General features: G+C 67.3%; 55 protein-coding genes, 1 tRNA gene and 1 pseudogene (2 of these 57 cut by a window edge). 29 read left to right on the top strand and 28 right to left on the bottom strand.

What is annotated here, in order from left to right:
* Both IPF36_RS19085 and IPF36_RS19090 read right to left on the bottom strand, forming a co-directional pair.
* Positions 1 to 408 carry the 5' portion of a CoA transferase subunit B gene (locus tag IPF36_RS19085; RefSeq protein WP_133097451.1) on the bottom strand. The gene continues 231 nt to the left of window position 1, outside the view, so 408 of the gene's 639 nt are visible here — the first part of the coding sequence; the start codon lies at positions 406 to 408; the stop codon falls past the left edge of the window.
* 11 nt (positions 409 to 419) lie between these two features.
* Complete coding sequence (locus IPF36_RS19090; protein ID WP_063238512.1) at positions 420 to 1,121, bottom strand: CoA transferase subunit A; 702 nt, start codon at positions 1,119 to 1,121, stop codon at positions 420 to 422.
* 189 nt (positions 1,122 to 1,310) lie between these two features.
* Here IPF36_RS19090 and IPF36_RS19095 point away from each other — a divergent pair, with 189 nt between their 5' ends.
* Positions 1,311 to 1,856, top strand: a complete 546-nt coding sequence (locus IPF36_RS19095; protein WP_133097452.1) for a PAS and helix-turn-helix domain-containing protein — start codon at positions 1,311 to 1,313, stop codon at positions 1,854 to 1,856.
* A gap of 3 nt (positions 1,857 to 1,859) precedes the next feature.
* Here IPF36_RS19095 and IPF36_RS19100 read toward each other — a convergent pair whose 3' ends face one another.
* From IPF36_RS19100 to IPF36_RS19120, 5 genes are all read right to left on the bottom strand, one after another.
* Positions 1,860 to 2,261 carry a thioesterase family protein gene (locus IPF36_RS19100; protein ID WP_133097453.1) on the bottom strand — a complete coding sequence of 134 codons (402 nt, stop codon included), beginning with the start codon at positions 2,259 to 2,261 and terminating at the stop codon, positions 1,860 to 1,862.
* A 52-nt stretch (positions 2,262 to 2,313) separates the two neighbouring features.
* Positions 2,314 to 3,342, bottom strand: coding sequence for a DctP family TRAP transporter solute-binding subunit (locus IPF36_RS19105; protein ID WP_135704986.1), 1,029 nt, complete (start codon positions 3,340 to 3,342; stop codon positions 2,314 to 2,316).
* A 61-nt stretch (positions 3,343 to 3,403) separates the two neighbouring features.
* A complete protein-coding gene (locus tag IPF36_RS19110; RefSeq protein WP_195429556.1) occupies positions 3,404 to 4,708 on the bottom strand; it encodes a TRAP transporter large permease in 1,305 nt (434 codons plus the stop codon).
* Positions 4,705 to 5,307, bottom strand: a complete 603-nt coding sequence (locus IPF36_RS19115) for a TRAP transporter small permease (RefSeq protein WP_133097455.1) — start codon at positions 5,305 to 5,307, stop codon at positions 4,705 to 4,707. Before IPF36_RS19115 ends, IPF36_RS19110 begins: the two co-directional genes overlap by 4 nt.
* A gap of 269 nt (positions 5,308 to 5,576) precedes the next feature.
* Complete coding sequence (locus tag IPF36_RS19120; protein WP_133097456.1) at positions 5,577 to 6,362, bottom strand: SDR family oxidoreductase; 786 nt, start codon at positions 6,360 to 6,362, stop codon at positions 5,577 to 5,579.
* A 302-nt stretch (positions 6,363 to 6,664) separates the two neighbouring features.
* Between IPF36_RS19120 and IPF36_RS19125 the strand changes: the two genes are divergently transcribed.
* Positions 6,665 to 8,353, top strand: coding sequence for an electron transfer flavoprotein-ubiquinone oxidoreductase (locus IPF36_RS19125; RefSeq protein WP_133097457.1), 1,689 nt, complete (start codon positions 6,665 to 6,667; stop codon positions 8,351 to 8,353).
* Between the two features lie 82 nt (positions 8,354 to 8,435).
* On the opposite strand, the gene IPF36_RS19130 is transcribed toward IPF36_RS19125, so the two are convergent.
* The gene (locus IPF36_RS19130; protein ID WP_135704984.1) at positions 8,436 to 9,347 is read right to left on the bottom strand and encodes a flagellar brake protein; all 912 of its coding nucleotides are present in this window, start codon (positions 9,345 to 9,347) and stop codon (positions 8,436 to 8,438) included.
* 244 nt (positions 9,348 to 9,591) lie between these two features.
* Between IPF36_RS19130 and IPF36_RS19135 the strand changes: the two genes are divergently transcribed.
* Together IPF36_RS19135 and IPF36_RS19140 are read left to right on the top strand one after the other, a co-directional pair.
* Positions 9,592 to 10,302 (top strand): FadR/GntR family transcriptional regulator, encoded by a 711-nt coding sequence (locus tag IPF36_RS19135; protein WP_195429558.1) that lies wholly within the window; start codon positions 9,592 to 9,594, stop codon positions 10,300 to 10,302.
* Positions 10,303 to 10,357: 55 nt separating this feature from the next.
* Positions 10,358 to 11,464 (top strand): NAD(P)/FAD-dependent oxidoreductase, encoded by a 1,107-nt coding sequence (locus IPF36_RS19140; RefSeq protein ID WP_195429560.1) that lies wholly within the window; start codon positions 10,358 to 10,360, stop codon positions 11,462 to 11,464.
* Here IPF36_RS19140 and IPF36_RS19145 read toward each other — a convergent pair.
* The 5 genes from IPF36_RS19145 to IPF36_RS19165 all read right to left on the bottom strand — a co-directional run bounded on the left by IPF36_RS19145 (position 11,386) and on the right by IPF36_RS19165 (position 17,146).
* Entirely contained in the window at positions 11,386 to 12,669 is a 1,284-nt protein-coding gene (locus tag IPF36_RS19145) for an MFS transporter (protein WP_195429562.1), read from the bottom strand. The genes IPF36_RS19140 and IPF36_RS19145 overlap by 79 nt on opposite strands.
* Positions 12,670 to 12,679: 10 nt before the next feature.
* Positions 12,680 to 13,789: a chorismate synthase gene (gene aroC / locus IPF36_RS19150; protein WP_195429573.1), complete on the bottom strand. Its 1,110-nt coding sequence runs from the start codon at positions 13,787 to 13,789 to the stop codon at positions 12,680 to 12,682.
* A 74-nt stretch (positions 13,790 to 13,863) separates the two neighbouring features.
* Positions 13,864 to 14,586: a glutathione S-transferase C-terminal domain-containing protein gene (locus IPF36_RS19155; protein ID WP_135704979.1), complete on the bottom strand. Its 723-nt coding sequence runs from the start codon at positions 14,584 to 14,586 to the stop codon at positions 13,864 to 13,866.
* A gap of 33 nt (positions 14,587 to 14,619) precedes the next feature.
* Positions 14,620 to 16,518, bottom strand: coding sequence for an MFS transporter (locus tag IPF36_RS19160; RefSeq protein ID WP_195429575.1), 1,899 nt, complete (start codon positions 16,516 to 16,518; stop codon positions 14,620 to 14,622).
* Positions 16,519 to 16,702: 184 nt separating this feature from the next.
* The gene (locus IPF36_RS19165; protein ID WP_133097465.1) at positions 16,703 to 17,146 is read right to left on the bottom strand and encodes a CBS domain-containing protein; all 444 of its coding nucleotides are present in this window, start codon (positions 17,144 to 17,146) and stop codon (positions 16,703 to 16,705) included.
* A 236-nt stretch (positions 17,147 to 17,382) separates the two neighbouring features.
* Between IPF36_RS19165 and IPF36_RS19170 the strand changes: the two genes are divergently transcribed.
* The 3 genes from IPF36_RS19170 (at position 17,383) to IPF36_RS19180 (ending at position 19,936) form a co-directional block, all read left to right on the top strand.
* A complete protein-coding gene (locus IPF36_RS19170) occupies positions 17,383 to 18,690 on the top strand; it encodes an O-acetylhomoserine aminocarboxypropyltransferase (protein WP_133097466.1) in 1,308 nt (435 codons plus the stop codon).
* A complete protein-coding gene (locus tag IPF36_RS19175; protein ID WP_133097467.1) occupies positions 18,690 to 19,514 on the top strand; it encodes an alpha/beta fold hydrolase in 825 nt (274 codons plus the stop codon). The genes IPF36_RS19170 and IPF36_RS19175 overlap by 1 nt, the downstream gene beginning before the upstream one ends.
* Before the next feature lie 104 nt (positions 19,515 to 19,618).
* A complete protein-coding gene (locus tag IPF36_RS19180) occupies positions 19,619 to 19,936 on the top strand; it encodes a DUF962 domain-containing protein (RefSeq protein WP_195429577.1) in 318 nt (105 codons plus the stop codon).
* Positions 19,937 to 19,955: 19 nt separating this feature from the next.
* Here IPF36_RS19180 and IPF36_RS19185 read toward each other — a convergent pair whose 3' ends face one another.
* On the bottom strand, positions 19,956 to 21,296 hold the full coding sequence (locus IPF36_RS19185) for a YihY family inner membrane protein (protein ID WP_195429579.1): 1,341 nt from the start codon (positions 21,294 to 21,296) through the stop codon (positions 19,956 to 19,958).
* A gap of 187 nt (positions 21,297 to 21,483) precedes the next feature.
* On the opposite strand from IPF36_RS19185, the gene wrbA reads away from it, so the two are divergent.
* The 8 genes and pseudogenes from wrbA to IPF36_RS19225 all read left to right on the top strand — a co-directional run bounded on the left by wrbA (position 21,484) and on the right by IPF36_RS19225 (position 26,298).
* On the top strand, positions 21,484 to 22,086 hold the full coding sequence (wrbA, locus tag IPF36_RS19190) for an NAD(P)H:quinone oxidoreductase (protein ID WP_195429581.1): 603 nt from the start codon (positions 21,484 to 21,486) through the stop codon (positions 22,084 to 22,086).
* Positions 22,083 to 22,490 (top strand): DUF2069 domain-containing protein, encoded by a 408-nt coding sequence (locus tag IPF36_RS19195; RefSeq protein ID WP_195429583.1) that lies wholly within the window; start codon positions 22,083 to 22,085, stop codon positions 22,488 to 22,490. The genes wrbA and IPF36_RS19195 overlap by 4 nt, the downstream gene beginning before the upstream one ends.
* A 32-nt stretch (positions 22,491 to 22,522) precedes the next feature.
* A complete protein-coding gene (locus tag IPF36_RS19200; protein WP_135704973.1) occupies positions 22,523 to 23,941 on the top strand; it encodes an FAD-binding oxidoreductase in 1,419 nt (472 codons plus the stop codon).
* Positions 23,942 to 23,989: 48 nt separating this feature from the next.
* Positions 23,990 to 24,205: a hypothetical protein gene (locus IPF36_RS19205; RefSeq protein ID WP_195429584.1), complete on the top strand. Its 216-nt coding sequence runs from the start codon at positions 23,990 to 23,992 to the stop codon at positions 24,203 to 24,205.
* Positions 24,175 to 24,525: pseudogene (locus IPF36_RS19210) on the top strand (lipid-transfer protein); the annotation flags it as partial. The gene IPF36_RS19205 and the pseudogene IPF36_RS19210, both read left to right, overlap by 31 nt.
* Before the next feature lie 26 nt (positions 24,526 to 24,551).
* The gene (locus tag IPF36_RS19215; protein WP_195429585.1) at positions 24,552 to 24,992 is read left to right on the top strand and encodes a MaoC family dehydratase N-terminal domain-containing protein; all 441 of its coding nucleotides are present in this window, start codon (positions 24,552 to 24,554) and stop codon (positions 24,990 to 24,992) included.
* A 13-nt stretch (positions 24,993 to 25,005) separates the two neighbouring features.
* A complete protein-coding gene (locus tag IPF36_RS19220) occupies positions 25,006 to 25,434 on the top strand; it encodes a MaoC family dehydratase (protein ID WP_195429587.1) in 429 nt (142 codons plus the stop codon).
* A 39-nt stretch (positions 25,435 to 25,473) separates the two neighbouring features.
* Entirely contained in the window at positions 25,474 to 26,298 is an 825-nt protein-coding gene (locus IPF36_RS19225) for an SDR family NAD(P)-dependent oxidoreductase (protein WP_135704963.1), read from the top strand.
* 52 nt (positions 26,299 to 26,350) lie between these two features.
* On the opposite strand, the gene IPF36_RS19230 is transcribed toward IPF36_RS19225, so the two are convergent.
* Positions 26,351 to 27,235 carry a pirin family protein gene (locus IPF36_RS19230; protein WP_195429589.1) on the bottom strand — a complete coding sequence of 295 codons (885 nt, stop codon included), beginning with the start codon at positions 27,233 to 27,235 and terminating at the stop codon, positions 26,351 to 26,353.
* A 198-nt stretch (positions 27,236 to 27,433) separates the two neighbouring features.
* Entirely contained in the window at positions 27,434 to 27,868 is a 435-nt protein-coding gene (locus IPF36_RS19235) for a VOC family protein (RefSeq protein WP_133097486.1), read from the bottom strand.
* Between the two features lie 191 nt (positions 27,869 to 28,059).
* Here IPF36_RS19235 and IPF36_RS19240 point away from each other — a divergent pair, with 191 nt between their 5' ends.
* Positions 28,060 to 28,941, top strand: coding sequence for a LysR family transcriptional regulator (locus IPF36_RS19240; protein WP_195429591.1), 882 nt, complete (start codon positions 28,060 to 28,062; stop codon positions 28,939 to 28,941).
* A 27-nt stretch (positions 28,942 to 28,968) separates the two neighbouring features.
* Here the strand turns inward: IPF36_RS19240 and IPF36_RS19245 are convergent, their stop codons facing one another.
* Both IPF36_RS19245 and IPF36_RS34745 read right to left on the bottom strand, forming a co-directional pair.
* Positions 28,969 to 32,478, bottom strand: a complete 3,510-nt coding sequence (locus IPF36_RS19245) for a pyruvate carboxylase (RefSeq protein ID WP_135704962.1) — start codon at positions 32,476 to 32,478, stop codon at positions 28,969 to 28,971.
* A 103-nt stretch (positions 32,479 to 32,581) separates the two neighbouring features.
* A complete protein-coding gene (locus tag IPF36_RS34745; RefSeq protein WP_240745946.1) occupies positions 32,582 to 33,004 on the bottom strand; it encodes a hypothetical protein in 423 nt (140 codons plus the stop codon).
* 199 nt (positions 33,005 to 33,203) lie between these two features.
* Between IPF36_RS34745 and IPF36_RS19255 the strand changes: the two genes are divergently transcribed.
* Positions 33,204 to 33,974 carry a ferredoxin--NADP reductase gene (locus tag IPF36_RS19255; RefSeq protein WP_029049770.1) on the top strand — a complete coding sequence of 257 codons (771 nt, stop codon included), beginning with the start codon at positions 33,204 to 33,206 and terminating at the stop codon, positions 33,972 to 33,974.
* 65 nt (positions 33,975 to 34,039) lie between these two features.
* Here IPF36_RS19255 and IPF36_RS19260 read toward each other — a convergent pair whose 3' ends face one another.
* Positions 34,040 to 34,294 carry an RNA-binding protein gene (locus IPF36_RS19260; RefSeq protein ID WP_135704961.1) on the bottom strand — a complete coding sequence of 85 codons (255 nt, stop codon included), beginning with the start codon at positions 34,292 to 34,294 and terminating at the stop codon, positions 34,040 to 34,042.
* Positions 34,295 to 34,528: 234 nt separating this feature from the next.
* Between IPF36_RS19260 and IPF36_RS19265 the strand changes: the two genes are divergently transcribed.
* Entirely contained in the window at positions 34,529 to 34,882 is a 354-nt protein-coding gene (locus IPF36_RS19265) for a hypothetical protein (protein ID WP_135704960.1), read from the top strand.
* A gap of 159 nt (positions 34,883 to 35,041) precedes the next feature.
* Here the strand turns inward: IPF36_RS19265 and IPF36_RS19270 are convergent.
* From IPF36_RS19270 to cysS, 6 genes are all read right to left on the bottom strand, one after another.
* Positions 35,042 to 35,135 (bottom strand) — tRNA-Ser (locus IPF36_RS19270).
* A gap of 130 nt (positions 35,136 to 35,265) precedes the next feature.
* Entirely contained in the window at positions 35,266 to 36,516 is a 1,251-nt protein-coding gene (locus IPF36_RS19275; RefSeq protein WP_063238703.1) for an aspartate kinase, read from the bottom strand.
* Between the two features lie 133 nt (positions 36,517 to 36,649).
* Positions 36,650 to 38,089 carry a tRNA lysidine(34) synthetase TilS gene (gene tilS / locus IPF36_RS19280; protein ID WP_195429601.1) on the bottom strand — a complete coding sequence of 480 codons (1,440 nt, stop codon included), beginning with the start codon at positions 38,087 to 38,089 and terminating at the stop codon, positions 36,650 to 36,652.
* Positions 38,055 to 39,026 (bottom strand): acetyl-CoA carboxylase carboxyltransferase subunit alpha, encoded by a 972-nt coding sequence (locus tag IPF36_RS19285; protein ID WP_029046926.1) that lies wholly within the window; start codon positions 39,024 to 39,026, stop codon positions 38,055 to 38,057. Before IPF36_RS19285 ends, tilS begins: the two co-directional genes overlap by 35 nt.
* Before the next feature lie 115 nt (positions 39,027 to 39,141).
* Entirely contained in the window at positions 39,142 to 39,984 is an 843-nt protein-coding gene (locus tag IPF36_RS19290) for a DNA-3-methyladenine glycosylase (RefSeq protein ID WP_133097492.1), read from the bottom strand.
* The gene (cysS, locus tag IPF36_RS19295) at positions 39,981 to 41,369 is read right to left on the bottom strand and encodes a cysteine--tRNA ligase (protein WP_133097493.1); all 1,389 of its coding nucleotides are present in this window, start codon (positions 41,367 to 41,369) and stop codon (positions 39,981 to 39,983) included. Before cysS ends, IPF36_RS19290 begins: the two co-directional genes overlap by 4 nt.
* A gap of 213 nt (positions 41,370 to 41,582) precedes the next feature.
* Between cysS and IPF36_RS19300 the strand changes: the two genes are divergently transcribed.
* The 4 genes from IPF36_RS19300 (at position 41,583) to IPF36_RS19315 (ending at position 44,389) form a co-directional block, all read left to right on the top strand.
* On the top strand, positions 41,583 to 42,314 hold the full coding sequence (locus tag IPF36_RS19300; RefSeq protein ID WP_135704959.1) for a tetratricopeptide repeat protein: 732 nt from the start codon (positions 41,583 to 41,585) through the stop codon (positions 42,312 to 42,314).
* A gap of 72 nt (positions 42,315 to 42,386) precedes the next feature.
* Positions 42,387 to 42,971, top strand: a complete 585-nt coding sequence (locus IPF36_RS19305; RefSeq protein ID WP_133097495.1) for a peptidylprolyl isomerase — start codon at positions 42,387 to 42,389, stop codon at positions 42,969 to 42,971.
* Between the two features lie 20 nt (positions 42,972 to 42,991).
* Positions 42,992 to 43,492 (top strand): peptidylprolyl isomerase, encoded by a 501-nt coding sequence (locus IPF36_RS19310; protein WP_195429604.1) that lies wholly within the window; start codon positions 42,992 to 42,994, stop codon positions 43,490 to 43,492.
* Positions 43,493 to 43,591: 99 nt separating this feature from the next.
* Positions 43,592 to 44,389, top strand: coding sequence for a UDP-2,3-diacylglucosamine diphosphatase (locus IPF36_RS19315; RefSeq protein ID WP_133097497.1), 798 nt, complete (start codon positions 43,592 to 43,594; stop codon positions 44,387 to 44,389).
* 54 nt (positions 44,390 to 44,443) lie between these two features.
* Here the strand turns inward: IPF36_RS19315 and cysE are convergent, their stop codons facing one another.
* A complete protein-coding gene (cysE, locus tag IPF36_RS19320; RefSeq protein WP_133097498.1) occupies positions 44,444 to 45,187 on the bottom strand; it encodes a serine O-acetyltransferase in 744 nt (247 codons plus the stop codon).
* A gap of 309 nt (positions 45,188 to 45,496) precedes the next feature.
* Positions 45,497 to 46,345, bottom strand: a complete 849-nt coding sequence (locus tag IPF36_RS19325) for an RNA methyltransferase (RefSeq protein WP_133097499.1) — start codon at positions 46,343 to 46,345, stop codon at positions 45,497 to 45,499.
* A 192-nt stretch (positions 46,346 to 46,537) separates the two neighbouring features.
* On the opposite strand from IPF36_RS19325, the gene IPF36_RS19330 reads away from it, so the two are divergent.
* The 6 genes from IPF36_RS19330 to IPF36_RS19355 all read left to right on the top strand — a co-directional run bounded on the left by IPF36_RS19330 (position 46,538) and on the right by IPF36_RS19355 (position 53,406).
* Positions 46,538 to 47,359 carry an inositol monophosphatase family protein gene (locus tag IPF36_RS19330; protein WP_133097500.1) on the top strand — a complete coding sequence of 274 codons (822 nt, stop codon included), beginning with the start codon at positions 46,538 to 46,540 and terminating at the stop codon, positions 47,357 to 47,359.
* Positions 47,360 to 47,587: 228 nt separating this feature from the next.
* Positions 47,588 to 47,803 carry a YdcH family protein gene (locus IPF36_RS19335; protein WP_133097501.1) on the top strand — a complete coding sequence of 72 codons (216 nt, stop codon included), beginning with the start codon at positions 47,588 to 47,590 and terminating at the stop codon, positions 47,801 to 47,803.
* 14 nt (positions 47,804 to 47,817) lie between these two features.
* Positions 47,818 to 48,957 carry a polyphosphate kinase 2 gene (gene ppk2 / locus IPF36_RS19340; RefSeq protein ID WP_255519840.1) on the top strand — a complete coding sequence of 380 codons (1,140 nt, stop codon included), beginning with the start codon at positions 47,818 to 47,820 and terminating at the stop codon, positions 48,955 to 48,957.
* 64 nt (positions 48,958 to 49,021) lie between these two features.
* Positions 49,022 to 49,456: a universal stress protein gene (locus IPF36_RS19345; protein WP_133097503.1), complete on the top strand. Its 435-nt coding sequence runs from the start codon at positions 49,022 to 49,024 to the stop codon at positions 49,454 to 49,456.
* A gap of 216 nt (positions 49,457 to 49,672) precedes the next feature.
* A complete protein-coding gene (gene mutS, locus IPF36_RS19350; RefSeq protein WP_133097536.1) occupies positions 49,673 to 52,375 on the top strand; it encodes a DNA mismatch repair protein MutS in 2,703 nt (900 codons plus the stop codon).
* Positions 52,372 to 53,406 (top strand): metallophosphoesterase, encoded by a 1,035-nt coding sequence (locus tag IPF36_RS19355; protein WP_135704956.1) that lies wholly within the window; start codon positions 52,372 to 52,374, stop codon positions 53,404 to 53,406. The genes mutS and IPF36_RS19355 overlap by 4 nt, the downstream gene beginning before the upstream one ends.
* Before the next feature lie 83 nt (positions 53,407 to 53,489).
* Here the strand turns inward: IPF36_RS19355 and IPF36_RS19360 are convergent, their stop codons facing one another.
* Positions 53,490 to 54,017, bottom strand: coding sequence for a peptidylprolyl isomerase (locus IPF36_RS19360; RefSeq protein WP_029046911.1), 528 nt, complete (start codon positions 54,015 to 54,017; stop codon positions 53,490 to 53,492).
* An 11-nt stretch (positions 54,018 to 54,028) separates the two neighbouring features.
* Between IPF36_RS19360 and IPF36_RS19365 the strand changes: the two genes are divergently transcribed.
* A protein-coding gene (locus tag IPF36_RS19365; RefSeq protein WP_195429607.1) for a cupin domain-containing protein crosses the window boundary here: on the top strand, positions 54,029 to 55,190 show its 5' portion. It continues 44 nt past the right edge of the window; 1,162 of the gene's 1,206 nt are visible here — the first part of the coding sequence; its start codon is at positions 54,029 to 54,031; the stop codon falls past the right edge of the window.

A 55,190-nucleotide genomic window follows, 5' to 3' on the forward strand; every position in this document is an offset into this window, starting at 1 on the left:
GACGCCGGCGACCAGGTCCATCGCGCCGCCCATGCCCTTGACCATCTTGCCCGGGATCATCCAGTTGGCCAGGTCGCCCTTCTCGCTGACCTGCATCGCGCCCAGGATGGCCAGGTCGATGTGGCCGCCGCGGATCATCGCGAAGGAATCGGCCGAGGAGAAGATCGACGAGCCCGGCAGCGTCGTCACGGTCTGCTTGCCGGCATTGATCATGTCGGCGTCGACTTCTTCCTCGGTCGGGAACGGGCCGATGCCGAGCAGGCCATTTTCCGACTGCAGCCACACTTCCATGCCCTCCGGCACCCAGTTGGCCACAAGCGTCGGCAGGCCGATGCCCAGGTTGACGTAGAAACCGTCCTGCAGCTCAGCCGCGGCGCGCGCGGCCATTTCGTCACGTGTCCATGCCATGATGCGTCTCCTTAGCTGGCCGCGCGCACGGTGCGCTGCTCGATGCGTTTTTCGGGATTGGTGTTCAGCACCAGGCGCTTCACGAAGATGCCGGCCAGGTGGATCTCGTCCGGGTCCAGCTCACCGGTCTCGACGATATGCTCGACCTCGGCAATGGTGACCTTGCCCGCCATCGCGCACATCGGGTTGAAGTTGCGCGCGGTGCGGCGGAACACCAGGTTGCCGGCCTTGTCGGCCTTGTATGCCTTGACCAGCGCCACGTCAGCCGTCAGCGAACGCTCCATCACGTACGTCTCGCCATCGAATTCGCGGACTTCCTTGCCTTCGGCGACGATGGTGCCGACACCGGTCTTGGTGAAGAAGGCCGGGATACCCGAGCCGCCGGCGCGCAGCTTCTCGGCGAGCGTGCCCTGCGGGGTGAATTCGAGTTCGAGTTCGCCCGCCAAGTACTGGCGCTCGAACTCCTTGTTCTCGCCCACATAGGACGAGATCATCTTCTTGATCTGGCGCGTGGCCAGCAACTGGCCCAGGCCGAAGCCGTCGACGCCGGCATTGTTGGAGATGCAGGTGAGCTGCTTGACGCCGCTGTCGCGCAGCGCGGCGATCAGCGCCTCGGGGATGCCGCACAGGCCGAAACCGCCAACGGCGATCGTCTGGCCGTCGCGGACGACGCCTGCAAGCGCTTCTGCGGCGCTGGCGTAGACCTTGTTCATGTTCGCTCCTTCCTCGGTAGTTCCTCGGGGTTCCGCTGTTGTGCTTCCGCCGCCCGCTTGTGCGGTGGGCGACGCAGGGAAATTGTAACGGTACAATCGGCGCAGTCGATGACGGGCGCCGTTTATCGTCCGACCGACAGCATACGCAAGCCCCGCCGGCTACGCCATTACGTAAAAATACATAAGTAGATGCCCGCCATCGACTACCAGACCGCTTTCCAGCTCGCCCCCGTGGGCCTGGTGCTGTCACGCGAGCGCGTGATCGAGGACTGCAACGAGGAAGTCTGCCGGATTTTCGGCACCACGCGCGAGGCGCTGCTGGGCCAGTCGTTCCAGGTACTCTACCCTACCGCCGACGAGTTCGAGCGCACCGGCGCCCGCATCGCGCCGATCATGAACAAGCGCGGGATGTATTCGGACGAGCGCATCATGAAGCGCGCCGGCGGCGAACTGTTCTGGTGCCACGTCACCGGACGCGCGCTGGACCGCGCGCAGCCGCTGGGCGCGGGGATCTGGACCTTTGAAGACCTGTCGCAGAAGCGGCAGGTGACGGCCGAGCTGACCGCGCGCGAACGCGACATCGCGGCACAACTGGTGGAAGGCAAGACCAGCAAGCAAATCGGCAAGCTGCTGGCGATCAGCCCGCGCACCGTGGATATCTACCGGGCGCGGCTGATGAAGAAGTATGGGGCGAGTACGTCGGTGGACCTGGTGCAGCGGCTGGTGAACCACTGAGGGTTAGCCTTCGATAATCGCCCGGATCTCCGGCGGCACCGGCACCGATTTCTCCACCGCATAATCGCACCACACGACCTTCGCCCCGCCCTCCGCCCACACCACGTCAGGCAGATCGGTACGCCGGATCTCCATGCGCGTTTCGAAACTGGTGCGCCCCAGTTGCCCCGCATAAACGCGGCATTCGATATTGCCCGGATAGCGCAGCTGCTTCAGGAAGGTCATATGCGCATTGATGATGACCGGCCCCTGCCCTTGCGCATCCTTGCCGCCGCGCCCCAGCGACGCGAACCACTCGATGCGCGCCTGCTCCAGGTACTGGAAGTAGACGGTGTTGTTGACATGGCCCATCGCATCCATGTCGCCCCACCGGATCGGCATGACCACCGTATAAACGTGCTTCATCTCAGCCTCCAAAGCAACAGGCCCGCCAACGCTGGCGGGCCTGCTGCATGACTTAGCGCTTGGCGATCGCGCCTTCGGCCTTGGTCACCAGGTCGGTGCCGATCTGCTTCTTCCACTTGTCGTAGACCTTGGCGGTCGCCTTGCGGAAGGCGTCATGCTCGGCCGGCGTCAGGTGCGTGACCTTGACGCCATGGCCTTCCATTTCCTTCCAGGCGGGCGCACCGGCCTCGGCCAGGCCCTTGCGGGCCAGCGCGATTTCCTGCTTGCCGGCGTCGATGGCGGCCTGCTTGACGATCTCGCGGTCGGCCGGGGTCCAGCTTTCCCAGATCTGCTTGTTGACCACGAAGATCAGCGGGTCAGCCACGTAGCCCCAGGTGGTCACGAACTTCTGGCCGACCGTGTACAGCTTGGCGGCGGCGAACACCGATTGCGGGTTCTCCTGGCCATCGACCGCGCCCGAGGCCATCGCCGGCTGCGCGTCGGCCCAGCTCATCTGCGTCGGGTTCGCGCCCAGCGCGTTGAAGGTCTCGATGTACAGCGGCGAGCCCACCACGCGCAGCTTCAGGCCCTTGAGGTCGTCCGGCTTGCGCAGCTCGCGCTTGGAGTTCGACACCTCGCGGAAGCCGTTCTCGCCCCAGGCCAGCGGCACCACGCCGGCCTTCTCCAGCGTGGAGAAGATCGACTTGCCGACTTCGCCCTGCGTCAGCGCGTCCAGCGCCTTGTAGTCGGGCATCAGGAACGGCAGCGAGAACAGGTTCAGCTCCTTGACCTGCGGCGACCAGTTGATGGTCGAGCCGACCGCCATGTCGATCACGCCCTGGCGGATCGCCGAGAACTCGCGGGTCTGGTCGCCGGCCACCAGCGAAGTGCCGGGGTACAGCTTGATATTGATGCGGCCGTTGGTGCGCTGCCTGACCAGGTCGGCCCAGATCTCGCCGCCCTTGCCCCACGGGAAGGCCGGGCCGAGCACCAGCGACATCTTGTACTCGGACTTGTAGGTCTGGGCCATCGCGCCGGCGGGGGCGAAGGCGGAAGCGGCAATGGCGGCGGCCGTTGCAAGCATCAGGGCACGACGTTTCATTTCATCTCCTCTCGGGAATCGTCAGTTCTTGTTTGTGAATGCAAAATGAAGTCAACAGCGATCAATAGCCGAGGTACTCCGGCAGCCAGGTCGCCAGCGGCGGATAGGCCAGCACCATCAGCATGGCGATGAACATCGCCAGCAGCATCCATATCACCCAGGGCACGGTTTCTTCCATGCGCACGCGGGCGATCCGGCACGACACCATCAGGTTCACGGCCAGCGGCGGCGTGAACTGTCCGAGCGCCACCTTCAGCGTCAGCACCACGCCGAACCACACCGGGTTCCAGTGGAAGGCATTGGCGATCGGCAGCAGCAGCGGCACGAAGATCAGGAAGATCGAGATGCCGTCGAGGAACATGCCAACCGTCATCAGCAGCAGCACGATCAGCGCCAGCACGCCGTATTCGCCCAGCCCGGAGCTGGCGATCGCCTGCGCCAGCGGATCGATCACGCCGAGCGTCGACAGCGCATAGGCGAAGATGCCGGCCAGCGCGACCACCAGCAGGATCACCGCCGAGGTCTCGGCCGCTTCCTGGAAGATCGTGAACAAGTCGCGCATGCCGATGCTGCGGTACACCACCATGCCGACGAACAGGCCATAGACCACCGCCACCACCGCGGCTTCGGTCGGCGTGAACCAGCCCGCGCGCATGCCGCCGAGGATCAGGAACGGCGCCACCAGGCCCCACGCCGCTTCGCGCAGGCTCTTCCAGAACGGGGGGCGCGGCAGCGCGGCTTCGGCGGCGCCCATGTTGTGCTTGCGCGCCAGCCACACCGCCGGCACGATCAGCGCCACGCCGGCCAGCACGCCCGGGATCATGCCCGCGGCGAACAGCGCCGGCACTGAAGCGCCCGGCACCAGCACGCTGTAGATGATGAAGGCCACCGACGGCGGGATCAGGATGTCGGTCGCGGCCGCCGCGCCGACCACCGCGGCGCTGTACGAGCCGGGATAGCCCGCGCGCGACATCGCCGCGATCATCACGCCGCCGACCGCGGCCGCGTTGGCCGGGCCCGAACCGGAAATGCCGCCGAGGAACATCGCCACCAGGATCGCCACCAGCGGCAGCATGCCCGGTCCACGCCCGACCACGGCAATGGCGAAGGTCACCAGCCGCTGCGCCACGCCGGAACGGTCGAAGATCGACCCCACCAGCACGAACATCGGAATCGCCAGCAGCGGATACTTGGCCAGCCCCGCGTAGAAGTTCTGCGGCACGGCCAGCAGGCCGAACATCTGGGTGTCCAGGTTGGACAGGCCGATCGCGACCAGGCCACCCAGCCCCAGCGACACGCCGATGGGCACGCCCAGCAGCATCAGGCCGATAAAGACCACGAACAGGATGATGGCAACCAGCGTCATTGCAAACGCTCCTTCGCCACCCGGTTCTGTTCATGCAGCGCCTTGAGAGCACGCACGTTGCGCAACGCCAGGCCCAGCGCGCGCAGTGCGATGCCGGCCGACAGCACCGGCAGCCAGATCGAGTACCACCAGCTCGGCACGCCGATGCCGGGCGAGGTTTCGCCGAAGGTGTACTCATCCCACGTAATGCGCGCGCCCAGCACCGCCAGCGCGACGAACATTACAGCCACCGCCAGTGCCGACAGGATCGCCAGCCGGCGCTGGCGCGCCGCGCTGCCGCGCTCAAAGAAGAACTCGATGCGGATATTGCGATCGCGCGCCACCGCGGCGCTGCCGGCAACGAGCGCCAGCACGATCATCAGGAAGACCGAGAATTCCTCGGTCCAGGCAAACGACTCGTCGGTGAAATAGCGGACGACCACGTTGGCGAAGGTGATGCCGACCAGCAGCAGCATCACGATCACGCCAATCCAGTCCTCGAGGCGGGGTGAAACCCGGAATTCAGCGTCCTGCGCTTCGTCTGCCGCCCGCGGGATCACCGCGGAATCGACGACGTGTTGCGGCACGGCATTGCGCCGTGCCTCTTCTTGTTGCTCCATCTCCCCGGCCTCCGGTCCAGGGCCGCTTGGGCCAGGCGGCCACTGCGGCATTTTTTGCTTGTATGTAAAGACTTAGTCTAAAGACATGGCGGATTATGCCAAGACTGGCACACCGCGCATCAACTTTCTTTGATTGGAAACTGGAAGCCGCGCTCGAAAGCCCGCCCCAAGGGGACCGGATAAAGCCCTGGGGTGGCCAATGGTGGTGCTCCGCCGCACGCTTGTGGCGCGCGGGCGGCAAGCGGGCGGCGCGGCGCCGGCGGCCGGGCTCAGACCATGCCGTCGTCAGCGGTGATCACCGCGCCATTGATGAATTGCGACTGGTCGGAAGCCAGCAGCAACAGCAGGCCGTCGAGGTCGTCGGGCTTGCCCAGGCGCTTGCGCGGCAGCATCTGGATCAGTTTCTGGCCGGCGTCCGAGTCCCAGTGGTGGTGGTTGATCTCGGTATCGATATAGCCGGGACAGATCGCGTTGGTATTGATGCCGTGGCGCGCCCATTCCAGCGCCATGGCCTTGGTCATGTGCACCACCGACGCCTTGCTCATGCAATAGATGCCGATCTGCGACAGCACCTTCAGGCCCGCCACCGATGCGACATTGACGATGCGCGCCTGCGGCAGCGGGGTGCCGTTCTTTTCGGCGCCCTTGGCCCGCGCGATCATGCGCTTGGCGACTTCCTGCGCGACGAAGAAGGCGCCGCGCGTATTGGTGTCGAAGACGAAATCAAAATCGTCGGGCGTGACGTCGGTCAGCTTCTGCGTGGTCGACACGCCCGAATTGTTGACCAGGATGTCGATCGAGCCGGCTTCGGTTTCCGCATGCGCCACGGCGGCGCGGATGCTGTCTGGATCGGTGACGTCGAGTCGCACCACGTGCGCGCTGCCGCCCTCGGCCTCGATCGCCGCACGCAGTTCCTTGAGGCGCTCGGTGCGGCGCGAGGCCAGCACGACCTTGGCCCCGGCGGCGGCCAGCACCGTGGCAAAACGCGAGCCGAGCCCGCTCGATGCGCCGGTCACCAGCGCTACCTTGCCTTCCAGATTGATCGACAAACCCATGATGACCTCTTGTGCGGGCGCCCCTCCAGCCTCTTCGGGTGCGGAAGGCGGCATACCAGAAAAAAGAACGACCGTTCCAAAAAAATCCTTGCCTGTGGGTGGCGAGTCCCGGACAATGCCGGAGATTCTAAGAACTTGGCCTGCAAAGGGAAAGAGGGAAAACGAGCGATCCGGCCGGCTATCGGCCGCAAACAGCCGTCAAAATCCCTTCCGGTGCCCCGCCGGCTCAAGTTCGAGCAGAACGATCACCGCACTTCCCACAATTGCATAGCTAGCAGCAAAGAAATAGAGGGTTAGAGACAATGGATCAGCAACAGCTCCTGGAGCAGTTCGGCCCGCGTGAAGCCATGGAATACGACGTGGTCGTGGTCGGCGGCGGCCCCGCCGGCCTGGCCACGGCCATCCGCCTGAAGCAACTCGCGCAGGAGAAAGGCAGCGACGTCAACGTATGCGTGCTGGAAAAGGGTTCCGAGCCCGGCGCGCATATCCTGTCGGGCGCCATCATGGATCCGCGCGCCCTCAACGAGCTGATCCCGAACTGGCAGGAGCTGGGCGCGCCGCTGAACCAGCCGGTCAGTGAAGACAAGTTCCTGTTCCTGAACGAGTCGGGCTCCAAGGGCACGCCGCCGGCGCTGCTGCCGGAGTGCTTCCACAACCACGGCAACTACATCATCAGCCTGTCGAACTTCGTGCGCTGGCTGGGCCAGCAGGCCGAGGCGCTGGGCGTCGAGATCTTCCCGGGCTTCCCGGCCGCCGAGGTGCTGTACAACGAAGACGGCTCGGTCAAGGGCGTGGCTACCGGCAACATGGGCATCAACAAGGAAGGCGAGCCCACCGACAACTTCCAGCTCGGCATGGAGCTGCATGCCAAGTACACCATCTTCGCCGAAGGCTCGCGCGGCCACCTGGGCAAGCAGCTGATCGCCAAGTTCGGCCTGGACGCCGGCAAGGATCCGCAGAGCTACGGCATCGGCCTGAAGGAGCTGTGGGAGATCGACCCGGCCAAGCACAAGCCCGGCCTGGTGGTGCACACGGCCGGCTGGCCGCTGGACCCGGCCACCTACGGCGGCTCGTTCCTGTACCACATGGAAGACAACAAGGTCGCGGTCGGCTTTGTGGTCGGCCTGGACTACACCAACCCGTGGCTGTCGCCGTTCGAGGAATTCCAGCGCTTCAAGACGCACCCGGAAATCCGCCAGTACTTCGAAGGCGGCAAGCGCCTGTCGTACGGCGCGCGCGCCATCACCGCCGGCGGCCTGCTGTCGCTGCCCAAGACCGTGTTCCCGGGCGGCGCGCTGGTCGGCTGCGATGCCGGTTACCTGAACGCCTCGCGCATCAAGGGCAGCCATGCCGCGATCAAGACCGGCATGCTGGCCGCCGAGGCCGCCTATGACGCGCTGCAGGGCGGCCGCCAGCACGACGAGCTGACCGCCTACCCCGCCGCGTTCGAGCAGAGCTGGCTGTACAAGGAACTGCTGCAGGCCAAGAACTTCAAGCAGTGGTTCAAGAAGGGCCGCACCACCGCCACGCTGATGACCGGCATCGAGCAATGGCTGCTGCCCAAGCTGGGCATCCGCAACCCGCCCTGGACCATCCACCGCGTCAAGCCGGACCATGTGTACCTGAAGCCGGCGGCCGAGTGCGAGAAGATCGCCTACCCGAAGCCGGACGGCAAGCTGACCTTCGACCGCCTCAGCTCGGTGTTCATCAGCAACACCAACCACGAGGAAAACCAGCCGGCGCACCTGACGCTGAAGGACGCCAGCGTGCCGGTCAGCATCAACTGGGACAAATTCGCCGGCCCCGAGTCGCGCTACTGCCCGGCGGGTGTGTACGAGTTCGTGCAGGACGAGACCTCGGGCAAGGAACGGCTGCAGATCAACGCGCAGAACTGCGTGCACTGCAAGACCTGCGACATCAAGGACCCCACGCAGAATATCGTGTGGGTCACGCCGGAAGGCGGCGGCGGTCCGAACTACGTCGGCATGTAAGGCCCCCGGCGCGCAAGCGCCCGGCGCATGGAACGGCACCGGTTTCCCGGTGCCGTTTTTTTATTGGCGGGCTGCGCGCAGGCTACAGTGGCAGGCGCGTCGTGGATAGCAGCTGCTCGTAGATGTAGCACTGCAGCAGCGTCATCTCGCGCTCCGCCAGCAGGTCGAAAGCCACGCCGAAGGCAGGGAAATCGCCGTCGTCCTGTCCGGCCGCGCCTGGTGCCACCCTGACCCAGCCGTCGACGATGACTTCGCTGTCGAACGACGCGGCCCGGAGCTGGAAGCGCAGCCGCACGCGGCTGCCCGGCGCGGGCGACGGCGCGGTGGTCTGCACCAGCGCACCGCCGGTGCTGAGGTCGGACAGCAGCGCCAGCCGCGCCGTGCCCGCCCGCACCGCGACGGCCACGCCATGAACGCCGTCGTCGTCTTCCGGAGGCTCGGTCAGGTATGCCGCCAGCCGCGTCGGCACGCGCGCCGCCTTGCGGACCGGGGTCGCGTGCAAGTTGGTCGGCGCCGACAGCACCAGGTAGCGGAACGGGCTGCGGCAGACCGCGGTGATGGTCGAGGTAAAGCTGTGGATCGCCTGTCCGGAGAAGCCGCGCAGCAGCACGGTGTCGCCCGCCTGCAGCGCCAGGTCGCGCCCGCCCAGTTGCGGCCAGGTCACGAACAGCCCCTGCTCGATAAAGCCGATCAGGCGGCTGGCGGCGGCGCGTGCGGACTCGCCTTCATGCTTGATGTGGAGCAGCGTGCCGACCTGCAGGCCAACCGGCCCTGGCGCGGTGCGCATGCCGGTGTCGGCATCAGTATCGCCGCTGTCGTCGCTTTCGCTGCCATTACCCGCGCGGCAGAGCACGCCGTGCCGGAACACCAGGGCGAGGTCGCGCGCATCGGGAATGACGCTGCCGCTGCCGAGCACCAGGTTGCCGTCGCCGTCGAGCAGCGACCAGGGCAGCGGGTGTCCGACCGGAAGATCGTTGGGAGTGAGCTGGATCATGGCTGTTTGCAAAGGGCCCCGCGTTTGTCGCCGCGCGCGGAGCATGGCAAACCCACGGCGGAGGTGCCGGGCAGCATCCGCCACCTGTATCCGGATTCTATCGGCCGCGGGCCGCAGAAGTTAAGCAAATACCGGTGGGTCTAGGCCGCCATGTGTAGCACCGCCCATTGCGGAAAGCTTGACTCGCGACAACTTCGGTACCACAATCGCACAAAAGCTGTCTTACAGCCTGACATATCTGCCCATGACCCTGCACCGCCCGCCCTCGCTGGCCAGCCGTATCGCCCAGTCCTTGCACGACGACATCCTCGCCGGCCGCTACGCCGCGGGCGGACGCCTGCCCGCCGAAGCCACTCTGGCCGACACCTTCGGCGTAAGCCGGCCGATCGTGCGCGAAGCCATCGCCCAGCTCAAGGCCGACGGCGTGCTGGTCACGCGCAAGGGCTCTGGCGCCTTTGTTTCGGAAACCCCGGGCGGCCAGGCCTGGCGCGTGGCGAGCGCGCCGGACGGCGGGCCCACGCTGGCGCAGCTGTTCGAGTTGCGCCGCGTGGTCGAGACCGCCTGCGCCGAGATGGCGGCCGAGCGCCGCACCACGGCCGATGTCGACGCGATCCGTGCCGCGCTCGCAGCCATGCAGGCGCAGGCCGACGGCCATGGCGACATGGCCAGCGCGGCCGCCGCCGACATGGCTTTCCACCACGCCATCGCCGAGGCCGCACACAACCCCTGCTTCACCGGCCTGACCGATTTCGTCAGCCAGCAGATGCTGGCGGCACGCCAGCGCGCGTGGGAGAACACCGCGCGGCTCGGCGCCGCCACCGGCGCCCCGCGCGCCGCCGACACCGAGCACGCGGCGCTGGCCGACGCGATCGCCGCCGGCAATGCCCCGGCGGCGCGCGAGGCCGCGCAACGGCACCTGTCCGCGGCGGCCGCGCGGCTGGGCCTGGCGGGCTGAATCCCGCCACACGGCAACCAGCACTGCAACAAACCACAGCAACAAGGAAACGAGCATGGAAAAGGTGGACTGCGTCGTCATCGGCGCCGGTGTCGTAGGACTGGCAGCCGCGCGCGCCCTCGCGCTGCAGGGCCGCGAGGTGATCATCCTGGAAGCGGAAAACGCCTTCGGCACCATCACCAGCGCGCGCAACAGCGAAGTCATCCACGCCGGCATCTACTATCCCGCCGGTTCGCTGAAGGCAGACCTGTGCGTGCGCGGCAAGGCCATGCTGTACGACTACTGCGCCACGCACCACGTGGCGCACCAGCGCTGCGGCAAGCTGATCGTCGCCACCAGCGCGGCGCAGGTGGCGACGCTCGACGGCATCCGCACCAAGGCGGCGGCCAACGGCGTCGACGACCTGCGGCTGCTCTCGCGCGACGAAGCGCAGGCGCTGGAGCCGCAGCTGCAATGCCATGCCGCGCTGCTGTCGCCCTCCACCGGCATCGTCGACAGTCACGGCCTGATGACCGCGCTGCTGGGCGATGCCGAGAACGCCGGTGCGGTGCTGGCGGTGCAGTCGCCGGTGCTGGCCGGCGCGATCACGGCGGACGGGATTCGGCTGGAAGTGGGCAGCGAAGATGGGGGCGCCACCACGCTGCTGGCGCGCACGGTGGTGAACTCGGCCGGCCTGACCGCGCCGGAACTGGCGCGCCGCCTCGACGGCATGCCCGAAGCCCATATCCCGCCGCAGTACTACGCCAAGGGCTGCTATTTCACGCTGGCCGGACGCGCGCCGTTCTCACGGCTGATCTATCCGGTGCCCGAGGCCGCCGGCCTGGGCGTGCACCTGACGCTGGATCTCGGCGGCCAGGCGCGCTTCGGCCCCAACGTGCGCTGGATCGACGATATCGAGTACAGCGTAGACCCGGCCGATGCCGACAGTTTCTATGACGAGGTGCGCCGCTACTGGCCGGGACTGGCCGACGGCGCGCTGCAGCCGGGCTATGCCGGCATCCGCCCCAAGATCAGCGGCCCGCACGAGCTGGCGGCGGACTTCCGCATCGACGGCCCCGCCGTGCACGGCGTGCCGGGGCTGGTTCACCTGTTCGGCATCGAGTCGCCGGGGCTGACCTCGTCGCTGGCGATCGCCGAGCGCGTCTGCGCCGCGCTGGCCTGAGCCGCATCGCCGCCTGCCGCACCCTCCGCGCGGAAGCTCATCGCCGCGCAGAAGGCGCCGGCCGCCGCGGCCACGGCGGCCAGCCCGAAGGTGTGTTGGGGCGCCAGCGCATTCCAGGTCCAGCCCATCACCAGCCCGCCGAGCGTGCCGCCGACGCCGTAGGAAATGCCCGTGTACAGCGCCTGCCCGCGCCCCTGCAACGGGCCGGCGAACCATGCCTGCAGCCGCTTCAGGCTGGCGCTGTGGTGCGCGGCGAAGGTGGCCGCGTGCAACACCTGCACCAGCGCCATCAGCCAGGCAAACTGCGCGAAGTAGCCGGTCAGGCCGAAGCGGACCGCCGCCAGCACAAAGGTGCCAGCCAGGATGGTGCGCAGCGCGAAGCGCGCGAACAACAGGCCCTGGTAGTAGAAGAAGACGATCTCCGCGACCACGCCGATGGTCCACATCACGCCGATGGCGAACTTGCTGTAGCCAAGCTTCTCCAGCCACAGCGAATAGAACACGTATAGCGCGGCATGCGCGAACATCATCAGGAAGGCCGACGCCAGGAACCACGCCACGTCAGGCCGGCGCAGCAGCGGCAGCGCGCGCGGCGCGGGCATGCGCGGCCCTTCGTCGGCGGCATCGCGCATGGTCAGCACCACGCCCGCCAGGATCGCCAGCAGGCCGCTGGCCACCCACGGGAACGCACGCATGCCAACCGCCTCGAACAGCGCCCCGCCGGCCAGCACCGCGCCGATAAAGCCGACCGAGCCGAACATGCGGATGCGGCCGTAGCTATGATCGAAGGCGCCATGGCGGCGCAGCGTGGAGATGGTGAGGGCATCGCCCAGCGGCGACATCGCGCTGGTGAGCAGGCTCAGCGTCAGCATCATCGCCATCATGCCGCCGTAGCTGCCCACGCCGGGCAGCATCAGGAACGCCAGCAGCGAGGTGAACGCGCTCACGCGCAGGATGCGCACGCGCGTGTGCATCACGTCGGACAGCCAGCCCCACAGGTAGGGCCCGACGATGCGGCTGACCTGGAAGCTGGCCATCAGCACGCCGATCTGCACCGGGTTGAAGCCGCGATCGGCGAAATACAGGCTCACATACGGCGAGATGACGCCGACGTAGCCGTAGTAGCCGAGGTAGAAGAGCCCGAAGCGGGCATAGTCCGGGCGAGCGGCGCCCGTCGCGCCGCCAGCCCCACGGAAGGTGGCCAACTCAGCGCGATCAGCGCGTCTGGCCGGCCTGCGCCGGAATATGCGGCGTGTCGGTCCTGACGTCGCCGCACTGCGCGCGGTGGCGCAGGGCGTGGTCCATCAGCACCAGCGCCAGCATGGCCTCGGCGATCGGCGTGGCGCGGATGCCGACGCACGGGTCGTGGCGCCCGAAGGTCTCGACCGTGGCGGCGTTGCCGGCCTTGTCGATCGACTCGCGCGGCGTGCGGATCGAGGACGTCGGCTTGATCGCCAGCGACACGGTGACGTCCTGCCCGGTGGAAATGCCGCCCAGCACGCCGCCGGCATTGTTGGTGCGGAAGCCCTCGGCGGTCAGCTCGTCGCCATGCACGCTGCCGCGCTGCGACACGCTGTCGAAGCCGGCGCCGATCTCAACGCCCTTGACCGCGTTGATGCCCATCATCGCATGCGCGATGTCGGCGTCGAGGCGGTCGAACAGCGGCTCGCCCAGCCCGACCGGCACGTTGCTGGCCACCACCTCGATGCGCGCGCCGACCGAATCGCCGTCGCGGCGCAGCGCGTCCATATAGGTTTCCAGCTCAGGGATGATGTCGGCGTTGGGCGCGAAGAACGGGTTCTCGGGCACATGCGACCAGTTGGCGAACGGCACCGCGATCTCGCCCAGCTGTGACATGTAGCCCCGGATCTCGGTGCCGTACTTCTCGCGCAGCCACTTCTTGGCCACCGCCGCCGCGGCCACCACCGGCGCGGTCAGGCGCGCCGACGACCGGCCGCCGCCGCGATAGTCGCGGATGCCGTACTTCTGCCAGTAGGTGTAGTCGGCGTGGCCCGGGCGGAAGGTTTCGACGATATTGCCATAGTCCTTGCTGCGCTGGTCGGTGTTGCGGATCAGCAGGCAGATCGGCGTGCCGGTGGTCTTGCCCTCGAACACGCCGGACAGGATCTCGACCTGGTCGGGTTCCTTGCGCTGGGTGACGTGGCGCGAGGTGCCGGGCTTGCGGCGGTCCAGGTCGCCCTGGATATCGGCCTCGCTCAGCGCCATGCCCGGCGGGCAGCCATCCACCACCGCGCCGATGGCGGGGCCGTGCGATTCGCCGAAGGTGGTAACAGTGAAGAGCAGGCCAAGGGTGTTGCCGGACATGATGGAAACCGCACAGGAATTGGGGACGGCCTCCATTGTAAGGCCATTGCCCGCCCGCTGGCGGCCCGGCGGGCTCAGGCCGCCGCGGTTTCCGGTGCAAAGTCCGGGTAGAACTCCGCCCGCATCCGGTCCATGTAGGCGACCAGGTTGGCATGCCCTTCCGCCGCGGTGCGGATCGGCGTGTCGAACGTGGGGCACAGCAGGCTGCCGGCAAAGGCGAACAGCGTGGCGTCGGCGCCGCATGGCTTGTCGCCCATCAGGTAGCGCTTGTCGCCCAGGATATCGGCGATCGAGGTCACGCCCTTGCTGGCGAGCGCCACCAGTTCTTCCTCGCTGTGCCGGCCCAGCCCCTGCCCCCACAGCGTCTTCCTGACCTTGTAGCGCACCAGCCGCTCGGCCAGCCCGCGCACCGGTGCCGGCACGCCGCGGAAGAACTGCGCCGGGCCGCGCTCGAAATTGGCCTGGTCGAGCCAGCGCACCCGTGCCACCGCCCAGTACAGGTGGTCTTCCATCAGCTTCTCGGCGGCCCAGGCGATGCCGCGCTCGGCGGGGCTCAGGCCGGCGTCGAAATCGATGTGGTAAGTCTTCTCGATATGCCAGCGGATCAAGGTTGAATCCGCCACGATCCGGCCCATGTCATCGAGATACGGCAGCTTGCCCTTGGGCGCGCGCCGCAGGCTGCCGGGGCGGGCGTGGTATGGCAGGCCGGCAAGCTTGAGCAGCATTTCGGCCTTGGTGACAAACGGGCTGGCGTCAGGCAGCCCGAAGGCCGGGCCGAAGGTATAGAGCGTGATCATCGTGGGTCCGGGTCCGCGTGGGAGAACCTGCGTTCAGCGCCAGTCGCCGCGCAGGGCCTGCACCATCTGCTGCAGCCCCTCGGGCGTGGCCGCTTCCGGCGGCACCGGCTCGCCCACCACCAGTTCCAGCCGGTTCAGGATGCCGCGGCGGAACGGCCGCGACATCGCCGGCGCATCCTTGCGCGAGAAAAAGCTGCCCCACAGCCCGCGCAGCGCCATCGGCACCACCGGCACCGGCGTGCGGCGGATGATCTGCTGCACGCCCTGGCGGAACGGATTGATCTCGCCGTTGGCGGTGATCTTGCCCTCCGGGAAGATGCAGACCAGGTCGCCCTCCTCCAGCGCCTGCGCCACGCTGTCATACGCGCGCCTGAGCATGTCCGGGTGTTCGTGCGCGGGCGCGATCGGGATCGCGCGGGCCTGGCGGAAGAACCACGACAGCAGCGGCACGCTGAAGATGCGGTAGTCCATCACGAAGCGCACGGGACGCGGGCTGCATGCCATCAGCACCACCGCATCGGCGAAGCTGACATGGTTGCAGACCAGCACTGCGGGCCCATCGGCGGGAATGCGCTCGGCGTTCACGCGGCGCAGCCGGTACAGCGTATGCACCAGGATCCAGGCGATAAAGCGCAGCAGGAATTCCGGCACCAGCGAATAGATGTAGACCGCCACCACCGCGTTGAGCAGCCCTACCACCAGGTACAGCTGCGGGATGCTGTAGCCGGCGTTCGCCATCGCCACGCCCAGCAGCGAGGCCGCGATCATGAAGAAGCTGTTCAGGATGTTATTGGCGGCAATGATGCGCGCGCGGTGCGTGGGCGCGCTGCGGCTCTGGATCAGCGCGTACAGCGGCACGCTGTAGAAGCCGCCGAACATCGCTAGCAGGAACAGGTCGGCCAGCACGCGCCAGTGGCGCGCCTCGGCCAGGAAGCCGCCGATGCCGGTCAGCGCGGCCGGCGGCTGCCCCTGGCTGGCAAAGTACAGGTCGACGGCAAACACCGTCATGCCGATCGAGCCGAACGGCACCAGCCCGACCTCGACATGGCGCCCGGACAGCCGCTCGCACAGCAGCGAACCGGTGCCGATGCCCAGCGAGAACACCGCCAGCAGCAGCGTGACCACGTTCTGGTCGCCGCCCAGCACATCCTTGGCATAGCTGAAGAAGGAGGTCAGGAAGGTCGCGCCGAGGAACCACAGCCACGAAATCCCGAGCAGGCTCTGGAATACCGTGCGATTGCCGTGCGCCAGCACCAGGTTGCGCCAGGTCTCGGAAAACGGGTTCCAGTTGACGCGCAGTTCAGGCTGGGGCGCCGGCGACACCGGGATCCGGCCCGACACCACGCGCCCGGCCACGGCGATCGCCACGCACACGGCGCCGACATACAGCGGCCCCACCACCGTGCCGCCCTGCTGCAACCCCGCCAGCTCGCCGCCGACCAGCGTGCCGATCAGGATCGCGACGAAGGTGCCCATCTCGACCAGCCCGTTGCCGCCGACCAGCTCGCTTTCATCCAGGTGCTGCGGCAGGTAGGCAAACTTGACCGGCCCGAACAGCGTCGAATGCAGCCCCATCAGGAACGTGCCGGCGTAGAGCAGCGGCGCGCTATGCCAGGCAAAGCCGGCCAGCCCCAGCACCATGATGGCGATCTCCAGCGACTTGACCAGCCGGATCAGGCGCGACTTCTCGATCTTGTCGGCGACCTGCCCGCTGGTGGCGGAGAACAGCAGGAACGGCGCGATAAAGATGGCCGAGATCAGGAAGGCGGCACTGCGCGCGTCCACGCCCTCGAACAGCGCCGTGTGATAGGTCACCAGCGACGTGAAGGCGACCTTGAAGACGTTGTCGTTCATCGCCCCCAGGAACTGGGTCCAGAAGAACGGGGCGAAGCGGCGCGCGCCGAGCAGTCGGAACTGGCTGTGTTGGCTCATGGATGACCGGTCGGCCTGCTGGGGCCGCCGCGGAAATGGATACGCCGGCAAGTTTGCCGGAGCCGGAAACCGGCCGCCATCATGCCACCGCCACGCGGCCGCGCGGCGCCAGTCGCAACAATTTTCCGAAGGGGACTACGGGACAGGCTGCCCCGCCGCCGGCAGGGCGGGCGCAGCCGGGCGTTCAGGCCCGCTCTTCAGGCCAGTCGCGGATATAGGCCTTGAGCATCTTGTTCTCGAAGCTCTGGTCCTCGACCACCGCCTTGGCGACGTCATAGAAGGAAATCACGCCCATCAGCGTGCGGTTGTCGAGCACCGGCAGGTAGCGGGTGTGACGCTCAAGCATCATCCGGCGGACTTCGTTCACATCGGTTTCCATGGTGCAGGTCAGCGGCGCATCGTCCATCACCTTGCGGATGCTGCTGGTGCCAAGGGTGCCGCCGTTGCGGGCCAGAGTCTCGATGATTTCGCGGAAGGTCAGCATGCCGACCAGGTCGCCGTATTCCATCACCACCAGGGAGCCGATGTCGCGCTCGGCCATGGTGTTGACTGCGAGCAGCAAGGAGGTGTCAGGCGTCACGGTGTAGAGCGTATTGCCCTTGATCTGCAGGATGTCGCTGACTTTCATGTTGGTCTCCGCTGCCTTGTACTGAGCTGTGCTGATTTGCGCCGGCCACATCGCGGGGGCGATGCCGGTCACTTCGTTATCTGTCCGGGATGTGCGGGCAGAGATGCCCGTGCGTCCGATCCTAGCCCAAACCAGCCGGCAAAGTAAAGCAGGAGGCCGGTTTGCGGGTGATCTGCCAGCGTGGGCGTGCGCACGATGCTACGATGCTGGCCGGAGATAACTACACCCGACCGACCATGTCCGGAACCCGCTTCGATACGCTGGCGCTGCACGCCGGCGCCGCGCCAGACCCCGCCACCGGGGCGCGCGCCACCCCCATCCACCTGACCACCTCGTTCGTGTTCCGCGACAGCGAGCACGCGGCGTCGCTGTTCAACATGGAGCGGGCGGGCCACGTCTATTCGCGCATCTCCAACCCGACCGTGGCCGTGCTCGAAGAGCGCATCGCGGCGCTGGAGAACGGCGCCGGCGCGATCGCCACCGCCTCCGGCCAGGCCGCGCTGCACCTGGCCGTGGCCACGCTGATGGGGGCCGGCTCGCACGTGGTGGCGTCGTCGGCGCTGTACGGCGGCTCGCACAACCTGCTGCACTACACGCTGCGCCGCTTCGGCATCGAGACCACCTTCGTCAAGGCGCGCGACATCGACGCCTGGCGCGCCGCGATCCGCCCCAATACCAAGCTGCTGTTCGGCGAGACGCTGGGCAACCCGGGCTTGGACGTGCTCGACATCACCACGCTGGCGCAGCTCGGCCAGGACCACGGCATCCCGCTGCTGGTCGATTCGACCTTCACCACGCCCTACCTGTTGCGCCCGTTCGATCTCGGCGCGGGCCTGCTCTACCACTCGGCGACCAAGTTCCTGGGCGGCCATGGCACCACCATCGGCGGCGTGCTGGTCGAGGGCGGCACCTTCGACTTCGAAAAATCGGGCCGCTTCCCCGAGCTGTCCGAGCCCTATGAAGGCTTCCACAACATGGTGTTCACCGAGGAAAGCACGGTGGCGCCCTTCCTGCTGCGCGCGCGCCGCGAAGGCCTGCGCGACTTCGGCGCCTGCATGAACCCGATGGCCGCGTGGCAGCTGCTGCAGGGCGTGGAGACGCTGCCGCTGCGCATGAGCCGCCATGTCGACAACACCCGTAAGGTGGTGCAGTTCCTGGCCTCGAACCCGATGGTGGAGTCGGTGTCCTACCCCGAGCTGGAATCGCACCCCGACTACGAACTGGCCAAGCGCCTGCTGCCGCGCGGCTGCGGCGCGGTGTTCAGCTTCAACCTGAAGGGCAACCGCCTGGCGGGCCAGCGCTTTATCGAAAGCCTGTCGCTGTTCTCGCACCTGGCCAACGTGGGCGATGCGCGCTCGCTGGTGATCCACCCGGCGTCGACCACGCACTTCCGCATGGACGCGGCGGCGCTGCAGTCGGCCGGCATCGCCGAGGGCACGATCCGCCTGTCGATCGGCCTGGAAGACCCGGACGACCTGATCGACGACCTCAAGCGCGGCCTGAAGGCCGCCGAGAAGACCATGAGCAAGGGAGGGCAGGCCTGATGGAACTGAACGTTGCAGGCCAGCCGGCCTACGCCTATACCGGCGGCAAACCCTTCGATCCCGCCCTGCCCTGCGCGGTGTTTGTCCACGGCGCGCAGAACGACCACAGCGTGTGGGCGCTGCAGACGCGCTGGTTCGCCAACCACGGCTTCTCGGTGCTGGCGGTGGACCTGCCCGGCCACAACCGCAGCCAGGGCACGCCGCTGGCCACCGTCGAGGCCATGGCCGACTGGGTGATGGCGCTGGTGGCCGCCGCCGGCGTCAAGGCGCCGGCCTTCGTGTTCGGCCACAGCATGGGTTCGCTGATCGCGCTCGAATGCGCGGCGCGGCATCCGCAGGCGGTGCGCGGCATCGCCTTGCTCGCCACGGCCTATCCGATGAAGGTTTCCGATGCGCTGCTCGATGCCTCGCTGAACCGTGAGAGCGAGGCCATCGCCATGGTCAACGCGTGGTCGCATTCGAGCCTGGCCAACAAGCCCTCATCGCCGGGTCCCGGCGCCTGGATGCACGGCGGCAGCCAGCGGCTGATGGAGCGCGTATCGCGCAACAACCCGCAGGCGCATGTGTTCCACAACGACTTCTCCGCGTGCAATGCCTATGCGCACGGCGAGGAAGCCGCCGCCGCGGTAGCCTGCCCGGCGCTGTTCATCACCGGCAGCAAGGACATGATGACCTCGCCCAAGGCGGCCCAGGCGCTGGCCGGCAAGATGGCGAAGGCCAGCCTGGTATCGGTGCCGTGCGGCCATGCGCTGATGGGCGAGCGCCCGGACGAAGTGCTGGACGCGCTGGCGGCCTTTGCGCGCAAGGTGGTCGCGGCGGGCTGACAGCTGCGCCGGATGGCCGGCCATGCCGGCGGCCATCCTCCCTTCAGGGGCATGGGGGCGTGGAAGGTCTACACTGCACAACATAAGACCTGCCGGAGACAGCCATGGCCCACGCCCACAGGCGCGAGTTCGAGAACTTCGCGGCCTTCTACCCCTACTACCTGAGCGAGCACCAGGACCGTACCTGCCGGCGCCTGCATTTTGTCGGCTCGACCGTGGCGCTGCTGTGCCTCGTGGCGCTGGTAGTGACCGGCAATGCGTGGTGGCTGCTGGGCGCCGTGGTCGCCGGCTACGTCTTCGCCTGGGCCGGTCATTTCGGCTTCGAGAAAAACCGGCCCGCAACCTTCCGCCATCCGCTCTACAGCCTGATGGGCGACTGGGTCATGTACGCCGAAATCTGGCGTGGCAAGATTCCTTTCTGACGCGGCCGCCGCCCAGGGCTCACACTTGCCCGTGCCAGCCCGGCGGCACCACCTCCAGCGTGCGCCGTTGCGGCGCCCCATCTTCCACCGCAGGCGGCAAGTCGGCCGGCTGCTGGCGGAAAACCGCCTCCAGCGTCTGGTCCAGCTGCGGATTGTCCAGCAGCGACCGCAGCGACTCGGCGCCACGCAGCTGCTGCGCCAGCGCGGTGCGCGGCAACCGCGGCAGGTTCAGCACCAGCCGGTCGTGCAGCATGCGCAGCGTCACCTGCGACGGATCGCACAGCAAGGCCCAGTGCGCCTGCCCGCCCTCCTGCTGCAGACGCCCGACCAGGTGCATGGCCTTGAGCTTGCCGAGCAGCCCCGCCAGGTAATCCGCTTCAACGCGCAGCTTGCGCCCCAGGTCCAGTTCGCCCACGCTGCGCGGCACCTCGTCGCGGGCGCGGTAGAGCAGCAGCAGCACGCCCAGTGCATCGAAGAACTCGCTGCCGGCAAAGGTGCGGCGGCGCCAGTAGCCTTGCCGGATCACCGGCATGTTGGCAGCGATGGTGGCGCCCAGCAGCGTCACCAGCCAGCTCAGGTAGATCCACAGCAGGAAGATCGGCAGCGCCGCGAAGGTGCCGTAGACCGCCGTATAGGCCGGGATATGCGTGACGAAATAGCCGAAGCCGCGCTTGGCGAACTCGAACGCGATCGCCGCCACTACGCCGGCGACGATGGCATCGCGCCACTCCACATAGGCATTGGGCACCGCGGTGTACAGGAAGGCAAAGGCCAGCGCCGACAGCACCACCGGCGTCGCGCTGACCAGCAGGCCGATCCCCACCGGCATGGTGCCGACGTAGCCAGCCGAGATCGAGATCAGGTAGGAACTGATCGACAGGCTCGCGCCGATCAGTACCGGCCCGAAGGTCAGCACCGCCCAGAACACCAGCACCCGCTGCGCCAGCGGGCGGCGCTGCTTGACGCGCCAGATCGCGTTGAGCGCGTCCTCCACCGTCAGCATGGTGAGCACCGACGTCACCATCAGCCCGCCCAGGCCCAGCGCCGTCAACCCGCGTGCGCTCTTGGCGAACTGGCCGATGTAGCGCGAGATCGATTCGCTGACGTTGCCGGGAATCAGGTTCTGGAACAGGAACGCCTCGATGGCATTGCGGAAGTCGCGGAATACCGGGAACGCGGCTAGCAGCGCGAACGCCACCGTCAGCACCGGCACCACGGCCAGCACGGTGGTAAAGGTCAGGCTCGCGGACACCTGCGGCAGCCGGTCTTCGCCGGCGCGGCGCACGACATAGCGCGCCAGTGCGCGGACCTTCTGCAGGTTCCATTCCCTGCGCAGACGGGCAACGCGGGTACCAAGCATGCGGCAGCAATCTCCTCGTGGATGGATGGATCGATTTGAACGTTGGCAGCGCCGGCGGGCGGACGGGCATCTGCCGGGATGCGGAAGCGGCGCTTCGCGGGGGAGCGCGCGCGGGGGCACATCTATAATACGCGCATTGCCTGCGGCACCCGCCGCCTCCTTCCGGCAGCGCCGGCCATCCCGCTCCATGACCGACATCCTCGTCCTGTATTACAGCCGCCACGGCAGCACCCGCAAACTCGCCGAACTGATCGCCCACGGCATCGACAGCGTCCCCGGCGCCCAGGCGCGCCTGCGCACGGTGCCGCCGGTCTCGACCGTGTGCGAGGCCACCGCCCCCGACATCCCCGCCGACGGCCCGCCCTATGCCGAGCTGCGCGACCTGGAAGAGTGCGCGGGCCTCGCGCTGGGCAGCCCCACGCGCTTTGGCAACATGGCCGCGCCGGTCAAATACTTCCTGGACGGCACCGTGGCCCAGTGGCTGTCGGGCGCGCTGACCGGCAAGCCCGCCTGCGTGTTCACCGCCACCGGCAGCCTGCACGGCGGCCAGGAGACCACGCTGCTGTCGATGATGCTGCCGCTGCTGCACCACGGCATGCTGATCATGGGCCTGCCCTATTCCGAGAAGGGCCTGATGACGACCGCCTCGGGCGGCACGCCGTACGGCCCGAGCCACCATGCCTATGTCGACAATCGCGGCCCCATCACCGAGGACGAATCGGCGCTGGCGATGGCCATGGGCCGACGCCTGGCGCAAGCCGCGCTGCGCCTGTCCGGAGCGCAGGCATGAACGCGCCCGCCGACAGCGACAGCGCGCTGCACAGCACCTGGCTGCATCGGATCAGCGCGGGCAGCCTGGTGGCGCTGATGGTGCTGTGCATCGCCTGGGAATGGTTCCTGGCGCCGCTGCGTCCGGGCGGCTCGTGGCTGATCATCAAGTTCTTGCCGCTGCTACTGCCGCTGCGCGGCGTGCTGACGCGCAACCGCTACACCATGCAGTGGTCGTCGATGCTGATCCTGCTGTTCTTCACCGAGGGCATCGTGCGCGCCACCAGCGACCGCGGCTTCTCCGCGACGCTGGCCTGGGTGGAGGTGGCACTGACGCTGGTGTTCTTCACCAGCACCATCCTGTACCTGCGGCCGTACAAGCGCCGCGCCCGAGCGGCCGCCAAGGCAGCGCCGCAAAAGCGCTGAGCCGGCGCTCCCCACGAATCGATTTCCCGCCCATGACCTCGTCCCAAGATTCCTTACTCGCCCTGTGTCGCGCCGCGCTGGGCCCGCAGCACGTGCTGACCCAGGCCGCCGACAAGGCCCCCTACCTGACCGACTGGCGCAAGCGCTACAGCGGCGAGGCGCTGGCCGTGCTGCGCCCCGGCACCACCGAGGAAGTCGCGGCCGCGGTCCATGCCTGCCATGCGCACAAGGTCGCGGTGGTGCCGCAGGGCGGCAATACCGGCCTGTGCGGCGGCGCCACGCCGGCGGCCGGGCGCGATGCGGTGGTGCTGTCGCTGCAACGGCTCAACCGCATCCGCCAGGTCGATCCGCTCAACAACACCATCACCGTCGAAGCCGGCGTGGTGCTGCAGCACCTGCAGGACGTGGCGCGCGAGCACGGCCGGCTGTTTCCGCTGAGCCTGGCGGCCGAGGGCAGCTGCACCATTGGCGGCAACCTGTCAACCAATGCCGGCGGCACCGCAGTGCTGCGCTATGGCAATACGCGCGAGCTGTGCCTGGGGCTGGAGGTGGTGACGCCGACGGGCGACACCTGGCATGGCCTGCGCGGCCTGCGCAAGGACAACACCGGCTATGACCTGCGCGACCTGTATATCGGCGCCGAAGGCACGCTCGGCATCATCACCGCCGCCGTGATGAAGCTGTTCCCGCTGCCGCGCGCCTCGGTCACCGCGCTGGCCGCGGTGCAGAGCCCGCGCGCCGCGCTGGCGCTGCTGGCGATCGCGCAGTCGCATGCGGGTGCAATGCTGACCGGCTTCGAGCTGATGTCGGCGCGCTGCATGGCGCTGGTGACGCAGCACTACCCCCAGCTGCGCTACCCGTTCGCCGACATCCACCCGCAGCTGGTGCTGATGGAGCTGTCCGACAGCGAGGGCGAAGCCCACGCGCGCGGCATCTTCGAAACGCTGATGAACGCCGCCTTCGACGCCGGCGTGGTGCTTGACGCCGTGGTGGCCGAGTCGGTGCAGCAGTCGCGCGATTTCTGGAACCTGCGCGAGCATATCCCGCTGGCGCAGGTCGAGGACGGCAAGAACATCAAGCACGATATCGCCGTGCCGGTCTCGCGCGTGGCGGACTTCATCGAGACCACCGACGCGCTGCTGCAGAACGCCTTCCCCGGCGCGCGCATGGTGACCTTCGGCCACCTTGGCGATGGCAACCTGCACTACAACGTATCGCCGCCGGAAGGCGTCGACCATGACGCCTTCCTGGCCAACCAGGACCAGGTCAACCGCATCGTGCACGACAGCGTGCGCTCGCACTGCGGCTCGATCTCCGCCGAGCATGGCGTGGGCCAGCTCAAGCGCGAAGAACTGCAGCACTACAAGAGCGAGGTCGAGCTGGCGCTGATGCGCGCGATCAAGGGCGCGCTCGACCCGCTGGGGCTGATGAACCCGGGCAAGGTACTCTGAGCACGCTCACGCGCTCACTTACGCGCCGCGCGCCAGCTCCGCGCGGATATGGTCCGCAACGCGCTCGAGCAGCTGGTCGAGATGGCCGCGCAGCCGGGCAAACCCGTCATGCGGCACGAAGCGCGCCTCGTCCAGGTACAGCGCGCGGTTGATCTCGATCTGCAGGCTGTAGCGCCCGCGCGCCGGGTCGAGTACGCCGTCACCAGTTCCGCGCCCTTGTACGGCCAGTTGATGCCGGCGTCGGCCCGCAGGACATCGACGTGATCGAGCTGCACGACTGCTTCGCGCAGAACGAACTGCTGACCTACGAAGGCCTGGGCCTGTGCGAGGCAGGCGGCGCCGAGCAGCTGGTCAACGACGGCGACAACACCTACGGCGGCAAGTGGGTGGTCAACCCGTCGGGCGGATTGCTGTCCAAGGGACACCCGCTGGGCGCCACCGGGCTGGCGCAGTGTTTCGAGATGGTCAAGCAGCTGCGCGGCACCGCCGACAAGCGCCAGGTGGAAGGCGCCCGGCTGGCGCTGACGCACAACCTGGGGCTGGGCGGCGCCTGCGTGGTGACCCTGTACCAGAAGCACGCCTGAGTGCGCGCAATCACAGGAGACTATCCATGATCGACAAGAAACACATCGGCAAGGTGATTGCGGACTTCCGCACCTCCGCGCCGGCGAGCCAGCTGCGCTTCTTCGCCAAGGCCACCGGGCAGGCCGATCCGGTCTATATCGATGAAGCGGCGGCGCGCGACGCCGGCCATCCCGGCCTGCCGCTGCCGCCTACCTTCCTGTTCTCGCTCGAGCTGTCGCAGCCGTCCAATGCGTGGCGGGACGAGGTCGGCATCGTGCCGTCGCGCATCCTGCATGGCGAGCAGTCCTTTGCTTACCACCGCATGGCGTACGCGGGCGACATGCTGCATTTCAAGACCACTATCGCCGACATCTACGACAAGAAAGACGGCGCGCTGGAGTTCGTGGTGCGCGAAACACGCGTAAGCAACCAGGACGGCGAGCACGTAGCCGACCTGCGCAGCGTGCTGGTGCAACGCAACGGCTGAACGGAGACCCCACATGAGCAAACTGAGCTTTGACCAGGTCAAGGTGGGCGACACGCTGCCACCGCTGACGCTGGAACCGGTCAACCGCACCACGCTGGCACTGTTCGCCGGCGCGTCGAACGACCACAACGCCATCCACATCGACATCGACTACGCGCGCAAGGCCGGCATGCGCGACGTGTTCGCGCACGGCATGCTGTCGATGGCCTACCTCGGCCGCCTGCTGACGCAGTGGGTCGACCAGCGCCAGCTGCGCCAGTTCGACGTGCGCTTCGTCGGCATCACGCACCTGGGCCATCGCATCACCTGCAGCGGCCGCGTGGTGGAAAAGCTGGAAGTGGATGGTCCGGATGGCAAAGAGCGGCGCATCAAGCTGGAAATCCAGACCGCCAACCAGTACGGCGAAACCAAGATCCTCGGCGACGCCGTCGTCGCCCTGTAAATCCAATCGAGCACGAGATCGAGCACTAAGGAGTCAGCAATGGGAGCACTTGAAGGCAAGGTGGCACTGGTCACCGGTTCGGGCCGCGGCATCGGCAATGCGATCGCCAGGCGCCTGGCACGCGAGGGCGCGCGCCTGGTCATCAACGACCTCGACGCCGAACCGGCGCAGCAGACGGTGGAGGAGCTGAAGGCGATGGGCGTTGAGGCGGTGGCGTGCGTGGGCAACGTGACCGCGCCGGATTTTGCCGACCGCTTCATCAACACGGCGATGAGCAGCTTCCAGAGCATCGACATCATCGTCAACAACGCCGGCTTCACCTGGGACGACGTGGTGCAGAAGATGAGCGACGAGCAGTGGTACGCCATCCTGGATTGCCACATGACCGCGCCGTTCCGCATCCTGCGCGCCGCCTACCCGCATATCAAGGCGCTTGCCGCAGCCGACAAGGAAGCCGGCCGCGAGGTGTACCGCAAGATTGTCAATATCTCGTCGACATCCGGCCTGAACGGCAACGCCGGCCAGATCAACTACTCCGGCGCCAAGGCTGGCGTGATCGGCATGACCCGTGCGATGGCGCGCGAATGGGGCCGCTTCAACGTCAACGTGAATGCGGTGGCCTTCGGCCTGATCCACACCCGCATGACCTCGGCCGACGCGCATGCCGGTGCCACGGTCAACATCGAAGGCCGCGAGATCCGCGTCGGCCTGAACCCTGAAATGCTCAAGTCGCATGCCCAGCGCAACCCGCTCGGCCGCGGCGGCACGCCGGAGGAAGCGGCAGGCGGCGTGTACCTGTTCTGCTCGCCGGATTCGAACTACATCACCGGCCAGGTGATCGCGGTCGCGGGCAACGTGCAGTAAGTTGCTCGGCATCGCAGTTCCCGCAAGGGCCCCGCGGGGCCCTTTTCTCTTCTTACCCGCGCGGGCTGCCTGACGCCGCCATGTTGCCGAAGCGTCCGCTGCTGAAGTCCTGGAAGGCCTGCGAGATTTCCGCCTCGGTATTCATCACGAACGGACCGTGGCCGACGATGGGTTCGTCGATCGGCTCGCCGCTGAGCAGCAGCACCACCGCGTCGCTGCCCGCCTCCAGCGTGACACCGTCACCGGCTCCGTCCAGCACCACCATCTCGGCATCCCGGACCGTGGCCTCGGCATTGACGGTGACGCGGCCGCGCAGCACCACCAGCGCGGTATGCCAGCCGTCGGGCAGCGGCAGCCTGACCGCGCCGCCCTGCTGCAAGCACATGTCCCACACGTGCATCGGCGTGAAGGTGCGGGCCGGGCCAGCCTTGCCGCCGTACTCGCCCGCGATCACGCGCACGCTGCCCGCGCCATCGGGCAGCGCCACCTCGGGAATATCGCGGCCGATGATGGCCTGGTAGCCGGGCGCGGTCATCTTGTCGCGGGCGGGCAGGTTGACCCACAGCTGCACCATTTCCAGCGCGCCGCCGCTGCGGCTGAAGTCCGGCGAATGGAACTCCTCATGCAGGATGCCCGCTCCCGCGGTCATCCACTGCACATCGCCGGGCCCGATCACGCCGCCCTGCCCGGTCGAATCGCGGTGCGCGACTTCGCCCTTATAGACGATCGTCACCGTCTCGAAGCCCCGGTGCGGATGCTGGCCCACGCCGCGTGGCGCCTGCATCGGCGTAAAGTCCGCCGGGCCGGCGTAGTCCAGCAGCAGGAACGGGCTGAGCTGCCTGCCATGGCTCTGGTAAGAGAACATCGAACGCACCGGAAAGCCGTCTCCGACCCAGTGCGAACGCGGTGCGCTGTAGACACCCAGGATGCGCTTCATGTCGATCTCCGGAAGTGCCGGCCGGGACAGCCCGCGATGCGCGGGATCCTGCCGAGGCGGCCGGCGCCAGTTGATGGATCGATCATAGGTGTCGCGTGCCAGGTGCGGTAGACAGCGCCGGCGCATCGCAGTGTCCTGCCGCTGGAACGATGCGCTTGTGCAAGCAGGGCGCACATTCAGCGGCTGATGGTCTCCGCCCTACTTGGCGAACAACGACGACAGGTCGGCGAAGGCCTTGATCTCCAGCGCATTACCCGACGGGTCGAGGAAGAACATGGTGGCCTGTTCGCCAGGCTCGCCCTTGAAGCGGATGTGGGGTTCGATGATGAACTCGACGCCTGCCGCCCGCAGCCTTTCTGCCATCGCCTCCCATTCGGGAATCGACAGCACCGCGCCGAAGTGCCGCACCGGCACCTGGTCGCCATCGACCGCGCTGGTCTTGCTGTGGCCGACTTCCTCCGGCGCCAGGTGCGCCACGATCTGGTGGCCGAAGAAGTTGAAATCGATCCAGTCCGGCGAGCTGCGCCCTTCCGGGCAGCCGAGCAGCCCGCCATAGAATGCGCGCGCCTCGGCAAGGTCGCGCACGGGAAAGGCGAGATGGAAGGGAGGAATGCGGGGGGCGGTAGTAGTCATGGGCTCGGGCTGAGTGAAGCCTAGTGGGGAATAAATCTGGCGGCGGCTCTTGAGGCCTGTAACCAGGGCCTGCAACCAGGGCCTGCAACCAGGGCCTGCAACCGCCATCGTCCGCTTAGTCTAAGCATCGCCATTCACCATGAAAAGCGATATATTTTTGCCCTGAGCAACAATTATTTCGATCTATCGCGATGCTGCGCGAACTTCAGACTTTCCTCGCGGTGGTCCGCTACGGCACCTTTGCCAACGCGGCCGCCCATATCGGGCTGACGCAATCGGCGGTCAGCGCACAGATCCAGCGGCTGGAACAGGAACTGGGCTTTGCACTGTTCGATCGCACCGGCCGCGCGGCCGTGCTCAATGCCGATGGCCGCGAAACGCTGGCGGTTGCCGAAGAACTGATGGCCGTGTATGCCAGGCTCGGCCGCCATGCGGGCAGCCCGCGCACCGGGCTGGTCCGCATCGGCGCCATCGCATCGGTCCATGTCTCGTTCCTTGCCGATGCGCTGGCCAGCTTCCGGCATGAGATGCCGGGATACCGAATCAAGCTGGTGCCGGGCGTATCGCTGAACCTGCTGGGCCAGGTCGATTCGGGCGAAATCGATATCGCGGTGATGATCAGGCCGCCGTTCGCGTTGCCTTCCGACCTGCAGTGGCGCACGCTGCTGGCCGAACCGTTCGTGCTGCTGGTCCCTCGCGCCCAAGGCAACCGGCCATGGCGCGAGTTGCTGGAGAGCGAGCCGTTTATCCGCTATGACCGCGGCTCGTTTGGCGGGCGCGTGGTCGACCAGTTCCTGCGCCGTGCGCGTATCCCGGTCAGGGACGCGATCGAACTGGACGACTTGCAGGGCATCGCGCAGCTGGTGCAGCGCGGCCTTGGCGTCGCGCTGGTGCCGATCACCGACACGACGGCATGGCCGAAAGGCGTGGCGGCGCTCAGCCTCGGCGATGACACCTTCCATCGCGAGATCGGGCTGGTGGAGCGTCCGCACCATAGCCGCCAGGCGGCGGCCACGCTGCTGGCGCAACGCATCGCGCAGGCTGCGCAGAGCATGGCGCGGGCGCTGCCCTGACGCCGCGCTGCCGCGGCGCCAGCCACGTCACTGCGCCGGCTTCAGCTCGATCAGCAGGTCCTTCGCCGCCACCCGGTCGCCCTGCTTCACATGCACCACGGCGATCTCGCAGTCGCGGTCGGCGGCGATATGGGTTTCCATCTTCATCGCCTCGAGCGCCAGCAGCGTCGTGCCCGCGGCCACGCGCTGCCCCGGTTGCACGGCCACGGTCACGATCGAACCCGGCATCGGCGCGGCGATATGCAGCGGATTGTCGGGCTCGGCCACCGGACGGCTCTGGCGCGCGGATGCCGCCTGCGTGGTGATGCGTTGCTCGACCAGCGCCGTGCGCGATTGCCCGTTCAGCTCGAACTGGACCTTGATGCGGCCTTCCTCCGCATCGGGATGCGTGCCCTGCAGCGAGACCAGCAGCGTCTTGCCCGCGGCGATATCGATGGCCACTTCTTCCTGCGGCTGCAGGCCGTACAGGAATGCCGGCGTCGGCACCACCGAGGTGTCGCTGTAGTTGCGCACATGCGCGTGGTAGTCCACCGCCTGCTTCGGGTACATCAGATAAGACGCCAGCTGGCGGTCGTCGAGCGGCTCCTCGCAGGCCGCTTCCGCGGCGGCACGCGCGGCATCGAGGTTGACCGGCGGAATCTGGTCGCCGGGCCGGTACGGAGCGGGCGGTTCGCCGCGCAGCACCTTGCGCGACAGTCCCGCGGGAAAGCCGTCGGGCGGGAAGCCCAGCTCGCCCTTGAACAGCGACACCACCGACTCGGGGAAAGCGATTTCCTTGCCCGGGTCGCACACGTCCGCGGCGCTCATGTCATTGGCCACCATCATCAGGGCCAGGTCGCCGACCACCTTGGAGGTCGGCGTCACCTTGACGATATCGCCGAACATCTGGTTGACCTCGGCGTATGCCTGCGACACCTCGGTCCAGCGATGCTCGATGCCGAGCGAGCGCGCCTGCTCGCGCAGGTTGGTGTACTGGCCGCCGGGCATCTCGTGCCGGTACACGTCGGCGGTGCCGGCGCGGATCTCGGATTCGAACGGCGCGTAGTAGCGGCGCACCCCTTCCCAGTACATCGAGGCTTCGTGCAGGCGCTCCAGGCTCAGGCCCGGATCGCGCTCGCTGCCGGCCAGCGCCGCGGCGATGCTCGACAGGTTGGGCTGCGAGGTCAGCCCGCTCATGGCGTCGAGCGCGCCGTCCACCGCATCGCAGCCGGCCTCGATCGCCGCCAGCGCCGACGCTGCCGAGATGCCGCTGGTGTCGTGCGTATGGAAATGCACCGGCAGCCCGGTCTCTTCCTTGAGCGCCTTGACCAGCGCGGCCGCCGCCTGCGGACGGCAGATGCCCGCCATGTCCTTGATGCCCAGCACATGCACGCCGGCCTGCTGCAGCTCGCGCGCGATACCGACGTAGTACTTCAGGTCGTACTTGGCGCGCGACTTGTCGAACAGGTCGCCGGTATAGCAGATCGCGCCTTCGCACAGCGCGCCGCTTTCGCCCACCGCATCGATCGCCACGCGCATATTGCGCACCCAGTTGAGCGAGTCGAACACGCGGAACACGTCCACGCCGGCGCTGGCGGCCTGGCGCACGAAGAAGCGCACCACGTTGTCCGCATAGTTGGTATAGCCGACGGCATTGGAGCCGCGCAGCAGCATCTGGAACAGCACGTTGGGCACGCGCTCGCGCAATTGCTCCAGGCGCTGCCACGGGTCTTCCTTGAGGAAGCGCAGCGCCACGTCGAAGGTCGCGCCGCCCCAGCACTCCAGCGAGAACAGCTGCGACAGCTCGCGTGCATAGAACGGCGCGATCGGCAGCATGTCGGCGGTGCGCATGCGCGTGGCAAAGAGCGACTGGTGCGCGTCGCGCATAGTGGTGTCGGTCAGCAGCACCTGCTTCTGCTCGAGCATCCAGCGCGAGAACTTCTCGGCGCCAAGCTCGCGCAGGCGGTCGCGCGTGCCGTACGGCAGCGGCTTGCTGTTGTCGACCGCGGGCAGCACCGCTGCCGGCAGCGGCAACGGCGGCAGCGTGCGGCCGGCCATTTCCGGGTGCCCGTTGACGCAGATCTCGCCGAGATAGCGCAGCAGCTTGGTGGCACGGTCCAGGCGCTTGGTGAATTCAAGCAGCTCCGGCGTCTTGTCGATAAAGCGCGTGGTGACGTCGCCGGCGCGGAACGCCGGATGGTTGATGACGTTCTCCAGGAACTGTAGGTTGGAGGCCACGCCGCGGATGCGGAACTCGCGCAGCGCGCGGTCCATGCGGCGGATCGACTCGGGCGCGGTCGGCGCCCAGGTAGTGACCTTGACCAGCAGCGAGTCGTAGTACGGCGTAATTACCGCGCCACCATAGGCGGTGCCGGCATCCAGCCGCACGCCGAAGCCGGCGGCGCTGCGATACGCGGTGAGACGGCCGTAGTCTGGCAGGAAGCCGTTCTCGGGATCCTCGGTCGTGATCCGGCACTGCAGCGCGTGGCCGTTCAGATGGATATCCTGCTGGACCGGCACGCCCGCGGCGCGCACGACGATGTCGCCGTTCTCGTTGCGCGTGTTCTCGGTCATGCCGAGATAGCCGCCTTCCGTGATCCGGATCTGCGCCTTGACGATATCGACGCCGGTGACCATCTCGGTGACCGTGTGCTCGACCTGGATGCGCGGATTGACTTCGATGAAATAGAACTGGCCGGAATCGGCGTCCATCAGGAACTCGACCGTGCCGGCATGGGAATACCCGACCGCGCGCATCAGCCGCATCGCCGCCTCGCACAGCTCGGCACGGCCGGCATCGTCAAGGTACGGCGCGGGCGCGCGCTCCACCACCTTCTGGTTGCGGCGCTGCACGGTACAGTCGCGCTCGTACAGGTGCACCAGGTTGCCATGCGTGTCGCCGAGCGCCTGCACTTCGACGTGGCGCGCGTTGCGCACCAGCTTCTCGACATAGACCTCGTCGTTGCCGAACGCGGCCAGCGCCTCGCGCCGCGCCGCGGCCAGCGAGCCTTCCAGGTCCTGCTCGCTCTCCAGGATGCGCATGCCGCGCCCGCCGCCGCCCCAGCTGGCCTTGAGCATCAGCGGATAGCCGATGCCCGCGGCCAGGCGCTTACAGGCCTCCAGGTCGTGCGGCAGCGGGTCGGTGGCCGGCATCACCGGCACGCCCGCCTCGATCGCCGCATTGCGCGCGGCCACCTTGTTGCCGAGGCGGCGCATGACCTCGGGCGACGGGCCGATCCAGCGGATGCCGGCATCGATCACGGCCTGCGCGAAGTCCGGATTCTCCGACAGGAAGCCATAGCCCGGATGGATCGCATCGACCTTCGCATGGCGCGCGATGCGCAGGATGTCTTCGATATCGAGATAGGCCGCCAGCGGCTTCTTGCCCTCGCCGACCAGGTAGCTCTCGTCGGCCTTGAAGCGATGGAGGGCGAGGCGGTCTTCCTTGGAGTAGATCGCCACGGTCCGGATATTCATCTCAGCGGCGGCCCGCATGACGCGGATCGCGATCTCGGAACGGTTGGCAATCAGCAGCGATTTGATGGGAGCGTAGTTCATGGCACGCACAAGGAAACTGAGGGCAACCGAAACGCCGCGCAGGCAGCACGGCGGCTCGGGTCATTCGAAGGGACCGCGCCACGGCAGGTGCCGTGGGCGGCGGCTAGTCGAAATGCGCAAACTGCGCAAACGGGCTGTGTGAATCCATCCAGTCGTCATGCCTGGCCACGGCCGCCCAGGCCCAGTTGGTACGCTGTGGCGCCGGCTTGCCGCCGCAACGATCGTCGTGGTGGCGGCCGGCACGTGGCTGGCTGTCATCTGCGGCAAGCGCGCGGCTTTCTGCGCCAGCTGCGCCGGCTGCATTCGTTCCGTAGTACATCGCGGTGCATTCCTGTTCAAGACCAAGGGCGCCTGCCCTGCAACGCAATGCGATCGTCGGGTCACGGCAGCTTTGCCGGCACGACGGCTGGACGTGCGGCGGGTCTCGGAGCGCAAAAAGCGGGCCATACCGGATTTGGTTGATTTGCGAGGATTTCGCGCCGCAAACCCGGCATACGGGTTTCAGAATTGAAACCCCGGATTTCATCACTGCGCATAACCCTATCCCGGGCGGGGTCCCGTCGACGTGGCCCGGGCACGCCGGCCGCTGCCGTTTTACAATACGCGTCGAAGTGGATCATTGCGTTCCCGTGATCCGCCGCCTTTGCCGGTAACTGCCGACAGGCGCACATGTCCGGTCACCATCCTCCCCGGCGGCTTGCCCGCGGGCCTTGGCGTTTCCTCCGATGAGCAACCTCTACCAGCAATCCATCCTCTCCGTTCACCACTGGACCGACACGCTGTTCAGCTTCACCTGCACGCGCGACCCGGGTTTCCGCTTCGAAAACGGCCAGTTCGCCATGGTCGGCCTGGAAGTCAACGGCCGCCCGCTGCTGCGTGCCTACAGCATCGCCAGCGCCAACTATGAAGAAACCCTGGAATTCTTCAGCATCAAGGTGCCGGATGGCCCCCTGACGTCGCGCCTGCAACACCTGCGCGAAGGCGACCAGATTTTTGTCGGCAAGAAGCCCACCGGCACGCTGCTGGTCGAAAACCTGCTGCCCGGCAAGACCCTGTGGCTGCTGGCCACCGGCACCGGCCTGGCTCCGTTCCTGTCGATCATCCGCGATCCCGAAGTGTATGCCCGCTACGACAAGATCGTGCTGACCCACACCTGCCGCTATGTCGATGAACTGGCCTACCAGCAACTGCTGAACGAGCACCTGCCCGAGCACGAGTACCTGGGCGAGATGGTGCGCGAAAAGCTGGTTTATTTCCCCACCGTCACGCGCGAAGACTTCCACACGCGCGGCCGCATCACCGAGCTGATCGAGTCGGGCGAACTGTTCGAGCGCCTGGGCGTGCCCCCGTTCTCGACCGAGAACGACCGCCTGATGCTGTGCGGCAGCCCCGACATGCTCAAGGAAATCCGCGTCATGCTGGAAGAGCGCGGCTTCGAGGAAGGCAATATGAGCGAGCCCGGCCACTTCGTGCTCGAGAAGGCCTTCGTCGGCTAAGCGCCGGCACTTCGCAGGCGCAGGCCTGCTGCCTGCGGGTCGTCGCGCCCGCAGGTCCTTCCCGCCTATTCGAAGCGCTCCGTGAGCACCATTGCCTCAACCTGGCGCTTCTTCCAGAACAGATGGTTGATGCGCGGCTGCAGCATCCGCAGCGCGGCGTCCTCTACCGCGTTGAAATGCACCGCCACCGCCGGGCGCGAGCCATCCCCCGGCAGTCGCTCGAGCTCGTCGAACGCCGGGAAGCCGTAGCGGATGAGGAAGTCGCGGATCTCGTCGTCGGTGGTTTCCATATCGACGTTCGAAAGCATCAGCACACTCATTGGCTTCTCCTGAAGTCCTGGAAGCCCTTGCGGGCATGTCCCTGAACTAGGTTTATGGCAGGCAAGGCCAGAACGCAAATCGTGGCCCGGGCGGCGTGCCATCGCCCTTCCCAGCCCCGACAGGCGGCTCCGCCCTGCCGGCACCGGCGCCATCGGATTCTGGCAATTCCGGGCGCGGCACATATGATGGTTCTAGGAAGCCGGCCGGCTGCCCGGCAATCGAGGAGGGACAACATGCCGATATCGACAAGATGGCTGCTGACCGGCTTGCTGGCACTGGGCAGCGTCGCGACAGCCCTGGCACAGCAATCCCCGCCGAAGGGGGGCGCCGCAGGTGCCATTTCGGAAGCCGTGCAGGAAGGCGCCAATCCCTACCGCCCGCCGTCGGCTCCCACACTCGACCCCGACCAGATCACGCGCGACAAATGCGAATCGCTGAAAGAGCAGTTCAACGCCACGCCGAAGAAGCGCACGTACCAGTCGACCACCTCGGCGACGCAGAACGCGCAGGGCCGGCCGATTCCGAAGGTCGAGCGCGACAAGTCGCGCAAGGAGCTGCAGCAGGCGTATCGGGATAATTGCACGTAGCGGTGCATGACGGCGCCGGCAGGTCGATGCAGCGGGCCACAGGGAACGGCGCGGCGAATATCGGATCGGCAAATATCGGCGCCACAAAAAACGCGCCACAAAAAACAAAACCCCGGAAGACCGCGATCTTCCGGGGTTCCGCCGCCAATACAGATGTAGTGGCGGAGACGGAGGGATTCGAACCCTCGATCCAGGTTTTGGCCCGGATGCTCCCTTAGCAGGGGAGTGCCTTCGACCTCTCGGCCACGTCTCCCAAACTTGCGTTGTGTGAGGGAGCCACACAACGAAGCGCGTATTCTAGCGACGCCACGCGGGTTGGTCAATGAAAAATCGATGACTCAACACAAAATCTGCAGCGCCGCCAGAAAATGCTTACGAACGGATCACGCCTGTTCCAGTTCGAAGGCCTTGTGCAGGGCGCGCACGGCCAGTTCCATGTACTTCTCGTCGATCAGCACCGAGATCTTGATTTCCGAGGTGGAGATCATCTGGATGTTGATGCCCTCTTCCGACAGCGTGCGGAACATCTTGCTGGCGATGCCCACGTGCGAACGCATGCCAACGCCCACCACCGACACCTTCGACACCTTCGGGTCGCCCGACACGCTGCCGGCGCCGATATGCGTCTTCACGCCGTCGTCCAGGATCGCCAGCGCGCGCTGGTAGTCGGCGCGCGGCACGGTGAAGGTGAAATCGGTCTTGCCGTCGACGGACTGGTTCTGGATGATCATGTCGACGTCGATGTTGGCGTCGGCGATCGGGCCCAGGATCTGGTAGGCGATGCCCGGCTTGTCCGGCACGCCCAGAACGGTGATCTTGGCCTCGTCACGGGCAAAGGCGATGCCGGAGATGACGGCTGCTTCCATTTCAGACTCTTCCTCAAAAGTGATCAGCGTGCCCGAGTGCATTTCCTGCTCGAGCGGCATAAGCGGGTCGGTCAGCGACGACAGCACGCGGGTCTTCACGCGGTACTTGCCGGCGAATTCCACCGAGCGGATCTGCAGCACCTTGGAGCCGAGGCTGGCCATTTCCAGCATTTCCTCGAAGGTGATCTGGTCCAGGCGGCGGGCGTCCTCGACCACGCGCGGGTCGGTGGTGTACACGCCGTCGACATCGGTGTAGATCAGGCACTCGTCGGCTTCGATCGCGGCGGCGATGGCCACGGCCGAGGTGTCCGAGCCGCCGCGGCCCAGCGTGGTGATGTTGCCGTCGTCGTCGATGCCCTGGAATCCGGTGATCACGACCACGCGGCCGGCGTCGAGGTCGCCGAGGATGCGCTCGTCGTCGATCGATTCGATACGCGCCTTGGTGTACGACGAGTCGGTCTTCACCGGCACTTGCCAGCCGGTGTAGCTGACCGCGTCGATGTTCTCGCCGTGCAGGGCGATAGCCAGCAGTGCCACGCTGGCCTGCTCGCCGGTGGAGGCGAGCATGTCCAGTTCACGCGGATTGGGCTGCGGCGAAATTTCCTTGGCGAGTCCCAGCAGGCGATTGGTCTCGCCCGACATGGCCGAAGGCACCACGACTACGCGGTGACCGGCGCGGTGCCACTTGGCAACGCGCTTGGCGACATTCTTGATGCGTTCCGTGGAACCCATCGAAGTGCCGCCGTATTTGTGAACGATGAGAGCCATCTTCTTGTCGACGCCAGCGATTGTGCAAAGCCCTTGAAAATACACGAACAAGGCTTGTCAGGCAAGGCGAAGCCGAGGTTTGCGGGCTTTCCCGATGTGATCGACGCGCTTCGTCATTGCCGCGGCGAGGCGTTCAGCGCGCCGCGCCCGGCACTTGCGGCGGCTGCGCATGCCATTCGACGCGCCAGCGCGGTGCCGCCGCCTCGGCCGGCCAGCGGCGGTGCATGCCGAGTCCGGCGGCAAGCACGAGGGTGTCGCCTGCCCACAGCAGCGGCAGCCACGCCCGGCGCCAGGCGGGGATGCCAGCCTCCTGGCAGGCTTGCTTGAGCGCGCGTGCCGGGCCTCCGGGCCGCAGCACCAGCCGTTCGCCGCCGGCACGCGGCGCCAGCCGCAGCGGCTGGCGCAGCACGGCTTCGGGCACGCCGAAGCTGTCGTCGCGGAAGAAGCGCAGCTCGCCGCGCCATGCGGGCACGACGATGCGGTCCTCGCCGCGCCAGTCGAGCGACACGGTTTCGGGAGGCTGCGCGGGCGGCGGCGTGCACGCCAGCACGCGGCCGCGGAAGCGGCGCAGGACCAGGCCGTCATGGGCGATGGCTGGCTCGCCGCCCTCGTGCGCGACCAGTTGCGCGCGCATCGCCGCAAGGCGCGCGGTCGATGGCGCGCGCGTGCCGAGGTCGCGCAGCCACAGCCGCAGCACCGCATCGGCCTGCGCCGCCGGTAGTGCGCGCAAACCGGCTAGATCGAGTTCGGCGAGCGTATCGGCATCGCGGCCCGGATGCGCCAGCTGCGCCATCGCGGCGGCGGCCAGCTGGTCGATCAGCTCGTTGGCCTGCGCGAAATGCGCCGCGGCCTGGGCCACGTTGGCGCGCAATGCAGGGAAAGCCGTCACCAGCGCCGGCAGGTGCGCTCGCAGGGCGTTGCGGGCATAGCGCGCGTCGGCATTGGAGGGATCGTCGATCCAGCGCAGCGCATTGGCGGCGCAGTAGGCATCGATCTCATCGCGGCTCAGGTCCAGCCACGGCCGCAGCAGCATCACGCCGCTGTGCGCTTCGAGCGGACGCAGCGCGGGCATGCCGGCCATGCCGGCCACCCCGGCGCCGCGAAACAGCCGCAGCAGCACGGTCTCGACCTGGTCGTCCTGGTGATGCGCGAACAGCAGCAGGCGCGCCCCGCTGTCGGCGCACATCGCCGCCAGCGCTGCATAGCGCGCGCGGCGCGCGGCAGCTTCCACTCCCTCGCCCGCCGCCTGCCGAACCGCGACCCGGCGCACGAAATAGCCGATCTGCCACTGCCCGCACAACTCCTCGCAGAAGCGGTCCCATTCGTCGGCGGCATCCTGCAGGCCGTGATGCACGTGCAGCGCGACCACGCGCGCCGCCGTGCCCTGCGTGGCGGCGCGCGCGGCATGCAGCAGCGCGACCGAATCGCGTCCGCCCGACAGCGCCACCGCGATCACCGGCGCGCCGCTCCCAGAAACAACAAAGGCCGCACCGCCCTGCAGGGCCTGTGCGACCTTGTCGGTCAGCCGGGCGGACGGATCATTCCGGGGCGCCGGTTTCCTTGAACTTGCCATAGGCCAGCAGGCGTTCGTAGCGGCGCGCCTGCAGTTCCTTCACGCTGATGCCCTGGAACTGGCGCAGCGACTCGGCCAGGGTGCGCTTTAGCAGCGCCGCCATGGCCTTGTGATCGCGGTGCGCGCCGCCGAGCGGCTCGTTGACGATCTTGTCGATCAGGCCCAGCGCCTTCAGGCGGTGCGCGGTCAGGCCCAGCGCCTCGGCGGCTTCCGGCGCCTTCTCGGCGGTCTTCCACAGGATCGAGGCGCAGCCTTCCGGCGAGATCACGGCATAGGTGGCGAACTGCAGCATCTGCACCACGTCGCCGACGGCGATCGCCAGCGCGCCGCCCGAACCGCCTTCACCGATGATGGTGGCGATCAGAGGCACCTTCAGGCCGGCCATCACGTACAGGTTGTGGCCAATGGCCTCGGACTGGCCGCGCTCTTCCGCGTCGATGCCGGGGAATGCACCCGGGGTGTCGACGAAGGTGAAGATCGGCAGGCCGAACTTGTCCGCCAGTTCCATCAGGCGCTTGGCCTTGCGGTAGCCCTCGGGCTTGGGCATGCCGAAATTGCGCAGGGCGCGCTCTTTCGTGTCACGGCCCTTCTGGTGGCCGATCACCATGCACGCCTGGCCGTTGAAGCGCGCCAGGCCGCCGACGATCGACAGGTCGTCGGCAAAGGTGCGGTCGCCGTGCAGTTCGTGGAAATCGGTAAAGATCTCGCGCACGTAGTCCAGCGTGTAGGGACGCTGGGGGTGGCGGGCGATTTGCGCAACCTGCCACGGGGTCAGGTTGGCATAGATGTCTTTGGTCAGCTGCTGGCTCTTGCCGGCCAGCCGCGAAATCTCTTCGGAAATATCGACAGCCGAATCGTCCTGCACGAAGCGCAGTTCTTCGATTTTTGCCTCGAGTTCGGCAATGGGCTGCTCAAAATCCAGGAAGGTGGTTTTCATAAAATCACACGTACCTGTCTGTGAAGGGGCGCATTCTACCGGAAATTGGCCGCTATCTTAGCGCCTGCCAGATAGCGTGCAACGCACCTGCTTCTGATTTTTGTTGTTCCGATGCCTAGTACGTCACAGGCAACGGGTCCAGACTACGCCACATATACCAGGTTGCCACCGTCCGCCACGGTTCCCAGTTGGCCGCCACCTCGCGCGCCTCGCTGCGCGTGACCGGTTCTCCGCTGAAATAGTTGGCGGAAATCGCATTGATCAGGCCGATATCGTCGAGCGGCAGCACGTTGGGCCGCATCAGATTGAACATCAGGAACATCTCGGCCGTCCAGCGGCCGATGCCGCGGATCTGCGTCAGCTCCGCGATCACCGCTTCGTCGTCCATCTGCGCCCATTCGGCCACGTGCACCCGGCCCGCCTTGAAGTGGTCGGCCAGGTCGATCATGTACTCGGCCTTGCGCTTGGACAATCCGCAGCCGGCCAGCTTCTCGGTGCCCGCGCGCAGGAACTGTGCCGGCGTCAGCTTGGGACAGGCCGTGTGCAGGCGCTCCCACACCGACTGCGCCGCCTTGACCGAGATCTGCTGGCCCACCACGGCGCGCGCCAGCGTGACGAACGGATCGCCGCGCGACACCAGGTGCGCCGGGCCGTAGCTCGGGATCATCTTGCGCAGGATGCGGTCGCGCTTCATCAGGTCGGCGCAGGCTTCGTCCCAGTAAGCGGGACGGACCGCGTCAATGACGGTCTCGACCGGCAGCGGCAGCGCGTCGGCCTCGGGCAATACCGCCTTGGCGTTGCGCGTGGACTTGGCCACCGCCTTGCCCGCCGCCTTGCCGTCGGACAGCGGTGCCTCGCTGGCGCTCGCCTTGGCCGGACGCGGGCCGGCCGCCTTCGACCGGCCGGCGGCTGCCGGCACGGCGGTGGCGTTGGCGGGCTTGCGCGCGGCAGCGTTCAAGCACGCCTCCACTCGGTCGCGCCACCCGGCTTGTCTTCCAGCACGATGCCGGCGGCAAGCAGTTCGGCGCGGATGCGGTCGGCTTCGGCGAAGTTGCGCTCGGCCTTGGCCGCCTTGCGCGCGGCGATGCTGGCTTCGATTTCCTCGGCGCTGGGGCCGTCCGCGGACTTGCCGCCCTGCAGGAAGGTATGCGGATCGCGCTCGAGCAGCCCCAGCGTGCCGGCCAGCGCCTTGAGCTGGCGCGCGGCGCTGGTGGAGCCGGTGCGGTTGATCTCGCTGGCCAGGTCGAACAGCACCGACATCGCGATCGGCGTGTTGAAGTCGTCGCCCATGGCTTCGGCGAAGCGCTTCGCGTGCGGCTCTTCCCAGTCGACCGCGCAGCCGCCGGGCTGCGTGTCCTTCAGCGCGGTGTACAGGCGCGTCAGCGCATGGCGCGCGTCGTCCAGGTGCGCGTCGCTGTAGTTGAGCGGGCTGCGGTAGTGCGCGCGCAGGATGAAGAAACGCACGACTTCGGCGTCGTACGCCTTCAGCACTTCGCGGATCGTGAAGAAATTGCCAAGCGACTTGGACATTTTTTCGTCGTTGATGCGCACGAAACCGTTGTGCATCCACATGTTGACGAACGGCTTGCCGCTGGCCCCTTCCGATTGCGCGATCTCGTTCTCATGGTGCGGGAACTGCAAATCCGCCCCGCCGCCATGGATGTCGAAATGCTCGCCCAGCAGCGCGCAGCTCATGGCAGAGCATTCAATGTGCCAGCCCGGCCGGCCGCTGCCCCACTTCGACTCCCACTTGGTCTCGGGCGGCTCGCTGGCCTTGGCGGATTTCCACAATACGAAGTCGAGCGGGTCCTGCTTGGCGTCGTTGGCACTGACGCGCTCGCCCGCGCGCAGGTCTTCCAGCGACTTGCCGGACAACTTGCCATAGCCGTCGAACTTGCGCACCGAGTAGTTCACGTCGCCATCGCTGGCCTGGTAGGCCAGGCCCTTCGCTTCCAGCTTGCCGATCATGTCGAGCATCTGCGGCACGTAGTCGGTCGCGCGCGGCTCGTGGTCGGGACGGATCACGCCCAGCGCGGCGGCGTCTTCGTGCATGTACTGGATGAAGCGCGTGGTCAGCGCGCCGATGGTCTCGCCATTCTCGGCGGCGCGGCGGATGATCTTGTCGTCGATATCCGTGATGTTCTGCACATATGTCACCTCGTAGCCGGCGGCACGCAGCCAGCGATGCACCATGTCGAACACCACCATCACGCGCGCGTGGCCGACGTGGCAGTAGTCGTACACCGTCATGCCGCAGACATACATGCGGACCTTGCCGGGTTCGATGGGCACGAATGGCTGCTTCTCACGCGCGAGCGTGTTGTAGATGTTCAGAGGCTGCATGAAACGAAGTGAATGGTCGGGGGAGGCGGCACTGGCGCCACTGGCGCAATTCCGCCGCGCCCCATATCTTACCGGAAGGCGATGTGCCGGTAGACCGCGCGCCGGGGATTTGCCGCGGCCGCCCGCGCTTGCCGACGCTTGCCCGGACCATGGCTTTAGTGCCGGCCGTGCCGCTTTGCTAGAATGCCGCGGAGTATAACGGACCTGTCTTCAATGAGCCTGCTGCTGCCCTCCTCGCCTACCGCCGCGCTCGCCGCCGCGCTTCGCCCGCGTCCCGCATTGGCCGCCACGGCTGCCCTGGCCCTGGCCGCAGCGCTGGCCGGGCCCGCGCAGGCCCAGCAGGGACCGCTGTCGCTACCCGCGCCCACGTCGCCGCTGGACGGCATCCGCTCGACCGACCCCGGCATGACCCAGGCCCAGCAGGCCGCCAACGCGCGCCGCTATGACGACGCCATCAAGGGCTTCGACCGCGTGATCGCGGCCAATCCGCGCAACGCGCAGGCACGGTTCCAGCGCGCCTGGGCGCTGGCGCAGTCCGGGCGCGAGGACGCCGCCATCCAGGCCTTCACGGAAATGGCGGCGGACTTCCCCGAATTGCCCGAGCCGCACAACAACCTGGCGCTGCTCTATGCCAAGCGCGGCGACCTGAAGCGCGCCGAGGCCGAACTGCTGCTGGCCACCGAGGTCAAGCCGGCCTTTGCAATCGCCTACACCAATCTGGGCGACGTCTACCGCCGCCTGGCCGAGCAGGCCTATGCGGAGGCGCTGCGCCGCAATCCGGCCGATACCCGTGCGAGCGCCGGGCTGCGCCAGTTGCGCCCGGAGGCAGCCACCGGCACGCCCGCGGCGACGGGCACGACCGGGACCGCGGGCGTGCCGTCCGGCAACCGCAAGCCGGCTCCGGCACAGCGCGCGGCCCCGGCCAGCGCCCCGGCAGCCAACTGACGCCCCTGCCAAGAATGTCCGGGCGCAATGGCGTCCGGGCCGTTTGCATCCCGACTCACCGGAGTTCCACCCATGATCCGTTCCCGTCGCATCGCCCTGGCCGCACTGACCGCAGGCGCGCTCGCGTTGTCGTCGTTCAGCGCGCTGGCGCAGCAGAAGGCCGCCGAGCGCGTCCAGTTCGTCACCAGCGCCGGCAAGTTCACGGTCGAACTGTACCCGGACGTCGCGCCCAAGACCGTGGCCAACTTCCTGGAATATGTAAAGAGCGGCTTCTATAGCGGCACCATCTTCCATCGCGTGATCAACGGCTTCATGGTGCAGGGCGGCGGCTTCGACCGCGACATGAAGGAAAAGCCCACGCGCGCGCCGATCCCGCTGGAAGCCCGCGGCGGCCTGAAGAACAAGGCCGGCACGCTGGCCATGGCGCGTACCAGCAACCCCGACTCGGCCACCGCGCAGTTCTTCGTCAATGTGGTGGATAATCCGAATCTCGACTACCCGCAGCCGGACGGCAACGGCTACGCAGTCTTCGGCAAGGTGGTGGAAGGCATGGACACGATCGACAAGATCAAGAGCGTGCCGACCACGGCCTACGGCCCCATGCGCAATGTGCCGGCCTCGCCGATCGTGATCGAGTCGGCCACTGTCGTCAAATAACACACCGAACAGAGGAAACCATGTCCAAGGTCCAGCTTCAAACCAACCAGGGTGTCATCACCATCGAACTCGACGCCGAGAAGGCGCCGAAATCGGTCGAAAACTTCCTGTCGTATGTCCGCAAGGGCCACTATGACAACACCATCTTCCACCGCGTGATCAAGAACTTCATGATCCAGGGTGGCGGTTTCGAGCCCGGCATGAAGCAAAAGAGCACCGACGCGCCGATCGAGAACGAAGCCGGCAATGGCCTGAAGAACGACCGCTACACCGTGGCCATGGCACGCACCAACGCGCCCCACTCGGCCACCGCTCAGTTCTTCATCAACGTGGTCGACAACGACTTCCTGAACTTCACCTCGCCGACGCCGCAGGGCTTCGGCTACGCCGTGTTCGGCAAGGTAGTGGAAGGCACCGACGTGGTCGACCAGATCAAGGGCGTGCGCACCGGCAGCTCGGGCTTCCACCAGGACGTGCCGCTGGAAGACGTGGTGATCGAGAAGGCCACCGTCGTCGAGTAATTGTCGACTAAATCGTCGACCAAGCGTCGAGCAAGCCATGCACCCTGATTGCGGTTACGTGCACCCGGCCCGGCCGGCACTTCCCTCCCGGCCCCGCGCATGACCGCAATCCCCCGCACGCCGGTGGCCGGTCCCCTCGAGGTACAGGCGCCGGCGTGGTTCATTTCAGACCTGCATCTCACGCCCGGCATGCCACGTACGCTGGCAGCCTTCGAGCGCACGCTCGAGCGCGCCGCGCACGACGCGCGCACGCTGTTTATCCTGGGCGATTTCTTTGAATTCTGGATTGGCGACGAGGAAACCGACTCGCCGTTCGCACAACGCGTGGCCGGTGCCCTGCGCGCGCTGGCCGCGCGCGGCGTTGCCGTGTACCTGATGCATGGCAACCGCGACTTCCTGCTGGGCACGCGCTTTGCCGCCGCCGCAGGCGCGCAGTTGCTGCCCGATCCCACGGTGATCGATTGCGCCGGCCAGCGCGTGGTGCTCAGCCACGGCGACATGCTGTGCATCGACGACGAGCGCTACAACCGCTTCCGCCGCTGGACCCGCAAGGGCTGGGTGCAGCGGCTGTTCCTGGCGCTGCCGCTGCGTACGCGCCTGGGGATCGCGCGCAAGCTGCGTGCGGACAGCGAAGGCAACCGCGCGCGGCAGGCCGCCGAGGGCAACGGCGTACCGATGGTCTACGGCGACGTGACGCCCACTGCCGCGGCCGAACTCTTCGGCATGGCCGGGACCAGGCTGATGGTGCATGGCCACACCCATCGCCCGGCGCGCCACGAACACGCCGCGGGCGTGCGCTGGGTGCTGACCGACTGGGACCTGGACGGGCGCCATCCGCGCGCCGCCGTGCTGCAGCTCGACGGCGGCGGTTTCCGATTGCTGCCGCAGACCGACTGAGATCGCGCAAGATCGCGCGAAAAAAAAGCGGCCGTTGCCGGCCGCCCTCTTTCCCTACTTCATCAGCTTGCGCAACTCGCTCGCATCGAAGCGGTCGTTCGGCGTGTTCTCCAGGTGCTCGCCCAGCCGGTCCAGCGCGGCCAGCACGGCCTCGATGCGCTCGTGCTGGCGCGCGGCATTGTCGATCAGGCTCTTGAGCGCCAGCGACACCGGGTCGTCGGCGTTCGGCGTGATGCCATAGGCCGAGAACTCCTGCTTGGCGCCCTGCTGCGCCGCCGGCGCATCGGGCAGGATGATGCGCGCCGGCACGCCCACCGCGGTTGCGCCCGGCGGCACCGGCTTGAGCACCACGGCGTTGGAGCCCACGCGCGCGCCGTCGCCCACCACGAAGCCGCCCAGCACCTTGGCGCCCGCGCTCACCACCACGTTGGCGCCCAGCGTCGGATGCCGCTTCTGGCCCTTGTACAGCGAGGTGCCGCCCAGCGTCACGCCCTGGTAGATGGTGCAGTCGTCGCCGATCTCGGCGGTCTCGCCGATCACCACGCCCATGCCGTGGTCGATGAACACCCGGCGCCCCAGCCTCACCGCCGGATGGATCTCGATGCCGGTCAGGAAGCGCGACCAGTGCGAGATCCAGCGTCCCAGCCAATGGAAGCCCCCGTTCCAGCACGCGTGCGCAAAGCGGTGGAAGACCACGGCGTGCAGGCCGGGGTAGCAGGTCAGGATTTCCAGGCGGCTGCGCGCGGCGGGATCGCGCAGCATGATCGTGTCGATATCTTCCTTAAGGCGAGAGAACATCTTGGTCGTGTCGTGTTGCCGCGCCGTGCGCCGCGCCACGCGAGGCTTGCGCCTGGGGCAGGGTCGCCGGCGAGGTCGGTGGCCGGTGGGGACGGGATCAGGGAGTGTAAGTGATTTGCGGCCGGCGTTCTGGCGCCGGCCATTGGCCCCGGATCCGTCAGGGATTTTGCAGCGGCAGTGCGGCGATCAACATCGCCCCGGCGCGCGCCAACCCGCCGCGACGGGCCGACAGCGTGCGCGCTTGCCACGTACGCCTGCGTCGTCCGTTCTCGGAATGCTGCGGGTTGCTGCCACTGTGCGTCTCTCCAGTTACGACTTGCGGTCCGGCTGGCCCTGCGCCATCAGCATATGCTTGGCGATGCCGCGCAGGATGTTGACTTCCTCGCGCTCCAGCCCGCTGCGGGCAAGCAGCCGGCGCAGCCGCGGCATCAGCTTGCGCGGATTGGCGGGGTCGAGAAAGCCGATCGCTTCCAGGCCCGCCTGCAGGTGCCCGAACATGGCCTCGACCTGCTCCGCCGTGGCCGGCTCACCAGCATAGCCGATATTGGCGCCCGCGTCCGCCGCCGCAACGGCAGGCGGGGCTGCATCGAGCAGCGCCAGCCGCATCTCGTAGGCGATCAGCTGCACGGCCTGCGCCAGGTTGAGCGAGGCATAGGCGGGATTGGCGGGGATATGCGTGACCGCCGCGCAGCGCTCGACCACGTCGTTGGGCAGGCCATAGCGCTCGTTGCCAAAGACAAAGGCGATGTCGCCGCTGCCGGCCAGCGTCTGGCATGCGCGCGCCGCAGCGGCGCGCGGCAGCAGCCGCGGCGGCCCGAACTCGCGCTGGCGCGCGGTCATGGCCACGGTCAGCGCCGCGCCGGCCAGGGCCGCGTCGATCTGGTCGACGATCACGGCGCCAGCCAGCACATCGTCGGCGCCGCTGGCCATGGCGATGGCGTCGGCATGGCCCAGCACGCCGGGTTCGCGCGGCGAGACCAGCACCAGGCTGCCGAAGCCCATGGTCTTGATCGCGCGCGCGACCGAGCCGACGTTGCCCGGGTGGCTGGTCTCGACCAGCACGAAGCGCACACGGCCGAAGGCATCGGGTTCTGCGCCGGCTGCGTGCGGCGCATCAGGCTCGCCTGTTGGGCGGCTCGTATCATTTGCCGGGTTCATATACAATTCGGGGTTCTTCTCTGGCGCGGCGCCAGGTCATGACGTGCCTGCGAGACTCTCGCGGCACATCCAGTAACCAGACCGGCGACGCCCTGCGTTCTTCTACAATCCGTTGTGTTGTCAGCTGCCCATGAGCGGGCGCGCGGTGCCGTGGTGCCCCGCCGCATCTTCATGGCCGGCCTGGAGAGATTCATGCATCCGATGCTCAATATCGCCGTCAAGGCGGCCCGCAAGGCGGGATCCATCATCAACCGCGCGTCGCTCGACGTCGATCTGGTGCGCGTCTCGCGCAAGCAACACAACGATTTCGTTACCGAGGTCGACCGCGCCGCCGAAGCCGCGATCATCGAGATCATCCGCACCGCCTACCCGGAACACGCCATTCTAGCGGAAGAGTCCGGCCAGTCCTGGGCCGAAGGCGAAGACGCCCACGAATACACCTGGGTCATCGACCCCCTCGACGGCACCACCAACTTCATCCACGGCTTCCCGCAGTACGCGGTCTCGATCGCCCAGCTGCACCGCGGCACGCCGGTGCAGGCCGTGGTCTACGATCCGACCCGCGACGAGCTGTTCACCGCCAGCAAGGGCGCCGGCGCCTTCCTGAACAACCGCCGCATCCGCGTGACCCGCCGCGACAAGCTGGCCGACTGCCTGATCGGCACCGGCTTCCCGTTCCGCGACCTGGAAGGCGTGGATGAATACCTCGAGGTCTTCTCGCTGATGACGCGCAGCTGCGCCGGCCTGCGCCGCCCGGGCGCCGCCGCGCTGGACCTGGCCTATGTCGCCTGCGGCCGCCTGGACGGCTTCTTCGAGCGCGGCCTGAAGCCGTGGGACATGGCCGCCGGCATGCTGCTGATCACCGAGTCGGGCGGCCTGGTCGGCAACTACAACGGCGAGCCGCGCCAGATGGAGCAAGGCGAAGTGCTGGCGGGCAACCCCAAGGCCTTTGCCCAGATGGTGCGCCTGCTGTCGCCGTACTCGCTCGACAACGCCAAGCCGGCCACTGCCTGAGTCGGTGGCATGGCCTGATGGCCATCGCCCGCAACACAAACGCCCGCCGCGCCCCGGCAGGCGTTTTGCTTTGCGGCCGCAGCGCTTGCCGGCGCGCAGAGACTATTCGCATATTTCCCGCCGCCCCGGCCGACCATGATCCCCGTCAAGGTCGCGCCGCCCTGCCCTCCCCAGAATGAATCCAAGCGCCACGCCCCGTGCGCGCGGATCAAGCCGAGGAGAGCCCGCATGTTTCCTGAATACCGCGACAAGATCTCGCTCCTGAAGACGCAGGACGCCCACTTCGCCCGCCTGTTCCATCGCCACAATGCGCTGGACCAGGAGATCCACAACATGGAGTCCGGCCTGGTGCCGGCCTCGGGCTTCGAAATCGAGCGGCTGAAAAAGGAGAAGCTGCAGATCAAGGACCAGCTCTACCAGATCCTGCGCCAGCGTGTGGCCTGAACGAAGGACTGCACATGACCGATCGCAATACGCCTGCCGCCCATGCCCACGCCCATGCGCACGCTCATACCCACGTCACTTCGCAGCCCCATGTCCGCCCTGCTGCGCGCGGCGATGTGCTGCCGACCAACACGGCCCTGTCGGCCGAACGCAATGAAATCAGCGATGCTGTCGATGCCGCCGTGCAAGTGGCCGCCAGCAGCATGCAGGACGTTCTCGCCAGCCGCGCCGGCCAGGGCGCCAGCATGCTCGACGACATGCGCACGCTGCTCGACGGCCTGGCGCCCGATGAGGCCGCGCAGCTGCGCAGCCTGATCCTGGAAGGCGATCCCGGCGCCTGGCAGGCGGGCCGCCGGCGCCAGCCCGACGATGAACTCGCGGCCGGCTGGCGCGACGGGGCGTACCCTTACCAGAACCTGATGTCGCGCCGCAATTACGAAAAGCAGAAATACCGGCTGCAGGTAGAACTGCTCAAGTTCCAGGCCTGGGTGCGCGAGACCGGGCAGCGCGTGGTAATCCTGTTCGAAGGCCGCGATGCCGCCGGCAAGGGCGGCACCATCAAACGCTTCATGGAACACATGAACCCGCGCGGCGCCCGCGTGGTGGCGCTCGAAAAGCCGACGGAATCCGAACGCGGCCAGTGGTATTTCCAGCGCTACGTGCAGCACCTGCCGGCCGCCGGTGAAATCGTGCTGTTCGACCGCTCCTGGTACAACCGCGCCGGCGTCGAACACGTGATGGGCTTCTGCTCGTCGCGTGAGTACCAGGACTTCCTGCAGCAGGCCCCGGAGTTCGAGCGCCACCTGGTACGCAGCGGCATCCACCTGTTCAAGTTCTGGTTCTCGGTCAGCCAGAAAGAGCAGCGGCGCCGCTTCCGCGAACGCGAGATCCATCCGCTCAAGCAGTGGAAGCTCAGCCCGGTCGACATTGCGTCGCTCGACAAATGGGACGAGTACACGCGCGCCAAGGAGGCGATGTTCGCGCATACCGACACCGCCGACGCGCCGTGGACGGTGATCCGCTCGGATTGCAAGAAGCGCGCGCGGCTCAATGCGCTGCGCTACATCCTGGCGCGCTTCCCCTATGCCAACCGGGACACCACCGCCATCGGCCAGGCCGATCCACTGATCGTCGGGCGCGCGCTGGCCAACTGATTCCCGGGCGGCAACGCAGGACGCCGCCTGCCCTCTTTCGCCTTACTCACCAGAAAAGGACCCCATGTTCAAGCACATCCTGCTCCCCGTCGACGGCTCGGAGCTTTCGCACAAGGCCGTTTCCGCCGCCATCCAGTTTGCCCGCACCACGGCGGCCAGGCTCACGCCATACATGTGCGTGGAGAGCTATCCGTATGTGCTGTCCAGCGACAGCTCGCACGAAAAGCGCGAGGTGTACCAGCAGCGCGTGGAAGCCGAGGCGCGCCAGGAACTCGCCAAGGTCGAGGCCGCGGCAGCGCTGGCGGGGGTGCCGTGCACCAGCCACGTCTCCAGCGCCTCGGTGCCGTACCAGGGCATCATCCATGCCGCCAGGGAACTGGGCTGCGACGTCATCTTCATGGCCTCCCACGGCCGCAAGGGACTCAGCGGGCTGCTGCTGGGCAGCGAAACGCAGAAAGTGCTGACCCATAGCGACATCCCTGTGCTGGTATTCCGCTGATCCAGGGCCGTACACCCCGTCTGCGGCGCATCGGCGGCGGCACCGTGCTGTACCATATCGCCCATATTCGAAAACGCCCCTTCGTGCCGCGGCCACAGGCCGCCGGACCAGTGCCCGGCCGCCCCCGCGGGGGCGCTTTTCCGCGACACGCAAGGCGGCGCTCCGAGCGGATCGGGCGGCACAACGCAGGCCCACCGCCAGACAGGCTAAATGGCAATGGGATTGCAGAAGAAAACCGACCCTGAACAGGCACAGGCAGACGCCGCAGGCAGCCGCCACACGCCAATGATGCAGCAATACCTTCGCATCAAGGCAGACCACCCCGACACCCTGCTGTTCTATCGCATGGGTGACTTCTACGAGCTGTTCCACGACGACGCCGAAAAGGCCGCGCGCCTGCTCGACATCACGCTGACCGCGCGCGGCGCCTCGAATGGCGTGCCGATCCGGATGGCCGGCATTCCCTTCCATTCGGCGGACCAATACCTGGCACGGCTGGTAAAGCTCGGCGAGTCGGTGGCCATCTGCGAGCAGATCGGCGATCCCGCCACCAGCAAGGGACCGGTAGAGCGCAAGGTGGTGCGCATCGTCACGCCGGGCACGCTGACCGACGCGGCGCTGCTGCCGGACAAGGTCGACACTTTCCTGATGGCGGTGCACCAGCAGACCACGCGCCGCGGCATCAGCAAGACCGGGCTGGCGTGGCTGAACCTGGCCAGCGGCGAACTGCGCCTGATGGAGTGCGAGGTGGCGCAACTGGGCCGCGAGCTTGAGCGCATCCGCCCGGCCGAACTGCTCTATGCCGACGGCATCGACCTGCCGGCGCTGGCCTGCGCGCGCACGCGCCTGCCCGAATGGCATTTCGACCAGGATGCGGGCTCGCGCCGGCTGCGCGAGCAGCTGGGCGTGGCGAGCCTCGATCCGTTTGGCTGTGCCGGTCTGGGCGCGGCGATCGGCGCCGCCGGCGCGCTGCTGAACTACGCAGCCACCACGCAGGGCCAGTCGCTGCGCCACGTGCAGGGCCTGAAGGTAGAGCGCGAGTCGGAATACATCGGCCTGGATTCGGCCACGCGCCGCAACCTGGAACTGACCGAGACGCTGCGCGGCGGCGAGTCGCCGACGCTGTTCTCGCTGCTGGATACCTGCTGCACCACGATGGGCAGCCGCGCGCTGCGCCACTGGCTGCACCATCCGCTGCGCGACCCGGCCGTGCCGCAGGCGCGGCAACAGGCCATCGGCGCGCTGATCGACCAGGGTACCGATACGCTGCGCGCCGCGCTGCGCCGGCTGGCCGACGTCGAGCGCATCACCTCGCGCCTGGCACTGCTGAGCGCGCGCCCGCGCGACCTGTCCTCGCTGCGCGACACGCTGCGCGCACTGCCCGACGTGCAGGCCTGCATCCGCGACGAACAGGACAGCGCGCTGCTGGCGCAGACTCTGCAGGACCTGGCCGTACCGCAGGCGTCGCTGGACCTGCTGGTGCGCGCGGTCGCCGAGGAACCCGCGACCGTGGTGCGCGACGGCGGCGTGATCGCACGCGGCTACGACACCGACCTGGACGAGCTGCGCGATATCTCCGAGAACTGCGGCCAGTTCCTGATCGACCTGGAAGCGCGCGAACGCACGCGCACCGGCATCGCCAACCTGCGCGTCGAGTTCAACCGCGTGCATGGGTTCTATATCGAGGTCACCAACGGCCAGGCCGACAAGGTGCCCGACGACTACCGCCGCCGCCAGACGCTGAAGAATGCCGAGCGCTATATCACGCCCGAGCTGAAGTCGTTCGAGGACAAGGCGCTGTCGGCGCAGGACCGCGCGCTCGCGCGCGAGAAGCAGCTTTACGATGGCCTGTTGCAGGCACTGCTGCCGCATATCGGCGAGCTGCAGCGCGTGGCCGGCGCGCTGGCGCGCCTCGATGTGCTGGCGGCGCTGGCCGAGCGCGCGCAGACGCTGGACTGGTCCGCGCCCGAGCGTGTGCGCGAGAACGTGGTCGACATCGTGCAGGGCCGCCACCCGGTCGTGGAAGGCCAGCTGGCAGCGGAATCGGTGGCGTTTATCGCCAACGACTGCCAGCTCAACGAAGCGCGCAAGCTGCTGCTGATCACCGGCCCCAACATGGGCGGCAAGTCGACCTTCATGCGCCAGACCGCGCTGATCGTGCTGCTGGCCTGCGTGGGCGCCTACGTGCCGGCGCGGCGGGCCGTGATCGGCCCGATCGACCGCATCTTTACCCGCATCGGCGCGGCTGACGACCTGGCCGGCGGGCGCTCCACCTTCATGGTGGAAATGACCGAAGCCGCCGGCATCCTGCACCACGCCACGCCGTCTTCGCTGGTGCTGATGGACGAGATCGGCCGCGGCACGTCCACCTTCGACGGGCTGGCGCTGGCGTGGGCGATCGCGCGCCACCTGCTGTCGCACAACCGCAGCCATACGCTGTTCGCGACGCACTATTTCGAGCTGACGCAGTTGCCGCAGGAATTCCCGCAGGCCGCCAACGTGCACCTGTCCGCGGTCGAGCACGGTGATGGCATCGTATTCCTGCATGCGGTGCAGGATGGCCCCGCCAGCCAGAGCTATGGCCTGCAGGTGGCGCAGCTGGCCGGCGTGCCGCAGCCGGTGATCCGCGCCGCGCGCAAGCACCTGGCATGGCTGGAGCAGCAATCGGCCGATGCCACGCCGACGCCGCAGCTCGACCTGTTCGCGGCGCCGACGCTGCCGGACACCGATGACGACGATGACGACAAGGGCGAAAGCCATGCCCCGGCCACGCCGCAGCGGGCCGCACTGGCTCCGGAGCATGCCGCGCTGATCGACACGCTGGCCGACCTGGACCCGGACAGCCTGACGCCGCGTGCCGCGCTCGATGCGCTGTACCGGCTCAAGTCGCTTGCAGGCGAGGCGGTCGGTACGGCATGAACGCCAGGCGCCGGCACGCCGGCCGCATCCTAGCCGCGGCATTGCTGCTGTGCGCGGCCAGTACCGCATGGCCGGCACCCGCCGGCCGCGGGGGCAAGGCCGCGCCCAAGCCGAAGGTGATGCGCGTCGCGCTGATCGCCGACCTGCCGCAATGGCCTGCCGCCGAGGCCAACGCCACCGCACTGCTCGACAGCTTTGCCGAACGCAGGCTCGACCTGGTGATCCACGCCGGCGGCATCAAGGGCGATACCGAATCCTGCAGCGACGCCATCCTGACGAGCCGCCAGCAGCTGCTGGCGCAGTCGCCGTTGCCGCTGCTCTACGTGCCGGGCGAAACCGACTGGGCCGAATGCCGGCTCCCGGTCAACGGCAAGTTCGACTCGGTCGAGCGGCTGAACCGCCTGCGCGAGCTGTTCTTCCCCGAGGACGCCACGCTGGGACAGCATCCGCGCCCGGTGGTGCGGCAGTCCGACCAGGCCCTGTTCCGCACCTTCCGCGAGAACGCGCGTTTCGTGCTCGGCGACATCCTGATCGTCGGCCTGAACGTGCCTGGCGACAACAACCACTACCGCAACGAGGGCGGGCGCAACAGCGAGTTCGAAGACCGGCGCGAGGCTAACCGCCAGTGGCTGGCACGCGCGTTCTCGCTGGCGCGGCAGCGCGACATGAATGGCATCGTCGTGGTGGCCCATGCCGACCCGCACTTCGCCAACGGCTGGGAGAAGAAAGGCCGCCCGACGCTGCTGGACGGGTTCATGCGCCACCGCACGCGCGACGGCTACCTGGAATTCAAGCGCCAGCTGCGCGACCTGAGCGCGCGCTTTCCCGGCCAGGTGCTGCTGGTGCATGCCGGCGAGAGTGGCTTCGGCATCGACAAGCCGCTGCGCGACAACGCCGGCAAGGTGCTGCAGAATTTCACGCGGGTTTCGCTGCCGGACAATACGGTGGCGCAATGGACCGAGCTGGTGATCACGCCGAACGCGGCGGCGCCGTTCTCGGTTTCGCTCCGGGACGCGCCGGCCACGCCCTGAGCCGCGGTGCCACGCCCATGCAAAACGCCCATGAAAAAAGCCGGCTAGGCCGGCTTCCTTCATGGGCCACGGAGGGCGCGGGATCAGTGCAGCGTGCGCGGGGTATCGTCGTCCTCGTCCTCGTCCACCACCTCGATACCCGAGGCGCCGTGGGCGTGGCCGTGCTCGATTTCCTCGGCGGTGGCCTCGCGCACTTCCGAGACCTTCAGCCAGAAGCGCAGCGCCATGCCGGCCAGCGGATGGTTGCCATCCAGCACCACCTTGTCTTCGGCCACGTCGGTCACGGTGTAGATGACGGAGTCTTCTTCATCGCCGTCCTCGGGCATGCCTTCGAACTGCATGCCGACTTCCAGAGGCTCGGGGAAGCGATCGCGCGGCTCGACCTTGACGAGTTCGGCATCGTAGTCGCCGAAGGCATCTTCGGGCTCGAGCTGCAGCTGGGTCTCGAAGCCGGTGTCATGGCCGTCGAGCGCTTCCTCGATCTTGGGGAACGTGCCATCATACCCGCCGTGCAAATAGACCATGGCTTCATCTGACTCTTCGATCAGATTGCCTTGCGCGTCCGACAGCTTGTACATCACGGACACTACCGTGTTCTTAGCGATTTTCAATTCTTGACTCCATGAACGATTCCGCATTATACGCACAGGCCCTGCCCCCTGGCCCCGTCGATCCAGACACTCCGCTCGACCTGCTTGGTGGCATGACGCCGGCTGCATTCATGCGGGATGTCTGGCACCGCAAGCCACTGCTGATTCGACAGGCGGTACCCGGAATCGTGCCGCCTGTGTCGCGCGATGCGCTTTTCGACCTTGCCGATCGCGACGAAGTCGAATCGCGCCTGGTGACGCACTTCCGCAATCGCTGGAAGCTCGAACATGGTCCATTTGCGCGCGAAAACCTCCCCGCCGTCAAGACCCGCCAGTGGACTTTACTGGTGCAGGGCGTGAACCTGCACGATGCCGCAGCGGCCGAGCTGATGGGCCGCTTCCGCTTCGTGCCCGACGCGCGCCTGGACGACCTGATGATCAGCTACGCGTCCGATGGCGGCGGCGTCGGTCCGCACTTCGATTCCTACGACGTATTCCTGCTGCAAGTCTCGGGCCGGCGCCGCTGGCGCATCTCGTCGCAGACCAGCCTGGAGCTGGTCCCGGACATGCCGCTGAAGATCCTTGCCGATTTCAGCGCCGAGGAGGAATGGGTGCTGGAGCCGGGCGACATGCTGTACCTGCCGCCGCAATACGCCCACGACGGCGTCGCCGAAGGCGAATGCATGACCTGCTCGATCGGCTTCCGCGCGCCGGCCTACCGCGAACTGGCGGGTCACTTCCTGGCGTGGCTGTCCGAGACGGTGGAGGACAACGAAGACCTGGGCGGGCGCTACGCCGATGCCGGCGAACGTGCGGCGACGAAGCCCGCGCAACTGCCCGCCGGTATGGCCAAGGCCGTGGCCGAGCGGCTCAAGGCGCTGCAATGGAATTCGCAGATGGTGTCGGAATTTCTTGGCTCCCATCTGTCAGAACCGAAACCCGGGGTCGAATTCGCGGAGATATCCGACCTGCCGCAGCGCCGTTATGAGAAACTTGCGGCCCAGCATGGCGTCGTTCTTGCACCCGCCTCGATTGCACTTTACGACCGGAACAATTTCTTCCTCAATGGGGAAGCCTACGAGCCGCCGGCCGAATTGATGCCCTGGCTGAAGAAGCTGGCCGATAATCGCCACCTTAGTGGCGATGATGTTGCCGCATGTGCCGTTCTTCCTGACCTGATGGAGACTTTTCATC

Origin of the sequence: Cupriavidus sp. IK-TO18, assembly GCF_015549295.1 — a bacterium.
Lineage (GTDB): Bacteria > Pseudomonadota > Gammaproteobacteria > Burkholderiales > Burkholderiaceae > Cupriavidus > Cupriavidus oxalaticus_A.

Bases quoted from the DNA above. Each gene is read 5' to 3' on its own strand.
- IPF36_RS19090 (WP_063238512.1), bottom strand. From the start codon at position 1,121: ATGAACAAGGTCTACGCCAGCGCCGCAGAAGCGCTTGCAGGCGTCGTC.
- IPF36_RS19095 (WP_133097452.1), top strand. From the start codon at position 1,311: ATGCCCGCCATCGACTACCAGACCGCTTTCCAGCTCGCCCCCGTGGGC.
- IPF36_RS19100 (WP_133097453.1), bottom strand. From the start codon at position 2,261: ATGAAGCACGTTTATACGGTGGTCATGCCGATCCGGTGGGGCGACATG.
- IPF36_RS19105 (WP_135704986.1), bottom strand. From the start codon at position 3,342: ATGAAACGTCGTGCCCTGATGCTTGCAACGGCCGCCGCCATTGCCGCT.
- IPF36_RS19110 (WP_195429556.1), bottom strand. From the start codon at position 4,708: ATGACGCTGGTTGCCATCATCCTGTTCGTGGTCTTTATCGGCCTGATG.
- IPF36_RS19115 (WP_133097455.1), bottom strand. From the start codon at position 5,307: ATGGAGCAACAAGAAGAGGCACGGCGCAATGCCGTGCCGCAACACGTC.
- IPF36_RS19120 (WP_133097456.1), bottom strand. From the start codon at position 6,362: ATGGGTTTGTCGATCAATCTGGAAGGCAAGGTAGCGCTGGTGACCGGC.
- IPF36_RS19125 (WP_133097457.1), top strand. From the start codon at position 6,665: ATGGATCAGCAACAGCTCCTGGAGCAGTTCGGCCCGCGTGAAGCCATG.
- IPF36_RS19130 (WP_135704984.1), bottom strand. From the start codon at position 9,347: ATGATCCAGCTCACTCCCAACGATCTTCCGGTCGGACACCCGCTGCCC.
- IPF36_RS19135 (WP_195429558.1), top strand. From the start codon at position 9,592: ATGACCCTGCACCGCCCGCCCTCGCTGGCCAGCCGTATCGCCCAGTCC.
- IPF36_RS19140 (WP_195429560.1), top strand. From the start codon at position 10,358: ATGGAAAAGGTGGACTGCGTCGTCATCGGCGCCGGTGTCGTAGGACTG.
- aroC (WP_195429573.1), bottom strand. From the start codon at position 13,789: ATGTCCGGCAACACCCTTGGCCTGCTCTTCACTGTTACCACCTTCGGC.
- IPF36_RS19155 (WP_135704979.1), bottom strand. From the start codon at position 14,586: ATGATCACGCTCTATACCTTCGGCCCGGCCTTCGGGCTGCCTGACGCC.
- IPF36_RS19160 (WP_195429575.1), bottom strand. From the start codon at position 16,518: ATGAGCCAACACAGCCAGTTCCGACTGCTCGGCGCGCGCCGCTTCGCC.
- IPF36_RS19165 (WP_133097465.1), bottom strand. From the start codon at position 17,146: ATGAAAGTCAGCGACATCCTGCAGATCAAGGGCAATACGCTCTACACC.
- IPF36_RS19170 (WP_133097466.1), top strand. From the start codon at position 17,383: ATGTCCGGAACCCGCTTCGATACGCTGGCGCTGCACGCCGGCGCCGCG.
- IPF36_RS19175 (WP_133097467.1), top strand. From the start codon at position 18,690: ATGGAACTGAACGTTGCAGGCCAGCCGGCCTACGCCTATACCGGCGGC.
- IPF36_RS19180 (WP_195429577.1), top strand. From the start codon at position 19,619: ATGGCCCACGCCCACAGGCGCGAGTTCGAGAACTTCGCGGCCTTCTAC.
- IPF36_RS19185 (WP_195429579.1), bottom strand. From the start codon at position 21,296: ATGCTTGGTACCCGCGTTGCCCGTCTGCGCAGGGAATGGAACCTGCAG.
- wrbA (WP_195429581.1), top strand. From the start codon at position 21,484: ATGACCGACATCCTCGTCCTGTATTACAGCCGCCACGGCAGCACCCGC.
- IPF36_RS19195 (WP_195429583.1), top strand. From the start codon at position 22,083: ATGAACGCGCCCGCCGACAGCGACAGCGCGCTGCACAGCACCTGGCTG.
- IPF36_RS19200 (WP_135704973.1), top strand. From the start codon at position 22,523: ATGACCTCGTCCCAAGATTCCTTACTCGCCCTGTGTCGCGCCGCGCTG.
- IPF36_RS19205 (WP_195429584.1), top strand. From the start codon at position 23,990: ATGGTCCGCAACGCGCTCGAGCAGCTGGTCGAGATGGCCGCGCAGCCG.
- IPF36_RS19215 (WP_195429585.1), top strand. From the start codon at position 24,552: ATGATCGACAAGAAACACATCGGCAAGGTGATTGCGGACTTCCGCACC.
- IPF36_RS19220 (WP_195429587.1), top strand. From the start codon at position 25,006: ATGAGCAAACTGAGCTTTGACCAGGTCAAGGTGGGCGACACGCTGCCA.
- IPF36_RS19225 (WP_135704963.1), top strand. From the start codon at position 25,474: ATGGGAGCACTTGAAGGCAAGGTGGCACTGGTCACCGGTTCGGGCCGC.
- IPF36_RS19230 (WP_195429589.1), bottom strand. From the start codon at position 27,235: ATGAAGCGCATCCTGGGTGTCTACAGCGCACCGCGTTCGCACTGGGTC.
- IPF36_RS19235 (WP_133097486.1), bottom strand. From the start codon at position 27,868: ATGACTACTACCGCCCCCCGCATTCCTCCCTTCCATCTCGCCTTTCCC.
- IPF36_RS19240 (WP_195429591.1), top strand. From the start codon at position 28,060: ATGCTGCGCGAACTTCAGACTTTCCTCGCGGTGGTCCGCTACGGCACC.
- IPF36_RS19245 (WP_135704962.1), bottom strand. From the start codon at position 32,478: ATGAACTACGCTCCCATCAAATCGCTGCTGATTGCCAACCGTTCCGAG.
- IPF36_RS34745 (WP_240745946.1), bottom strand. From the start codon at position 33,004: ATGAAATCCGGGGTTTCAATTCTGAAACCCGTATGCCGGGTTTGCGGC.
- IPF36_RS19255 (WP_029049770.1), top strand. From the start codon at position 33,204: ATGAGCAACCTCTACCAGCAATCCATCCTCTCCGTTCACCACTGGACC.
- IPF36_RS19260 (WP_135704961.1), bottom strand. From the start codon at position 34,294: ATGAGTGTGCTGATGCTTTCGAACGTCGATATGGAAACCACCGACGAC.
- IPF36_RS19265 (WP_135704960.1), top strand. From the start codon at position 34,529: ATGCCGATATCGACAAGATGGCTGCTGACCGGCTTGCTGGCACTGGGC.
- IPF36_RS19275 (WP_063238703.1), bottom strand. From the start codon at position 36,516: ATGGCTCTCATCGTTCACAAATACGGCGGCACTTCGATGGGTTCCACG.
- tilS (WP_195429601.1), bottom strand. From the start codon at position 38,089: ATGGCAAGTTCAAGGAAACCGGCGCCCCGGAATGATCCGTCCGCCCGG.
- IPF36_RS19285 (WP_029046926.1), bottom strand. From the start codon at position 39,026: ATGAAAACCACCTTCCTGGATTTTGAGCAGCCCATTGCCGAACTCGAG.
- cysS (WP_133097493.1), bottom strand. From the start codon at position 41,369: ATGCAGCCTCTGAACATCTACAACACGCTCGCGCGTGAGAAGCAGCCA.
- IPF36_RS19300 (WP_135704959.1), top strand. From the start codon at position 41,583: ATGAGCCTGCTGCTGCCCTCCTCGCCTACCGCCGCGCTCGCCGCCGCG.
- IPF36_RS19305 (WP_133097495.1), top strand. From the start codon at position 42,387: ATGATCCGTTCCCGTCGCATCGCCCTGGCCGCACTGACCGCAGGCGCG.
- IPF36_RS19310 (WP_195429604.1), top strand. From the start codon at position 42,992: ATGTCCAAGGTCCAGCTTCAAACCAACCAGGGTGTCATCACCATCGAA.
- IPF36_RS19315 (WP_133097497.1), top strand. From the start codon at position 43,592: ATGACCGCAATCCCCCGCACGCCGGTGGCCGGTCCCCTCGAGGTACAG.
- cysE (WP_133097498.1), bottom strand. From the start codon at position 45,187: ATGTTCTCTCGCCTTAAGGAAGATATCGACACGATCATGCTGCGCGAT.
- IPF36_RS19325 (WP_133097499.1), bottom strand. From the start codon at position 46,345: ATGAACCCGGCAAATGATACGAGCCGCCCAACAGGCGAGCCTGATGCG.
- IPF36_RS19330 (WP_133097500.1), top strand. From the start codon at position 46,538: ATGCATCCGATGCTCAATATCGCCGTCAAGGCGGCCCGCAAGGCGGGA.
- IPF36_RS19335 (WP_133097501.1), top strand. From the start codon at position 47,588: ATGTTTCCTGAATACCGCGACAAGATCTCGCTCCTGAAGACGCAGGAC.
- ppk2 (WP_255519840.1), top strand. From the start codon at position 47,818: ATGACCGATCGCAATACGCCTGCCGCCCATGCCCACGCCCATGCGCAC.
- IPF36_RS19345 (WP_133097503.1), top strand. From the start codon at position 49,022: ATGTTCAAGCACATCCTGCTCCCCGTCGACGGCTCGGAGCTTTCGCAC.
- mutS (WP_133097536.1), top strand. From the start codon at position 49,673: ATGGGATTGCAGAAGAAAACCGACCCTGAACAGGCACAGGCAGACGCC.
- IPF36_RS19355 (WP_135704956.1), top strand. From the start codon at position 52,372: ATGAACGCCAGGCGCCGGCACGCCGGCCGCATCCTAGCCGCGGCATTG.